Consider the following 54,933-nt stretch of genomic DNA (forward strand, 5'->3'; position numbering starts at 1 on the left):
CGCGCGCCAGAAGTTGTTGACGTAATCCGTCCCCCGCGTCTCCCTGATGTCGTCAAAGACGGCGAGGGCCTGCGCCCCCGCCTCCCCGTCCGAAAGGATCGGAACCACCGCCATCACAGCACCGCCATCACGCGCGCAGGCCCGCCCGTGCCCCCCTTGTGCTTGGGCGCGCCGACGAACATCGTCGCCCCCGTCGCAGGCAGCCCGTCCAGCCCCGCAAGGTTCTCGATCCCGAACCGCCCGCCGGGCAGCCAGCTGAAATGCACCGCGAAATCGGCCGAATTGCCGGGATCCAGCGACAGCGTATCCACCCCGATGCAGGCCACATCCATCCCCGCCAGCATATCCGTCGCGGCCTTGGAAAACCCGGGAAAGGCGAACTTGCCCTCGGCATCGTTGCGATAGGACGGATCGCCCACCTTCGCCGCCCAGCCCGAATTCATCGCCACGCAGGCGCCTGCCGGAATGGCCCCGTTGGCCGATACGAAGGCCTCGATATCCGCAGGCTCCACCATCGCGTTCGGGTCATCTGCCGCCTTGGCCTTGATGTCGATGATGCAGAGCGGACAGACCAGACGCTCGGGCGGCAGGTCGGCCACCGACGTGCCGTCCTCGGTGAAATGCAGGGGCGCGTCGATATGGGTGCCGGTATGTTCGTAGATCGTCAGCTTCCACAGCTGATAGCCCGACTCCGCGAATTTCACCGCCGGTTCGTAGATGATCCCCGGATTGCCGTCGAAGGTCGGAAAGGCCCCGTCATAGGCATGGGTCAGGTCCACCACCTTGCCCGCCGCCTGCGCCAGCGCGGGGCGCGCGGTGGTCAGGCCGCTTGCCACCACGGCGGCGGTGGTCACTGCCGCCCCGGTGAACAGCGCGCGGCGCGACAGCATGGACTGCTTCACGGATTCGATCAGACACGCATCACACATCTTCATCGTCCTCTGTTGCTGGTTGACCGGCGGGCCATCGCGCCCTGCCGGACCCCCAGCGTCCACCCGACCGCCCCGCCCGTCAAGCGTGCGTCACAGCCCGCCCATCACCCTGCCGTTGAACCCGTAAACCCGCCGCCCGCCCGCCAGCGGCACCAGCCGCACCTCGCGGCTCTGCCCCGGCTCGAAGCGCACCGCCGTCCCCGCAGGAATGTCCAGCCGCATCCCCCGCGCGGCGTCACGGTCGAACGCCAGCCCCGGATTGGTCTCGGCAAAGTGGTAGTGGCTGCCCACCTGCACCGGCCGGTCGCCCGTATTGGCCACCATCAGCACCGTCACCGCCGCCCCCTCGTTCAGGACCAGATCACCGGCCGCCGCAAAGACCTCGCCCGGGATCATTTCCGCCCCCTGACCCATGACAGGGCAAATCCCCCCGCCACGCCCAGCGCGGCGGCGACGATCCAGCCATATTCGATCCCGTGCGGATGCGGGTGGAACCCGTCATGCGCCAGCGCCGGCAGCGCAAGGAAGGTCAGGGCGGGGACAAGGATACGGACCATCGGAAAACCTCTCAGCGGATGGGATGATGGACGGTCACAAGCTTCGTGCCGTCGGGAAAGGTGGCCTCGACCTGCACGGAATGGATCATCTCGGCGATCCCCTCCATGCACTGCGCGCGGGTCACGACATGCGCCCCCGCCTCCATCAGATCGGCGACCGAGCGGCCGTCGCGCGCCCCCTCGACCACGAAATCGGTGATCAGAGCCACCGCCTCGGGGTGGTTCAGCTTCACCCCCCGCGCCAGCCGCCCGCGCGCCACCATGGCGGCCAGACTGACCAAGAGCTTGTCCTTCTCCCTCGGGGTCAGGTTCATCGCGCATCCTCCTGAAACTGCCAGACGCGCGGCAGGACCGCCCCACGCCGCAAGACCGCAAGCGCCCGCGCCATCTGCCGCCGCAACGGCCAGCCGTCCTGCGCCATCGCCCGCACCACCAGCCGCCCGTCAAAGGCCGAGGCCGCCGCCGCCACCCCGTCCCCGTCCAGCACTCGCCGCAGCGGGACCAGCGCATCGGTCAGACCGGCCCCCACCATCACAAGGCTCGCCACACAGCGCGCCCCGCCCAGCACCGCCTGCCCCGCCAGCAGCGCCTCCGTCTCCAGAACCAGCGGCTCCAGATGCACCAGCCGCCCCGCGCGGCGGATTTCGCGGCGGTCGCGAAAGGCCAGCCGCGCCACTGTCTCGCCCATCGCGGCGCGGCCCAGCACCACCATCTCCAGCGCAAGGCATCCTGCCCCCGCACCCAGATCGACGGTCGTCCGCCGCTCCAGCGCGGCGGCATCGAACAGGATCGTCTCCTGCGGCAACCAGTCGATCCAGCCGCCCGCCCCCACCGCCAGCGCCACATCCACCCGCGCCACGCCCGACGCGGCGCGATAGGCCCGCTCGGCCGTCTGGGTGGTGGCCGTCGCCGTCACGCCATCGCCCAGGGCAACCGCATAGGACAGCCGGTCGCCGCCCGTCAGCCCGCCCGAGGTGTTCAGGAACACCACCTCCGGCACGCCCGCGACGCGCGGCAAGATGGCCTTGGCCGATCCCTGCTGCCGCAGGTCCACCAGCCGCACCCGCCCGTCCTCCAGCCGCAGACGCACCGCCGCCTCGCCGCGGCTGCGCTGCATCGCTGGGGAATGGATCGGGGTCAGGTCGGTCATCGGGCCACGGCGGGATAAGGATCGCCCCATCCAAGCCCCGCCCCGCAGGCAGGTTCAACGATGCCGCGCGGGCCGCCGCCCCGCGCCCCTGCGAGCAGTCCGGCACCGCCCAGATATGGGGCAGCTTGCCCAAAATCCGGTCAGACCGCGAAAGCGCCGCCCCGCCCCTTCATCTCGGCACAAATACTCGACGGGGGTCCGGGGGTGTCAAACCCCCGGCCTCTGCCACCGGCGCAAGGCCCCGCCCCGTTGCGCCACGCCCGCCCTCAGCGCCCGCTGCGTATGTACAGCTGTCTGCACAACCGTCGGCACAGCCGCCGGTACAGCGTCACATCGGGCAGATACCCACCGCCCCCGGCGCGATGACCGCGCCCGCCTCCAGCAGCAGGTCCTCGCGCAACTGGTCGGCCAGAAGCTGCACTCCCACAGGCCGCCCCGCATCAAAGCCCGTCGCCAGCGCCAGCCCGGGCAGCCCCATCAGGGGCGGGGCGATCTGGGGCAACTGCGCCTCGAACACATGGTCGAAATCCGCCGCGCTGCGGACATCCACATTGTTTTCAAAGGGAAAATCACCCGATACGGGACACAGGACCAAAGGCCATTCCGCCAGAAACTGCCGCCACAACCGCGTCAACCGCGCCCTGTCGCGCAGGGCATCCATCAGCCCCTCCGCATCCAGCGGCGGGCTGATACGGCGGAACTGGTCATAGACGAAAAGGGCATCCGCATCCCCCTCGGCCGCCACCGCCGCCTCCGACGCACGGCGCATGTCGGCCATCCACAACCGGACCTGCACCGCCACCGCCTCGCGCCAGGGCGGGGTCGGAACCTCCTCCACAACCCATTGTTCCTGCTGCAATTTCCGCGCCACCACCAGCAACTCCTCGCACAACCGCGCAGGCACCGCCATCCCGTCGGGCGCCAGACACAGCGCCACCTTCCGCGGCCGCGGCGGCCCCTCCAGCGGGACATCCTGATGCCACGGATCGCGCGCATCCCGCGCCGCCATCACCCGCAGCGCCAGCCCCAGATCCGCCACCGACCGCGCCAGCGGCCCCGACACCGCCATCAACTGCCCGCCCACATGCCGGTCCCCCGCCGTGGCATTGAAGGCCGGCACCCGACCGAGCGAGGGGCGCAGCCCATGCACCCCGCAGGCATAGGCCGGATAGCGGATCGACCCCGCGATATCCGTGCCATGCGCCACGGACCCCATCCCCGCCGCCACCGCAGCCCCCGCCCCTCCGGAACTCCCCCCCGGCGTAAGCGCGGGATTCCAAGGGTTTAACGTCTGTCCATGCAGGCTGTTGCGGGTAAACCAGCGCAGCGAGAAGGCCGGAGTATTGGTCCGTCCCACCACCACGGCCCCGCCGCGCCGCAGGTTGGCCACCACGGGGCTATCCTCTCCCGCCAGCAACCCCGCCTGCAACCGCAAGCCATTGGTCGTCACCTCGCCCGCCTGATCCACATTCACCTTGACCGTCACCGGCACACCGGCCATGGGCCCCGGATCGCCGCCATCCGCCAGCACCGCATCCACCGCCGCCGCCTCGTCCAGCGCGGCCGCATCGCGCCGCTGCACCACGGCGTTCAGGCGCGCATTCACCTGATCCATCCGCGCGAGAACGGCCCGTGTCACCTCCACCGCCGACACCTCGCGCCCGCGGACCAGCGCCGCCACCTCGGTCGCCGTCAGTCCGGCCAGTGTCCGCGCATCCATGATGGTCCCCCGCTTTGTGCCCAAAGCCTAGGCAGGCCATGCGCTGCGATCAAGCGTCGCCATGTGCGATGCGTGACGGCACTGGCGTGGCGTTAATTTATGTGGATAACTGGGCGGCGACAGGGGGGAAAGCGGGTCCGTATTCCTCCGGTTTATCGCCCTTGTCCGCGGCGGGTATAAGTTGCGAATGGATTGCACCCACCGTGCCGATTGCGGAGACGCTCCGAGAAATGAATCGAATGAAGATGCGGGAATTTCCGAAGACCGCCATGAACCGCAAGGCGAGCGACGTTTACGAAGCCGCCTCTACCGGACCGGTCAGCCTGTCCGAACATGGAACGTCGCGTTTTGTCATCATGTCGCGACGCTATTTCGACGAGCATTTCGGAATGTCGACCGCACCGGACCAGCCGCCCGTGCCGGAATCGCCCCAGCCGCCCGCCCCTCCGGCTGCGCCGGCAAAACCCGCGATCGAGCAGGTGCGCATCGAGAACATGGACCTCGACGACGAGGAGGCCCAGCCGCTGGTCGAGGAGCTGGAGCGTCTGATGGGCGCGCGCGACTGGGGTTGAGGCCCGCCGCGCGCAACCCGTTCAGCCCGCAATGAAATCTGCCAGCACGGCGCGCGTGCCCCGCGCGCCAAGGTCGGCGAGATAGGCCGCGAAACAGGCCACCACATCAGGGTTCTGGCCCAGATCGCCGTAAATGTCCGTCATACCCAGCCATGCCGCAGGATCGGCCGCGGCGCGGTGGGCGACGGATTGCAGACGGTCCCAGTTTGGATCGTTGGGGGCAATCTGCGCGCCGCTGTCCGAAACGCCCATGCAATAGCGGCACCACAGCGCGGATTCGAGGATCAGCCCCCGCGGCAGCACGCCCCGCGCAAGGTTGTCGGTGATCGAGGGGATGATGAACTTCGGCTGCCGGTTCGACCCGTCAAGGCAGAGCCGCCGTTCGGTATCGGCCACTTCGGGGTTCGAGAACCGCTCGCGGATCAGCGTGTAATAGGCGTCCAGATCGGTGGCGGGCACTGGGGGAACGATGGGGATGATCTCGTCCCGCTCCACCTTGTCCAGAAAGCCGGAAATCAGCGGGTCGGCCATCGCCTCGTGCACATATTCGATATCCAGCAGGCCCCCGGGATAGGCGATGATCGCGTGGCCCCCGTTCAGGATGCGGATCTTCATCGTCTCGTAGGCGTGGACATGGGGGGTGAAGGTCACGCCCACCTTTTCCAGCGCGGGGCGGCCGGCGGGGAAGTTGTCCTCGAGCACCCATTGCCGGAAGGGTTCGCAGGTCACCGGCACCGGATCGCCGCCCAGACCGAAGGCTTCGGCCATGGCCCGTTCGCGCGGGCCGGTGGCGGGGGTGATGCGGTCGACCATGCCGTTCGGAAAGGCGACATGGGCCAGAACCCAGTCGGCCAGCGCCGGATCGGACAAGCGCGCAAGTCCCGCCACGGCGGCCTGCGTGACATGGCCGTTGCCGGGAAGGTTGTCGCAGGACATGACGGTGAAGGGCGCGATGCCCGCCGCGCGGCGCAGGCGCAGGGCGGCAAGGATCGCGCCGAAGGCGGTGGCGGGGTGATCGGGGTTCCGCCCGTCGGCCACGATGTCGGCATGGGTCGGGTCGAACCGCCCCGTGGCCGCATCGACGTAATAGCCGCCCTCCGTCACCGTCAGCGACACGATGCGGATTTCGGGCCGCGCCATTGCGGCGATCAGGGCGGCGTTGTCGGGCTGCACCTCGATGAAATCCACCATGGCCCCCACGCGCCGCGCGGTTTTGCCCTTCGGGTCCAGTTCGATGATGGTGGACAGGCAATCCTGCGCCTTCAACGCCTCGCGCATCCGCGCATCGGGGGCGCGCACGCCCGCGCCGAGGATCGCCCAGTCATGCCCCTCGCCCATGGCGAAGAGGTCGTCCAGATAGACGGCCATATGCGCGCGGTGGAAATTGCCCAGCCCGATATGCACGATGCCGGGGGTCAGGTTCGACCGGTCATAGGCGGGCTGCGCGACGGGTGCGGTGTGTTGAGCGTTCATGGCAAGCCTCAGACGGATTTGAGCATCCCGCCATCCACGTGGAACGTGGCGCCGGTGCAGTAGCTCGCGCGGGGCGAGCAGAGGAAGACGAAGAAATCGGCCAGTTCCTCGACCGTGCCGAAGCGGCGGATCGGGGCGTGTTCGTCGGCCACGGATTGGAGATACCCCTCCCAGTCGCCGCCGGTGGGGGCAGAGAGCTGCTTGGCCGTCTTGACCCAGTCGGGGGTCAGGATCAGGCCGGGGTTCACGGTATTGACGCGGATGTTGTCGCGGATGAATTCCGTCGACATGGTCTTGGACAGCATCAGGAGTGCCGCCTTGGTCACGTTGTAGATCGGTTCATACCACAGGGGCTGCACCGCGCAGATCGAGGCGTTGTTCAGGATCGCCCCGCCGCCGCGCGTGCGCATCATCGGTACCAGCCCGCGCGCAAGTCGCACGGCGGCCATGACATGCAGGTACCAGTAGTCCATCCACTTGTCGTCGGGGGCGTCCATGATCGTCTCGTTCGATCCGGTGCCCGCGTTGTTCACGAGGATGTCGCAGCCGCCGAAGCCTTCGGTCGCTGAAACCAGCGCGGCGCAGCCTTCAGGCGTTGCCACATCCGCCGCGACGGCCAGCGCCCTGACGCCGAAATCGGCACGGATGCGGGCGGCCTCGCCCACGGCCCGCGCGCCGTCGCGGGCGGCGAGGATGACGTCCGCGCCCTCCCGCGCGAAGGCCCGCGCCACGCCAAGGCCGATGCCCACGGACCCGCCCGTGATCACCGCCGTCTTGCCCGTCAGTTGCAGGTCCATCGCGCCCTCATGCCATCCAGTTGCCGCCATCAACGCCGTAACACTGCGCCACGACGTAATCCGCATCGTTTGACGCAAGGAACACCGCCATCCCCGCCACCTCGTCCGGCGTGCCGAAGCGGCCGAAGGGGACGCCCTGCCCCACGATGCGCTTCTTTTCCCCGACCGGCAGCCCCTCGGCCCGCGCGAAAAGCGCGTCCACGTGATCCCACATGTCGCTCTCGATGACGCCCGGCGCGATGGCGTTGACGTTGATTCCATGGGCGATCAGGTTCAGCCCCGCGGATTGCGTGAGCGAGATTACGGCCGCCTTGGTCGCGCAATAGACCGCGCCCAGCGGTTCGCCGCGGCGGCCCGCCTGCGAGGCCATGTTGATGATCTTGCCGCCCTGCCGCCGCGCGATCATGTGCCGCGCGACGGCCTGCATCGTGAACAGCGTTCCCGCCACGTTCACCGCAAAGAGGCGGTCATGGCTGTCGCGGGTGATGTCCGGGACGGCGGCAAGGTCGTAGACGCCCGCATTGTTCACGAGGATGTCGACATGGCCCATGGTTTCAATGGCTTGCGCCACGCCCGCGTCGATGCTGTCCTGCCGCGTCACGTCCATCACGATGCCCTGTGCGCCCATGGTCTTTGCGGCGGCGTGCACGCTGTCACCCAGATCGGCCACCGTCACCACCGCGCCCTCGCGCAGGAAGGCACGCGCGAAGGCCGCGCCGATGCCGCGCGCGCCCCCCGTGATCAATGCCGTCCTGCCCGCAAGCCGCATCTCAGGCCATCCAGTTCCCGCCATCGACGCCGAAGCACTGCGCGACGATGTATTTCGCCTCGGGCGTGGCAAGGAAGATCGCCATGCCGGTCAGGTCCGCCGCCGTGCCCATCCGCCCGAAGGGGACCGCCGCGCCCACCTCGCGCTTTTTCTGGCCCAACGGCTTGTTTTCGTATTTCGCGAAGAAGGCATCCACCCCGTCCCAATGTTCGCCATCCACCACGCCCGGCGCGATGGCGTTCACGTTGATGCCGTGGGCGACCAGGTTCAGCCCCGCCGACTGGGTAAAGCTGATGACGGCGGCCTTGGTGGCGCAATAGACGGCGACAAGGCCTTCGCCGCGGCGTCCCGCCTGTGACGCCATGTTGATGATGGTACCACCCTGCCCCCGCGCGATCATGTGGCGTGCGGCGGCCTGCGTGCAGAACATGGTGCCCGCCACGTTGACCGCAAACAGGCGGTCGTAATCGGCCCGCGTGATTTCCACGATGGGCGCGGCGGAAAACAGGGCCGCGTTGTTGATCAGGATGTCGAGATGGCCGAGTTTGCCCACCGCATCGGCAAAGCCCGCGTCGATGCTGTCCTGCCGCGTGACGTCCATCTGCACGGCCACGGCCTGCGGACCCAGCGACCCCGCCGCCTTTTCAACCGCTTCGGCGTTGATGTCGGCCAGCGCCACACGCGCGCCTTCCGCGATATAGGCGCGGGCGAATTCCAGACCGATGCCCCGCGCGGCCCCCGTGATCAGCGCGGTCTTTCCCTGAAGTCTCATGCCAGTGCCTTTCCGTCTGCGCCGAAGCGATGGATCTTGCCCGCCTGCGGGGCGAGCGTGATGCGGTCGCCGTGATGCAGCCCGACCTCGCCGCTGGCGCGGACATTGACCGTCTCGCCGGTATCGAGCGTCACTTTCAGGAAGGTGTCGGAGCCGAGATGTTCGGTCAGCCCGACCGTCCCCTGCCACGGCCCGCCATCCACGATGTCGATATGTTCCGGCCGGACGCCCACCGTTGCCGCGTTGTGACGTGCCGCCTCGGCCCCTTCCAGGAAGTTCATCTTCGGGCTGCCGATGAAGCCCGCGACAAAGAGGTTGCGGGGGCTGTGGTACAGCTCCAGCGGCGATCCCACCTGTTCCACCCGTCCGGCGTTCAGGACGACGATCTTGTCGGCCATGGTCATGGCTTCGACCTGATCATGGGTCACGTAGATCATGGTGGTCTTGAGAGACTGGTGAAGTTCCGTGATCTCCTGCCGCATCCCCACGCGCAGCGCGGCGTCGAGGTTCGAGAGCGGCTCGTCAAAGAGGAAGGCCGAAGGTTCGCGCACGATGGCGCGCCCGATGGCGACGCGCTGGCGCTGGCCGCCCGACAGCTGACCGGGGCGGCGGTCGAGGTAGGAGTCAAGGTTCAGAACCTTTGCCGCCCGTTCCACCCGCGCGGCCTGTTCGGCGTCCGACATTCCCGCCATCTTCAGCGGGAAGGCTATGTTTTTCCGAACCGTCATATGCGGATAAAGGGCATAGGACTGGAACACCATCGCCAGCCCCCGTTTGGCGGGCGGCAGATGCGTCGCGTCCTTGCCGTCGATGGCGATGGTGCCCGAGGTCGTATCCTCCAGCCCCGCGATCAGGCGCAGGAGCGTGGACTTGCCGCAGCCCGAGGGGCCGACGAAGACGACGAATTCGCCATCCTCGATGGCAAGGTCGATCCCCGGGATGACATCGACGTCACCAAAGGATTTGCGGACCTGTGAAAGCTGGATCTTTCCCATCTCTTCCTCACTTCACCGCGCCGAAGGTCAGGCCGCGGACGAGTTGCTTCTGGCTGAACCAGCCAAGGATCAGGATCGGCAGGATGGCCATGGCGCTGGCTGCCGAAAGTTTCGCGTAGAACAGGCCCTGCGGGGCCGAAAAGCTGGCGATGAAGGCCGACAGGGGGGCTGCCTTGGTCGTGGTCAGGGTGATGGTCCAGAACGCCTCGTTCCACGCAAGGATGATGTTCAGGAGCATGGTCGAGGCGATGCCGGGCAGCGCCATGGGCGTCAGGACATAGACGATCTCGTTCCAAAGCGAGGCGCCGTCCATCCGCGCGGCCTCGAGGATTTCGCCGGGGATTTCCTTGAAATAGGTGTAGAGCATCCAGATGATGATCGGCAGGTTCATCAGCATCAGCGCGAGGATCAGGCCGAGCTTGGTGTCGAACAGCCCGATCCTCTGGAACACCAGATAGAGCGGGATGAGGACCGCCACGGCGGGCATCATCTTGGTGGACAGCATCCACATCAGAAGATCCTTCGTCCGCTTGCCCGGCACAAAGGCCATGGACCATGCGGCAGGGATCGCGATGGCAAGGCCAAGGAGCGTCGAGCCCACGGAAATCACGACGGAATTCCAGAAGAAGCGCGGATAGTCCGAACGGGACCAGACGGTTTCGTAATTCTCCAGCGTCCAGTCGGCCGAGAGGAATTCCGGCGGCATGGCGACAGCCGAGGCTTCGGTCTTGAAGCTGGTCAGGATCATCCACAGGACGGGGAAGAAGATCACCAGCGCGACGGACCATGCGGCCAGCGTGGTAAGGAGTGTGCGGCGGGGCGATGCGGCGCGGGCCATGTTCTGTGTCCCCTCAGTTATCCAGGTGCCGCCCGATGCCGCGCATCAGGAAGTAGGCGACGATATTGGCAAGGATCACCGCGATGATCCCGCCTGCCGCGGCGCGGCCGATATCCTTGGCCACGATGGCCTGTTTGAAGATCATGTAGGGCAGCGTGGTGGAGGCAGAGCCGGGCCCGCCTTGGGTGGTGGTGAAGATCTCGCCGAAGATGCCCAGAAGGAAGATGGTCTGGATCAGGATGACCACCGTGATGGCGCGGGTCAGGTGCGGCAGGATGATGTAGCGGAAGCGGTTGAGGGGCGAGGCCCCGTCCATCTCGGCCGCCTCGAGCTGTTCCGAGGAGAGCGATTGCAGCGCGGTCAGGAAGATCAGCGTGGCAAAGGGCAGCCATTCCCACGAGACGATGCCGATGACCGACATCAGCGGGTAATTCTCGAGGAACAGGATGGGTTGCTGGCCGAAGCCGCGGGCGATGGCGGAAAACAGGCCGTTCTGCGGGTGCATGAACAGGTTTTCCCAGATCGAGGCCGCGACGGGCGGCATGACAAAGAAGGGCGCGATGACGAGGATACGCAGCATCCCCTGCCCCTTCACCGGCTGGTCGATCAGAAGCGCGATCAGGACGCCGAGGATGACGGTGATGACGAGGACACCCCCCACCAGCGCCAGCGTGTTGAACAGCGCAAGCCAGAAATCCGGAGCATTCAGGAACCAGAGGTAATGGGTGAACCCGACCCATCCCGACCGTTCCGGCGTCAGCAGGCGGAAGAAGCGGAACGAGAAATACAGCGTCATGGCCAGCGGTACGATCATCCAGATGAACAGGACAAAGACCGAAGGGGCCACCATCAGGCGCGCGGCGAGACGGGTGGATTGGGTGGACATGGGCTGTCTCCGGAAAAAGGCGCGGGATATCCGGCGGTATGCAGGCAGGGATAACCCCCTGCGGCAGACATAACCAATTGGGAATTCGCAGTAAAACCGGGGCCGGCCCGAAGGCCGACCCCAATCCGGGAGGATTACTGGATGTAGCCTGCGGCCTTCATCTCATCCGTCACGGCGGCCTGAGCCTCGGCCAGCGCTTCGTCAGCGGTCTTCTGGCCTGCAAGGGCGGCCGAGAAGATTTCGCCGACCGTCGTGCCCAACCCCTGGAATTCGGGGATGGCGACGAACTGCACGCCGACATAGGGAACAGGCTTCACGGTCGGGGCGTTCGGATCGGCCGCGTTGATGCTGTCCAGCGTCATCTTGGCAAACGGAACCTTGGCATATTCCGGATTCTCGTAAAGCGAGGTGCGCGTGCCCGGAGGAACGTTGGCCCAGCCCTCTTTCGAGGCGACGAGTTCCAGATATTCCTTGCTGGTTGCCCAGTTCACAAAGGCCTTGGCCGCATCCTGCGCATCCGACGAGGACGGGATCGCCAGCGACCAGGCCCAGAGCCAGTTGCCGCGCTTGCCCAGCCCGTTGTCGGGTGCCAGCGCAAAGCCCACCTTGTCGGCCACGGTGGAATCCTTGCCCGTCACGAAGGATGCCGCAACGGTCGCGTCGATCCACATGCCGCACTTGCCCTGCTGGAACAGGGTCAGGTTTTCGTTGAACCCGTTGTTCGAGGCACCGGCTGGGCCGTAGTTGTTCATCAGGTTCAGGTAGAAGTCCAGCGTCGCCTTCCATTCCGGCTGGTCGAACTGGGGGTTCCAGTTTTCATCGAACCACCGCGCGCCGAAGGAGTTGGACATGGCGGTCAGGAAGGCCATGTTCTCGCCCCAGCCGGCCTTGCCGCGCAGGCAGACGCCGTTGATGTCCTGATCGCGGTTGGTCATCGCGGCGGCGGCTTTTTCGATATCGGCCCAGGTCGGCGCGTCGGGCATGGTGAGCCCTGCCGCTTCCATCAGGTCCTTGCGGTACATGACCATCGAGGATTCGCCGTAGAAGGGCGCGGCATAAAGGTTGCCGTCGACCGTCAGGCCGCCGCGGATGGCGGGAAGCAGGTCGTCCACGTCATATTCGGCGGGCAGGTCGTTGAGCGAGACGAGCCAGCCCTGCTTGCCCCAGATCGGAACCTCGTAGGTGCCGATGGTCAGCACGTCATACTGGCCGCCACCGGTTGCGATATCGGTGGTCACATTCTGGCGCAGGACGTTCTCCTCGAGCGTCACCCACTCGACCTTGATGTCGGGGTGCTTGGCGTAGAAGTCGTCCATCAGGCCCTGCATCCGGATCATGTCGCCGTTGTTCACGGTGGCGACGGTGATCGTCGTCTCGGCCAGTGCCGCCCCCGCGAGGGTAAGCGAGACAGTCGCGCCGAGAAGCGCGCGAAGCGTCATTTTCATTGGTATCCTCCCATAGAAGCGACTGAGCATTTAATCGCATAATGAGCAATTACCCATATTCCTGTGCCCCGCGTCAAGTAGCTTGTTGAGCGGAAATTCAGCAAGCGGGCAAAAACTCTGCCCGGAAAATGGATAAAGCCTGAAGCACAACACCGAAGCGGGCCGTTGGTTCCCGCCGTTGCACGACGCCGCGGCGCGGCATCGGCGGGAGGTCAGCCCCGCGCCAGAATCGCGCGGGCAGACGATTCGTCGGTAACCACGCCGTTCAGGATGCCCGCCTTGAGCGCGGCATGGATCGCGGGCACCTTGGACGGTCCCGCCGCAACCCCGATGGCGGGGCGGGACAGGCGCGGGTCGATCCGCACCCCGCCCAGACGGGTTTCCTCGGGGCTTTCGAGATAGCGCCCCTCGGCATCGAAGACCCAGCCTGCCACCTCGCCCACCGCGCCGCGCTTTTGCAGCGAGGCGAGCTCCGCGCGGGTGATGAAACCGTCGGCCAGAAGCGGCGCATCGTCACCCATCTGGCCCACGCCCACGAAGATGACATCGGCGCGTTCGGCCAGTTGCCGCACCTGCCGGATGGGGCCAAGCGCGGTGAAGGCCGCGAATTCCTCGCGCGTGGAGGAGATCACGGGCATGGGCATGGGGTAATGCGGGGCGCGCACCTTGTCGGCGATCCGCATGATGACGTCGAAGAAGGAGGCGGACCCGTCGGGCGCGATGTTGCCGATCATAGAGACAAGCCGGTGCTGTGGCGCGTCGAGCGTGGTCATGGCGTCAACCATCCCCCTGAGCGCTCGGCCCGTGCCCAGCGCGATGACCAGCGGGTCGGGCATGGCGAGGAAGCGTTCCAGTTCCTGCGCGGCCGAGGGGGCGATGGCGCGCACGGCATCGGCACCCTGCCCCAGACCGGGTGCCACGCGGGCGCGGGTCAGGCCGAAACGGTCGGTAAGTGCCTGTTCCAGTTCAAGACAGGCCGCGATGGGATGTTCGATGCGGACATGGACCAGCCCGTCCGCCATGGCGCGGCTGACAAGGCGTTGGGCACGTTGGCGGCTGACGCCCAGTTCGCGGGCGATCTGGTCCTGCGTCATTCCGGCGACGTAATAGAGCCAGCCCGCGCGGGCGGCATCGTCGGCCTGGCTGGGTTCCTGTTCCGGCAGCGTCATGGTCACTTCACTCTTTCAGCGGCGAACAGCCCCGGATGCGCGGCGCGCAGGGCGGGGAAGCCGTCGTAGCTGGCCTCAGGAATGGCATCGTCGGGCGGGGTCAGGTCAAGCCCTTTCAGATGGCTGCCCCCCGTGAAGCGCCAGACGCGCATTCCGGCGGCAAGGCCCGCGCGGACGCCGTTCAGACTGTCTTCGATCACGATGCAGGCGGCGGGATCGGCGCCCATGCGGGCGGCGGCATGGAGGAAGAGGTCAGGGGCGGGCTTGCCGCGCGCCACGTCCGAGGCGGTGAAGGTCAACCCGTCGAACAGGTCGGAAAGTCCCGTGATTTCAAGGGATCGGCGCATCCGTTCGGGGCTGGAGGAGGTGGCGAGGCAATAGGGCAGCGCGAGGGCGCGGATGGTTTCGGTGACGTCCGGCATCACCTTGAGGTCGCGTTCGAAAGCGGCCAGCAGGCGGGCGCGGTAATCGGCTTCGAACCGGTCGGGAAGCTGCACGCCCCAGCGGTCGCGCACCTCTTTCAGGACGACGGGGTAGGAGCGACCGAGGAAATGGCGGGACACGAAGGCCATGTCCATCTCGACCCCGTAGCCCTTCAACTCCTCGATCAACTGGCGGGCGGAGATGACTTCGCTGTCGATGAGGACGCCGTCGCAGTCGAAGATGATGAGTTGGGGGGCGGTCATGGGCGGAGAGTGGGGCGGCGCTGCGGGGCTGTCAACGGGGCGGGGCAAGTCGTTGCGGGCGCTGGATTAATTGGCGCAGAGGGGTGGAACGGGGCTGTGCCGGACGTTGTGCAGAGGGCTGTACCGCAGACTGTGCATACGCACGGGGGGGAAAGGGGGCGTTAACCATGGGTGGGGCGGAGCGATTCCGCAGGAACCCCAACGCCGGATGAGGGACGGGTGCCGCGGAATTTCACGCAAATTCCGCGCCGGTTTCTGACGCAGAGACCGATGGCAGGCGTGGCGCGGGTCCGGAATTTGCGTCAAATTCCGGCGCGATTTCCGCGTCGGAAATCGCTACCCCTGCGCGGCCAGAAGCGCCTCGATCTCGGCCCGCGCGGGCATGGCGGGGGCGGTGCCCGCCCGCGTCACCGAGATGCCCGCCGTGGCGCAGCCGAAGCGCACCGCGTCGACCACGTCGCGGCCTTCGGTCAGCGCCACGGCGAAGCCGCCGTTGAAGGCGTCCCCTGCCCCCGTGGTGTCCAGCACCTTGCCCGCGCTGATGACGGGGACGTGGAAGCTGCGGTCGCGGTCCACATAGAGCGCGCCGCGTTCGCCCAGCGTGATGAGGCAGGCCCCCACCCCGCGCGCCAGAAGGGCGCGGGCGGCGGCTTCGGCCTCGGGGATGGTGGTCACGGGAAGGCCCGTCAGGCTTTCGGTTTCCGACTCGTTTGGCGTGACGATGTCGCAGAGCGCGAGGAAGGCGTCATCCAGTTCGGCGGCGGGCGCGGGGTTCAGGATGGTGCGGACGCCTGCGGCGCGGGCAATCTCCAGCGCGCGGCGGGCGGCGGGGATGGGCTGTTCCAGTTGGGTGATGAAGAGCTTGGCGCCTTCGATCAGGGCGCGGTTGGCCTCCACATCCTGAACCGATATGCGCCCTGCGGCACCGGCGGCGACGATGATGGCGTTGTTGCCGGTGGCGTTTTCAAGGAAGATGTAGGCTGCGCCCGTATAGCTTTCGGCGTCTTCGGTGATGGCGGATTTCACGCCCGCCTTGGCCCATGTCGCCCGCGCGATGTCGGCGAAGGCGTCCTTGCCCAGTCGGCTGATGATGGTGACATCGCCGCCTGCCATGGCTGCGGCGACGGACTGGTTCGACCCCTTGCCGCCCGGGCCAAGGGCGAAGGAGGTGCCGAGGATGGTTTCGCCCATCTTGGGCTGGCGGTCGGCGCGATAGGCGGTGTCGGCCACGAAGATGCCGAGGATGACGATATCGGACATCTTCAAGCCTCCGGCGGGATCACGCCCTTGCGGAACATGAAGCAGCCATAGAAGCGGCGTTCGCCGGTCTGGATGACGGCATAGGATTTGCGCGCCATGTCATAGAAGGCAAAGCGTTCGATGCCGATCATCGGGCGGTGACGGCCTTCGGCGCGGTCGATCTCGGCCTGCACCTCCTGCTGGACAGGCGGGATTTCGGCGGGGTTGCCGACGACTTCCATCCGGCCCGCGAAATCGTCCACGAAGGTGTCGAGCGGCAGGACGGAGAGGATGGCGTTCACCGCCTGCGCGCAGGTCAGGTTTTCCATGCGGAGGAGTTCGCCCGTCACCGTGGCACGCGCGACGGAGTCGGAGGGGAAGTTGGTGTCGGCCACGATCAGCACATCGCCATGGCCCATCGCGCGCAGGACGCGCAGCACGTCGGCGTTCAGGCGGTTGTCTATACCCTTGAGCATGGTTCCTCCGGTAAGGCGGTCAGAAGCGGGTGCCGCTGGATTTGTCGAAGAGGTGGACACCAGCCGGATCGGTGGGGGCCAGTGTGATGCTGTCGCCCGGGCGGTGGGTGACGCGGTCGCGGAAGACGGCGACAAGCTCTCGCCCCTCGATCCGGACGACGACATGGGTCTCGGAGCCGGTGGGTTCGACCACGGCGATGGTGCCTGCGATGCCTGTGGCAGAGTGTCCGAGGTTTTCGGGCCGGATGCCGTAGATCACCTCGCGCCCTTCGGCCACCTTCATGGCGGGGGGCAGCGGCAGGGTCGCGCCGCCCGCCTGCACCGCGCCGCCCTTCACCACGCCTTCGATCATGTTCATGGAGGGCGAGCCAATGAAGGAGGCGACGAAGGTATTGGCGGGGCGGTCGTAAAGTTCCAGCGGCGCGCCGACCTGTTCGATGCGGCCGCCCTGCATGACGACGATCTTGTCGGCCATCGTCATGGCTTCGATCTGGTCATGGGTGACATAGACGGTGGTGGTCTTCAGCCGCTGGTGCAGTTCGCGGATTTCCGTGCGCATCTGCACGCGCAGCTTGGCGTCGAGGTTCGACAGCGGTTCGTCGAAGAGGAACACCTGCGGGTCGCGCACGATGGCGCGGCCCATGGCGACGCGCTGGCGCTGCCCGCCCGAGAGCGCGCGGGGATAGCGGTCGAGATAGGGGGTCAGGCCCAGCACCTCGGCGGCGCGTTTCACGCGGCTGTCAATTTCGGCCCTGTCCATCCCGCGCATTTTCAGCGCGAAGCCCATGTTCGCCGCCACCGTCTTGTGCGGGTAGAGCGCGTAGTTCTGGAACACCATCGCGATGTCGCGTTCCGAGGGCGGCAGGTTGTTGACGCGCCGGTCCCCGATGCGGATGTCGCCCGACGTCACCTCTTCCAGCCCCGCGATCATCCGCAACAGCGTGGACTTGCCGCAGCCCGAGGGGCCGACGAGGACGACGAATTCGCCATCATGGATATCGAGGTCGAGGCCGTGGACGACTTGCAGCCCGCCATAGGACTTTTTCAGCGCGCGGATCGTGACCTCGGCCATGCACCCCTCCCAAGGTTTTGCAATGATAGGTAGCGGGTGGGACGGGGCCTGTCCACAGACTAATCATACTAACATGTTAGAAGCTTGACAGGTGCCCTGCCCCGCGCCAAGCTTGCCCCTGAGGAATGCTGCCAATCGGGGTTGGGAGGCCCCATGCGTGAATGGGTGGAGCGCCGCACGGGGCGCTGCCGGTGACATTCCAGACGCGAGACACATCACGAAAAGCAAAAAGGTCGACGCCCTGCGGGGCAAGGACCGCATCCTTGGGAGGATAAAGACGTGAAGGTTGGAGCTTACGAAGTGATCAGGGCGCGCATGAGCCGCCGCCAGTTGCTGCAGGGCGCGACGGCGCTGGGTGCGGTGACGGCGGTGTCGGGCGCGATGGGCGGGTTCCGTCCCGCGATGGCGGCCAGCCATTCGGGCGCGCTGCGGGCCGAGATCCTGAAGATCCCGGGCGTGGGTGCGGGGTCGCCCACGGATGCCGACTGGCAGAAGGTCGGGGAAATGTGCCTTGAAGCCACCAAGGCCAATGTGGCCGAGGGGGAATTCGCGGGGGTGGAGCTGACCTTCATGGGTCTGAACAACCAGAACCTGCACAACTTCCTGTTCCGCGGGTTCCTGAAGCCGTGGGAGGCCTACACGGGGGCCAAGATCAACTGGATCGACCTTGCGCAGGCCGATTACAACGCGCGCCTGCAGCAGTCGATCGCGACCGGCACGGTCGATTTCGACATCCTCGAGATGGGTGCGCCCTTCGAGGGTGACACGGCGGGCAAGGGTCTGCTGGACCCCATGCCTGACTGGGTGGCGACGCAGATCGAGGCGGACGACCTCGTGGGGTATCTCAAGCCGCCGGTCGGCACCTGGGATGGCAAGCAGTATCGCGTGACCATCGACGGCGACTGCCACACCTTCGCCTACCGGACCGACTATTTCGGCGAAGGTGCCATCGGCGGGGCGGAAGTGCCCAAGACATGGCAGCAGGTGAATGCGGTGTCCAAGGCGCTGATCGGGCAGACCGACCCGCTGACGGGGCAGCCCGCGCATGGCTATCTGGACCCGCTGAAGGGCTGGGGCGGGTTCGGCATGTACTTCATCGCCAACCGCGCGGCGGCCTATGTGAAGCATCCGGACGATCCGGCATGGCTGTTCGACCCCGACACGATGAAGCCGCGCGTGAACAATCCGGGCTGGGTGCAGGCCATCCAGGACGTGATGGACCTGATCGCGGCGGGCGCATACCCGGCCGACCAGATCAACGCCGACCCCGGCACCACCGGCTTCTCGCAGTTCCTTGCGGGCACCGGTTCCATGCTGATGTGGTGGGGCGACATCGGGTCTTCGGCGCGGACCTCGGACACCTCGGTCGTGGGCGACGTGGTGGGCTTCGGGATCAACCCGGGTTCGGACCGCCGCTACAACTCGGCCGCCGGTGCGTGGGAAGAAACGGCGAACGAGGCGCCGCTGATGGCCTATATCGGCTGGGGCATCTACGTCACCTCGCGCGTGTCGGGCGACGAGAAGAAGCGCAAGGCGGCCTGGTCTGCGGCGGCCCATCTGGGCGGCAAGGACCTGTCGCTGTGGACGGCGGCCTATCCGTCGGGCTTCCAGCCCTATCGCAACTCGCACTTCAACTATGAAGAGTGGGAAGCGGCAGGATATGACCGCGCCTTCGTCGAGGATTACCTCGGCTCCAACGCGGACAGCTACAACCACCCGAACGCGGCCATCGAACCGCGCATCCCGGGCATCTTCCAGTACTATTCGGTGGCCGAGGACGAGCTGTCCAAGGGCTTTGCCGGCCAGTACGCCAGCGCGCAGGAGACGGCGGATGCCATCGCTGCGGCCTGGGAGAAGATCACGGACCAGATCGGGCGGGACAGCCAGATCGCGCTGTATAAGGCGAGCTTGGGGATGTGATCGGCCCCTGACGGGGAGACATGAGGGCGCCCGCCACGGGGGACCGTGGCGGGCGTAGTCGTCTATCTACCTATCGTCCTTGTTTTCGGGCTCTATTTCTATCACTTGCCGATTCAAGCGACGCTCAGCCGCATTAAAAAGCAAATCGTGCCAGCGTTCGAGCGGGATGACGACCCACGGAAAATCAAGGTATTTGCCCATAGCGATCAAGAATATTAATACTGCTGCGATCAAAAACAGGAGCATGGTGCCGCTCATGTTCGGGCCAAGCGTCGTCACAAACAAAACGGACATGACAAAAAGATAAATGTAACGCTCCCGAGCAAAAGATTGCTTGAGCCCGCTCAGTTCTGCTTCAAGCGTAGCAGCCTTATCGTCCAATCGTTTAGACGTCGGAGCTGGCCGAAATCGATCTAAATCGCTGTTGCCTCTCGCAAAGTCGTCATGCTGCGTTTCGGTTTCGGTACTCTTCAAGGATGGCCTCATCCGGAATCGTTACATTACGCGCCTTGGGAATGTAATACTTGGCCCAAGCACCTTCATCCCAATGCGTGATCTCAACAAGGTCGCCGCCCGAATATTTAAGGAAGCGATCACAAACGTCGTTCATCACCTTACGACGCGCATCGTCTTGGTCGAATGCCAGAGCATTCGAAAACACATTCCGCACAGAAGAAGCCCCGAACATTTTGAGCCTGTGATACAGGTCTGGCTCGACAGGACCATAGTCCCACGCCTGAAAACGGCCCTCAAACAGTCTGCGACCGTTCGTGCGTCCCATGTGGATCATCTGTGCCAGATACATAAGCTTTTGCAGCTGGAGGTTAGTGACTGTCCAGCCAGACTTTTCACAGATGTAGCGCGCGACGCTTTCCATGCGTGCAGCCATATCAACACCTCAACGATCTAACATCAGTACTCTACCGACATTGATGGACGGATCATACTCACCTCTGCACAAAAACATAGTTACATCTGCAAAGGTTTCAACGCATGCGACCTGGTCTCATCAAGTTGCAGGGTTTGGTTGTGGAGCGCGACCGCCCGTGCCTGCGTGTCGGTCTGGCGTTCGAAGGTCCGGAGCCGTTCCGACGAGATGAGGTCTACAACCTGCACGATACACCATATCGATTACTTCGACTTGAATAGCAGGCCCCAACCCGCTATGTCTATTGGCGTTGGGCCGGGGACCATGGTCGGCAGCGCCGCGCAAGCGGTGACGGACCCCCCGTCCTACCGATCAAGGCCCGCCCATCGTGGCGGGCCGTTTTCATTGTGCATCATCTTTGCGGGCCAGTGTCGCCCCCCTCACACCCCCACGGCCGCCTGACGGGACAGGGCCCCGAACGGCGGGATGGCCTCGATCAGGGCGCAGTTCTTCTTTGCGTGGCGTTGGGAGAGTTTGCGGGCCTGGCGGCCGGTGATGAAGGGGCGGGCGCCTTGGGGGCGGCGGTCGGGGTGGCGCAGGTCGGGCAGCAGGGCCAGGATTTCGGCGCGCGCGGCGGGGGGGACGGATTTCAGTGCCTCGGCCCCGGTGAAGAGGGATTCGCAGGGCGCGCCCTCGGCCCAGACGATTTCGTGCCGGTCGAAGAGGAGGTGCCAGTATTCCACCTCGGCCCTGTCATGGGCGATGTCGATGCCGTCGATGTCCAAGAGTTGGACGGCGGCGGCCAGCACCTCGTCCCGGCCGAACATGTTGCGCGCGATGCGCGAGCGCAGGAAGACCCGGTGCTGGGGAGAGACGACGAGGTCGGCGGCGGGCAGACCGTCGCCCAGCGCCCCGGCCCGGATGCGGATGGGGCGGAATTTGGGGTGCAGGTGCAGGTCGTGCGCATCCAGCTTGCGCGACCCGATCCAGCGGATGGGCTGATAGCCGCGGTCCATGGTGAGGACGAGGTCGCCGGGGCGCAGCGCCTCGACCCGGACGGGGCCGCGGGCGGTGGCGATCCGGGTGCCTGCGGCAAAGCAGACGGGCGGGGGATCGGTGGCGACGATGCCGGTGTCATAGATGCGCAGGTAGCCGTATTCGTTCGAGACGACATGGACCGTGCCGTTGATGACGAGGTTGTCGGCCTCGTAATCCGGGAGGGTGCCGGTGGCCACGACGTTGATCGTGCCGTCCGCGTTGAAGGACACGACCGCGCCGCCGGTGAAGCTGCCGTACTGGATGCCGCTGCCGTCGAGGTAAACATCGCCGCTGACCGAGTATTCAGTGATGCCGGGCACGGGCTGGTTGCCCAGGAAGACGATGTTGCCGGAGGCGTCGATTTCATAGGTGGCGAGGGAGCCGTTGTTCGAGACGTAGAAGAAGGTCCGGTCAGGGCCCGTGGCCTGCGGCATCCGGACCGACATGATCTCGTACGGGTAATAGGCGCCGCCGGGGACGGTCTGGGGGGCCGAGGTGACGGGGGCGGACCCGTCGGCGGGGACTTCGGTGACATAGAAGTTGTCGGTCGCCCATTGGTGGCCGACGTGGAAGTGGACGGTGCCGCCGCTGCCGTCGTCGACCGAGACGAGGTCGCCCGCCCAGACGTAGTTGTCGGCGTAGAGCGTGGATTTGGGTTGCAGGACGGTGCGGCCGTCGCCGCTGAGCAGGATGGTCTGGGTATCGCCCGCGTCCCATTCTTCCCAGACGATGCGGAGGGAGCTGCCATCGTCGGCAGGCAGGACCGAGACGTTGTAATTGTCGCCGTAGCCCGTGGAGTTGATGTTGGTCGAGGTCCGCAGTTCCAGCACCCCGGTCGCCACGTCGAGCGAGAAGACGTTCAGATGCGTGTCGTTCAGGTCGATGAAGAGCGGCTCGCCGTTGATTTCGACGATCTTCAGGTCGCGGTCATAGTTCGTGTAGATGCCGCGCAGCGGGATGCCGTTCTGGGTGCTGCCGAAATTGTAGTTCGCCTGGACCGAGACGTCGTAGGTCGTCCCGTCGCTGGTGACGTTGTAGACGCGGTAGCCCGCCGCCGTCGTCGCGATGACCCAGTTGTTCGGTCCGGCATCATAGGCGACGAGCCCGGCGCCATCCAAGGCGCCCTGGTACGTCGAGGAGACGAGCGTGAGTGGCATGTTACTGGTCCGCGTTTACTCGTTACACAAGCGCCCGTACAAAGCGCCGCAGGATGCGGAACAGGCATCACCACGGCTGAGCACGGAGAATTTGTTCGGCATTTATGGCGAAATTGCAGACGGGATTCGGGCCAAAAGCAGGACGGGACAGGGCCGCGCGGGCCGGACTCCCCGCCCGTCGGAGGCAGGCTTTCGGCCGTGGCGCGCAGGGTTCCCCTTGCCACCCGCCCTGCGCGCGCACTAACATGCTAGCATGATCCGTGCGCCCATCCGGCGCATCCTTGCCGGGGGGACAGGGTGAGCAGCCAAGGCGATCTTCTTCACGTCGTCACGAACGACAACATCCCCGACAGCCGCAAGCGGTTCGGGCGGGCGATCATCTGGGGAACGGCGGCGCTGGTGCTGGTCGTCGCCGCGATGCAGGTGATGCAGGCCACGGGGCGGGCCGATTTCGGGTTCGAGAACTGGCGGCCCACGCTTTATGCCTTTTGCACATGGGCGGTCGCGCTGTGCTGGGGGCAGGTGCTGATCCGGGGGGAGGCGGGCAAGCGCACGCTCTTCGTGCTGCCTGCGGCGATCTTCGTGGGGGCGCTGACGATCTTCCCGCTGCTCTTCGGGCTGCTCATCGCCTTCAGCGACTGGAACCTGTCCAGCCCGACGGGGCGTCAGTTCAACGGGTTGGACAATATCCGCCAGATGTGGGTGGATCCGTTCTACTGGAACGCGCTGTGGAACATGGTTCTCTATAGCGCGGCGATCATCGTGGAATATGCCATCGCCTTCGGGTTAGCGCTGCTTCTGAACGCGCAGATCCGGGCGCGGAAGTTCTTTCGGGTGGCCTTCCTTCTGCCCCTGATGCTGTCGCCCGTCGCCGTGTCGTGGATGATCGGGAAATCGATGCTCGAGGCGCGCTATGGCCCCCTGTCGCGGCTGGCGCGGTTCTTTGGCATCGAGAACCCGTCCTTCTTCGGGTCGCCCGAGATTGCGCGGGCCACGATCATGGTGATGGATGCCTGGACCTATATCCCCTTCATGATGATCATGATCCTTGCGGGGTTGCAGGCGATCCCCAAGGAGTTGAACGAGGCGGCGAAGGTCGATGGCGCCAATGGCTGGCGCAATTTCTGGGAGGTGACCTTTCCCCTGATGCTGCCCGTGTCGATCACGGCGATCCTGATCCGCATCATCTTCAAGCTGAAGCTGGCGGATGTGGTGATCAACGTGACGGCAGGCGGGCCGGGGGGGGCGACGGATACCGTCACCTCCTTCATCTTCCGTGAATATCGGGAACGGTCGAACGTGGGCTATGGCACGCTCTTGGCCTTTGTCTATCTGGTGATCATCGTGATCGCGATGACCTTCCTGATGAAACTTGCCGACCGCTGGATGAGGCCCCGGACATGACCGCCACCACCCAGATCTTCCGCGATTCCGAGGCGGACCGCCGCCACCGCGCCAAGTGGTGGACCAGCCGGATCGCCATCTATGGCGTGCTGATCCTGTGGACGATCATCTGCCTGTTCCCGATCTATTGGACCATCACCACCAGCTTCAAGATGGCGCCCAATGTGATGAAGGGGAACATGATCCCCTTTGTCGATTACACGCCCGCCTGGCTGGGGTGGAAGTCGCTGGGCCTGTCGCCCGACACGATCTGGAACGAAAGCACGGTCCGGGCGGAGTTCATGAAGCGGTTCATGAATTCCTTCGTGATCTCGGTCACCTCCTCGGCCCTTGCCGTGGCCTTGGGGAGCCTTGCGGCCTATGGGCTTTCACGGTTCAGCTATCGCTTCGGCTGGATGAAGAATTCCGACATCAGCTTCTTCTTCCTGAGCCAGCTGATCCTGCCGCCCGTCGTGTTGGCCCTGCCCTTCCTCGTGCTGTACAAGGAGCTGGCGCTGCTGGACACGCGGGTGGGGTTGATCCTGCTGTACACGCTGTCGGTGCTGCCCATCGTCATCTGGATCATGCGCGACCAGTTCGGGTCGATCCCGACGGAGCTGGAAGAGGCAGCACTCGTGGACGGGCTGTCGATCTGGGGGGCATTTGCCACGATCATCCTGCCCATCGCGCTGCCGGGGATGGTGGCGGCCTTCATCCTGAGCCTCGTGCTGACGTGGAACGAGTATTTCTTCGCGGCGCTGCTGACGTCCACCTATGCCAATACCCTGCCTGTGATGGTGGCAAGCCAGACGGGGAGCCAGGGGATTTCGTGGTGGTCCATGGCCGCGCTGTCCTTTGCCGCCATCCTGCCCTTGATCGTGATCGGGGTGGTCTTGGAGAAATACATCATCAAGGGCATGGCGGCGGGGGCGGTGAAGTAATGCTGAAAGGCATCGACCAGAGGCTGTCGGCCGAGGTGGTGCATGTGCTGATGCTGATGGGGCATGGCGACGATCTGGTGATCTGCGACGTGAACCATCCAGCGGCGACGATCGCGGCGGAAACGACCTATGGCCGGCTGGTGGATATGGCGGGCTGCGACATCCCGACGGCGGCGCGGGCGATATTGTCGCTGATGCCGCTGGATAGCTTCGTGCCTGCGCCGGTCAGCCGGATGCAGGTGGTGGGCAATCCGGACGGGGTGGTGCCGATCTTTGCGCGGATGCAGGCGGTGGTGGATCAGGCCGAGGGGCGCGCGGTCGCGATGCAGGCGCTGGAGCGGTTCGATTTCTACGCGGCAGCAAAGCGGGCCTTTGCCATCATCCGCACGGCGGATAGTGGGCCTTATGGCTGTTTCATCCTGAAGAAGGGTGTGGTCGATCTGCCGGAACTCTGATGCAGGCGAAGAATTTTCTGGCGAAAATTCTTCGGGGCGATCCTTCTGGCGAAGGATCGGGGTCCGCGCGGGGTGATCTTTCGCCAGAAAGATCGGGGACAGGATTTTTCGCCAGAAAAATCCTGCCTCAGGTCAGACCCAGCACCCCGCGCAGGTGGGCAAGGGCGAGTTTCACGCCCTCTCCCCCCTTTGCCGCCGTCGCCCGCGGCGCGGTTTCGGTCCACCATGGGTCGCCTTCCCCTGCCCTGTCCATCGCCACCGTGTCGGGGGCAAGGGCGAGCATGAGGGCGGTTTCCCCCTCGCCCGCGTGATCGAAGGGGAAGGTGTCGTTCTTCGGGAACAGCGGGTGCAAGCGGATCCAGTTGAAGGGGTCGGTGCCTTGGGCGTGATCGGCGTAGTAATCGGCCATGTCCCGCCTGCCCCACCAGCCCGCGCCGCGTTCGGCTTCCAGAAACCGGAAGATGGCGTTGCGGGCGGCGAGGCGGAAGGCGAGGTCGGTGGGCATGCCTTGGGCGATGTTTTCCGACTGGTGGTGGATCACCGCATGGATGTTGCGGAACCCCGCGCGCAGGAGCGCAGTGCAGAGCGCCTCGAAGAAGGGGGTCAGGGCGGCGGCGTCGACATGCAGCGTCGTGCCATGTTCGGGGCCTGCGACGGCGTGGCTGGCCGCGCCGTAGGCGAAGGGGGGCAGGATGACGATCTCATCCCCCAACCGGTCGAGGATTTCGGTCACGGCGAGCAGGTCCACCCCCGCGGGCAGATGGCCGCCGTGATGTTCCATCACGCCGAGCGGCAGGACGACGGGGGTGCCTGCGGCAATCGCCGCCTGCACCTGATGGGGGCGCATCCGGTCATAGCGCATCACGCGCCACCCAAGTCATGCGCGATGTCGCGGGTCTGCGTATAGAGCCGTTTGAACAGCGGGTATTGCCGCGCATAGGCGGGCACGGATTCGGGCCGCACGGTGCGGGCGACGGGGTTCCATTCCACGATTTCCTCTGGCATCGCCTTGCCCACCGCCGTGGCGGCGAGGAAGGCGTCGCCGTAACTCGCCCCCACGGTCTTTTCGCAGACGATCTGCCCCGCGCCGCCGATATCCGACGTGGCCTGCATCCAGACCGCGTTCTTCGTCCCGCCCCCCACGGCAAGGATGCGGTGGGGAAAGGCGTCCAGCTCGCGGTAGGTGTCCAGCACATGGGCGGTGCCGGAGGCGATGCCTTCCAGCACGGCGCGGAACATGTCGCCGCGCGTGTGGGTCAGGTCGAGGCCGAAGAAGGCGCCCTTTGCCAATGGGTCGTGGATCGGCGTGCGTTCGCCGCTGAAATAGGGCAGGCAGAGCAGGCCCTTGGCGCCCTTGGGGCTGGCTGCCGCCTCGGCCGCCAATTCGCCGAAGCTGGTGTCGCGGGCGAACTGGTCGCGGAACCAGTGGGTCAGCGTGCCGGAGGTCGCAAGCCCCGCCATGGACGCATGCATCCCCGGCCAGAGCCATGGCGCATACCAGAGCCGCGCGTCGCGCACGGGGTCCGACGTCACCTGGATGATGAAGATGGTAGAGCCATACATCATCATCATCTCGCCCGGGCGCTGCACGCCGACCGACACCGCCTCGGCCGCCGCGTCGATGGTGCCGCAGGTGACGGGCGTGCCTTCCCGAAGGCCGGTTTCGGCGGCGGCTTGCGCCGTGACATGGCCTGCGATGTCGGTGGACCACATCAGGCGGGGCAGCCTCTCCAGAGGCAGGATGTCGGGGGCCAGCGCGTCGGACCATGCCAGCGCGTTCACGTCATAGAGGGGCGAGAAATTGGCGGCCGTGTAGTGGTCGATGACATATTCGCCCGTCAGCTTCCACGTGATGTAGGAGGTGGAGGTCAGCACCTTTGCCGTGCGGGCGTAAAGGTCGGGGTGATGGTTCTTCAGCCACAGGATCTTCGGCCCCACGGACTGCGAGGTCAGCGCATTGCCGCAGGTTTCCATGATCCGCTCGGCGCCGATGGTCGCGGTCAGGTGGTCGATTTCCGCCGCGGCGCGGGTGTCCACGCCGTAAAGGACGCCGTTCATCAGGGGCGCCCCCTCCGCATCGACCGGCAACATGCAGGGGCCGATGGCAGAGGCCGCGACGCAGGCGATGTCCTTGGGGTCCACCCTTGACTCGGACAGCAGGGCGCGGGTGATGTGGACGAAATCGCCCCACCAATCCTCGTCCGCGCGGTGTTCGGCCCAACCGGGGCGCGGGACCAGCATCCGGTGGGGGCGCGTGGCGGTGGCGACGATGGCCCCCGCGCCGTCCACGAGGACGCCCTTGGATTCGAAGGTGCCGATATCGATGCCGATCGTATGGGTCATGGTGTCAACGGATCAGGGTGAAGCCGGGGGTGATGCGGGCGATGGCCTTGTCCAGCAGCGTGACCATCTGCGCCACATCGGCGGGGTCCACCACTTCCAGCGCGGAATGGGTATAGCGCATGGGGAAACCGACATCGAGGCAGGCCACCCCTTCCTCGCCCATGAACTGGATATAGGACAGGTCCGTCAGCGCGCCGGTATGGGCCGAGCGTTGGAGGGGCAGGCCTTCGGTTTCCGCCACCTCCTCCATCAACGCGACAAGCGCGGGATGCGGGATCACACCGTTGAGCGTGCCGCGCCCGTGGAAGGAGTAGAGGCTGATGCCGGGTCCGCCGCCGAGGGTGACTTCGCCCCGCGTGGTCATGTCGGGCGTGTCGCAGGCCAGAAGCAGGTCGATCTGGAAGGCGATGTCGGGCTTTGCCGCCGCCGCCGCAGGCAGGACGCCGCGGAGGTTGTACTCCTCTTGCACCGACCAGACGAGGTGGACGGTGGGGCCGGAGGCGCGGCCCCTCAGCCGCGCGGCAAGGTCCACCAGCGCGGCGCAGCCGGCGCGGTCATCGGCGCTGGTCCCCGCGATGCGGCCATTGGCAAGGTCGATCACGTTGGGACGGTAGACCACGGGGTCACCGATGCGGATGCCTGCGGCATGGGCTTCGTCTTTCGACGCGAAGCCTGCATCGACGTAAAGCTCGGCATAGGGGAGGACGCGGTATTTCTCCTCGGGTGTCGTGGCGTGGTGGCTCTTGTTGGCGATGAGGGCGGGGATGTCGCCCTTGCGCGAACAGATCACCACCGCCTGCGCCGCCAGCGCCCGTTCCGGCACCCCGCCGAGGCGTTCGAGGCGGATCAGGCCCGAGGCTTCCACCTTGCGGACGATGAAGCCCAGTTGGTCCATATGGGTGAAGACAAGGACGGAAGGCGCGGCCGGGTCGCCCTCCAGCGTGGCGGAGAGGTTGCCGAGCCGGTCGGTGCGGTGGGGGATGCCGAGCCTGTCGAGATCGGCCTTGATGCGGGCGCGGATGCGGTCCTCATGCCCGGCAAGGCCGGGGATGAGCATGTAGTCGCGGATCAGGTCACGCAGCATCGGGGTCTTTCTCCATCAAATTCCTTGGAAGGAATTTGCAATTTTCTTCGAAGAAAATTGCCTCTCAGTATCCTCGTGCCGCGCGGGCCTTGTCCATGAAGTCCTTGGCGCGGTCGGGGTCGACGGTGGCCCAGGTGTCGCCGCCGTGTTTCAGCGCGGAGCCCACGATGCAACCATCGGCCACGCGCAGGACATCGGCGATGGTGGCGTGCTTCACGCCGGTATTGGCCAGCACGGGGGTCTTGGGCAGCACGCGCTTCACTGCCTCCAGATCGCGCATCTCGGCCGCCTCGCCCGTGATGGCGCCCGATACCAGCACGGCATCAGGGATGGAGGAGAACACCGCCGACCGCGCGCGGTCGGGCAGCGAGCGGGGGTCGAGGCTGCCCGCGAATTCGGCCGAGACGTTGTAGAGGAGCGCGCAATCGGTATTGCCAAGCCGGTGCTGGTAGCGCTGCGCAGCGCCCGCGTCGGGGGCCCAGATGCCCATGTCCGACGCATAGGTGCCCGTGAAGATCTCGCGCAGGAAGGCGGCACCCGTGGCGGCGGCAAGGGCGACCGAGGCCATCGGATCCCACAGCACGTTGACGCCGAAGGGAACGGTGATGCGGTCGCGCAGCCGCCCGATGACATAGGCCATGGTGGCGGTAGAGGCGGTGTCGACCTTCAATTCATAGGGGCGGTCGTTTTCATTGCCGAACATCACGGCATCCACGCCCGCGGCCTGAAGCGCGGCCAGATCGGCGGCGGCACCGGCGAGGATCGCCTCCACCCCGCCCCGCGCATCATGTAGCGGCGTGCCGGGCAGCGCGCCCAGATGGACCATGGCGATGACGGGCTTCTTCCCCGCACCGAAGACCTTTTCGAAACGTGACATGGCGTCCTCCCTGACGGGGGAAGGCTAGACGGAAAGGGATTGGACCGGAAGGGGGAACATACTAGCATGTTAGCGGGATGGGAGGGATGCGATGCAGGAACGGCGGCACTGGGACAGGCTGGGGAACGGGGGGCTGAACTTCACCCTGCTGGGGTTCGGGTCGGCCCCCATCGGCAACCTCTTCCGCGCGATTTCCGACGATGACGCTCATGCGGTGCTGGAGGCGGCATGGGCGGGGGGCATCCGCTATTTCGACACGGCCCCGCTTTATGGTCTTGGCCTGTCGGAGACACGGCTGAACCGGTTTCTGCGGGGAAAGCCGCGGGAAGACTATGTGATCTCGACCAAGATCGGGCGGCTGTTTCGCGTGACGACGCCGGACAGGCGCGACGGGTTCGGCAAGTGGTTCGACGTGCCGTCGCGGAACGAGATTTACGACTACGGCTATGACGCGGTGTTCCGGTCGGTGGAATTCTCGCTGGAGCGGCTCGGGATCGACCGGATCGACATCCTCTATGCCCATGATCTGGACATCTTCAACCACGGCTCGCAGGCGGCGCTGGATGCGCGGCTGGCAGAGTTCATGGCGGGGGGATACCGCGCGCTGGTGCGGCTGCGGGATGAAGGCGTGATCCGGGCCTTCGGCGCGGGGGTGAATGAATGGGAGCCGTGCCGCTGGCTGCTGGATCGGGGGGATTTCGACATCTTCCTGCTGGCGGGGGAATATTCGCTGCTGCGGACCGAGTCGCTGGAGGGGTTCATGGATCCGGCGGCGGCGCGGGGGGTGGGGGTGGTGGTCGGCGGACCCTATAATTCCGGCATCCTTGCCACGGGGCCGCGACCGGGGGCGCAGTACCGTTACAACGATGCGCCGGACTGGGCGATGGAGAAGGCGGGGCGGTTGATGGCCCTTTGTCAGGCGCATGGGGTGCGGCTGGTCGATGCGGCCTTCCAGTTCTGCACGCGGCATCCCGCCGTCGTGTCGGTGATCCCCGGCGGGCAGAGCCTGTTCGAGATGCAGAGCAATCTGGCGGCGGCGCGGGCAGAGGTTCCGGCGGCGCTGTGGGCTGCGATGAAGGCCGAGGGGTTGATCCACCCCGACGCGCCGGTATGAGGGGGGAAGGCCATGCAGATCGACGCGCATCAGCATTTCTGGCATCCGGGGCGGGGGGATTACGGCTGGATGCCGAAGGACGACCCCGTGCTGTCGCGGCCCTATTTCACCGAGGAGTTGTGGCCGCAATTGCAGGCGGCGGGGGTGGAGGGGACGGTGCTGGTGCAGGCCGCGCCCACGGTGGCCGAGACGGAATACATGCTGGGCATCGCGGATGCGACGCCTTGGGTTCTGGGCGTGGTGGGTTGGGTGGATTTCGAGAAACCGTCGGACTTGGCCGAGTTGCGGCGGCTGGCGGGGCATCCTAAGTTCAAGGGCGTGCGGCCCATGATACAGGACATTCCCGACGATGGCTGGATGCTGCGGGACGATGTGCAGTGGGCCTTCCGCGCGCTCTGCGATCAGGGGTTGCGCTTTGACGCCTTGGGCTTTCCCCGGCATCTGGGGAATTTCCTGACGGTCCTGAAACGCTATCCGGCGATGCAGGTGGTGGTGGATCACTGCATGAAGCCGCAGATCCGCGAGAAGTCGGAGGCGCATTTCCGCCTCTGGGCCGACGGGATGAGCCGGATAGCCGACGAGACGGCGGCGGTGGTGAAGTTTTCCGCCCTGATCACCGAGGCGGATGCGGATTGGACGGTGGAGGATCTGAAACCTTACGTGGACCACGTCTTTTCCGCCTTTGGGCCTGAGCGGGTGATGTGGGGGTCGGACTGGCCGGTCTGCCGGTTGCGCGGGGAATATGGGGATTGGCGGGCGGCGGCTTTGGCGCTCACGTCGGGGCTGTCGGAGGTGGACCGCGCGCTGGTCTATGGCGGGACGGCGGCGGGGTTCTACGGGCTTTGACCGCAGAGCGGGGGCCAGCCCCCGCACCCCCGGGGTATTTGGGCCGAGATGAAGGGGTTTACGTATTTTACGTCATTCACGCGCCGTAGAGTGCGCGGGCGATGATGCGGGTGGTGGTGGCGGCATCCTGTCCGGCCATGGCGGCGGTCAGGGCGGGGTCGTCCTTCAGGCCGGTGGCGATGGTGCGCAGGCGTTCGGTCAGCGCAAGGTTGGCGCGGGATTCCTGCACGGGGTCCATCCCGCCATGGTCGGGGAAGGTGTCGAAATAAATCACCCCGTCATAGCCCAGACGGTCCAGCGTCCAGAAGAGTTCGACCGTCTGGACCGGATGCACCGTCCCCGCGATCAGGCCGTCATCGCGCTTGCCGTAGCCGTCGTTCAGATGCACGCCCATGATGCGGCAGTGGCGCGCGGCGAGGGTGGCGGATTTCGCGGGCACCTCGCCCGCAAAGAGCATGTGGCAAAAGTCGAGCGTGACGCCGAGGTTGGGGCGCGCCACGTCGCGGATGGCGTGCAAGGTGGTGGCCATGTCGGGCAGGACGGACCAGGACCGCGGTTCGTTGGGCTTGTATTCGATGGAGATGTCGAGGGCGGGGTTGTGATCGCAGATTTCCGCGAGGGCTGCGAGCGTGTCGTCCCACATCCGGTCATAGTCGCCTTGAAAGCTGTAGTCGAACCCGTCCTGCCCCAGCCAGACGGTCATCACCGTACCGCCCATCTGCGCCAGCGCGTCGAGGCCCCGCTTCGTGATGTCGATGGCTGCGCGGCGGACGGTCGGGTCGGGATGGGTGAAGGCGCCGAGGCGGAAGCCCGGGTCGGTGTAGTAGCGCATGGCAAGGCCGTTCAGCGCCATGTTCGATTTCTGCAAGAGATTGGTCAGTTCTGCCGGGAAATGATGGTCGAAATGGTCGGGAAAGTTCAGGTCGGCGGCGTTCAGGCCGCCCACCTGCCCCGCCCTTTCGATCATTTCGGCCACGGTATCGCCCTTGCGCTTGAAGGCATTGAGGCGCGTCGCGTAGCGCGGACGGTTGGGGATTGTCATGGGATGTGCCTTTCAGGCCGGATCAAAGAGATCGGGCCGGTCGCGTTCGAGCGGTTCGAGATAGGTGACGAGCTGGCGCAGATGGGCGCGCGTGGCAAGGCGCGCGGCGTCGGGGTCACGGGATTCCAGCGCCGCAAGGATGGCGCGGTGTTCGTCCAGCGTCGCGGTGATGCGCCCCGGCACGGGCAGGATCAGTTGCCGCGCGCGGTTGACATGGAGCCATGCGGTCTCGCTCACCTGCGCCAGCTTGCGGAAGCCGGTGAAGGAGAGGATCAGTTCATGCATCGCCGCGTCGGTCTGGTAGAAGCCCGGCACGTCGCCATCGGCGATGAGGGCCGCCTGAACGGTGATGTTGCGGCGGAGCTGGGTGAGCTGGTCCTCGGTGATCGTCTCGGCCACGCGTTCGATGGCGGCGACCTCGATCGCCTCGCGCAGGAAGGCACCCTCGCGGATTTCCTCCATCGAGAAACGGGCGACGAAGGTGCCGGCCTGCGGGACCACGTCCACGAGGCCCTCGGCCGCCAGACGCGCCACGGCATCGGCGACGGGGCTGCGCGAGACGCCAAGGGCGTCGCAGATTTCGGGCTTGCGGATGATCTCGCCCGGGCGGTAGGCGAGCGAGAGGATCGCCTCGCGCAGGGTCTGGTAGACGCGCTGGCCGAGACTGCCGGAGAAACGGTCGAGCGGCGCGAGGCGCGCTTCGGAAGGCTCTTGTGGCGGGGGCGCGGGCGGCTGTAACATGCTAACATGTTAGACATGCGCGGCCCTCTGTCAAGGAAGGGCTGGGGGGAGCGAGGGATGGCGGTGGCGGGCGGTGTGATCCGGTTGCACGGGTCGGACAATGTGGTGATCGCGCTGGCCGATCTGGCAAAGGGGGCCGTGGTTGAGGGCGCGGCCCTGCCGGGCGCCGTGCCGCGCGGGCACAAGATCGCGGCGCGCGACATCGCGCGGGGCGAGAACGTGCTGCGCTATGGCCAGATCATCGGGCAGGCGGTGGAGGACATTCCCGCGGGCGCGCATGTGCACACGCACAATCTGGGCATGGCGCCGCATACGGACGATTACGCCATCGGGGCGGAGTGCCGCCCCCTGCCCCCGCTGCCGGTGCGCGAGTTCATGGGATATCACCGCGCCGACGGTCAGGTGGGGACGCGCAACTATATCGGCATCCTGACATCGGTGAACTGCTCCGGTTCCGTCGCGCGCTTCATCGCGGAGGCGGCCGAAAAGGACCCCGTGCTGAATTCCATGCCGAATGTGGACGGGATCGTGCCCATCGTGCACCAGACGGGCTGTGGCATGTCGGGGGTGAACGAGGGCTACCAGACCCTGATGCGCACGCTGAAGGGCTATGCGCGGAACGCGAATTTCGGGGGCATCCTGCTGGTGGGTCTGGGCTGCGAGGTGATGCAGGTGCCGGACCTTGTGGGTCAGGGGCGGCTGCGGCCGGACGGGAATTTCCGCTACATGACCATTCAGGGCACGGGAGGGACGCGGGCCACGATCCAGAAGGCGCTGGAGGTGCTGCGCGAGATGGCGGAGGTCGCGTCCAAGGTGGAACGCCGCCCCGCGCCGGTGTCGAAGCTGGTGATCGGGCTGCAATGCGGGGGGTCGGATGGGTATTCCGGCATCACGGCCAATCCGGCGCTGGGGCATGCGTCGGACCTGCTGGTGCGGATGGGGGGCACGACGATCCTGTCGGAGACGCCCGAAATCTATGGGGCGGAGCATCTGCTGACCCGCCGCGCCGTCAGCCGCGAAGTGGGGGAGAAGCTGATCGAGCGCATCCGCTGGTGGGAAGACTACACTGCCAAGAACGACGGCGAGATGGACAACAACCCCAGCCCCGGCAACAAGAAGGGCGGGTTGACGACGATCCTTGAAAAGTCGCTGGGGGCTGTGGCCAAGGGGGGCACGGCGCCGCTGGCGGGGGTCTACAAATTCGCCGAACCCGTCACGACGCCGGGCTTCGTCTATATGGACAGTCCCGGCTATGACCCCTGCTCGGTGACGGGGCAGATCGCCAGCGGTGCGACGATGATCGTCTTCACCACGGGGCGGGGGTCGGTGTCGGGCTACAAGCCCAGCCCCTGCATCAAGCTGGCCACCAATTCCGAGATGTATGCGCGGATGTCCGAGGACATGGACATCAACTGCGGCGACATCCTGACGGCGGGCATCAGCATCGAGGCGAAGGGGGAGGAAATCCTCGACCGCATCATCGCGGTGGCAAGCGGGCAGAAGACGCTGTCCGAAGAGCTGGGCTTCGGCGGGGCGGAATTCGTGCCGTGGCAGATCGGGGCGGTGATGTAGGCGGTTTTCCCGCCGGTGCAGGGGGCGCACGCGCCCCCTCGGCCTGTCGGCCTCACCCCCTGTGGATATTTGGCGACGGAAAATGGCACGCTCGCCCTTCATTTTCCGTCCTCAAATATCCTCGGGAGGGTCCGGGAGGGCGAAGCGCCTCCCGGGGGTGGGACGGGCGCGCGGTCAGGCCAGAAGCGCGGTGATCCCGGCCACCGCCTGTTCCACCAGATCGGGGCGGGCGCGGGATTCGACGTTCAGGCGAAGGAGCGGTTCGGTGTTGGACGCCCGCAGGTTCAGCCGCCATGTCCCGAAGTCGAGCGAGAGGCCGTCGGTATCGTCGCGGGTTTCGGCCTGCCGGGCGTAGCGGGCTTCGATCCTTGCGATGGCAGCGGGGACGTCGGGGACGCGGAAGTTGATCTCGCCCGACGAGGGGAAGGCCGCGCGGCGGTCGGCCAGCAGGGCCGAGAGGGGCTGTCCGCTGCGCCCCATGAGTTCGGCCACCAGAAGCCAGGGGATCATGCCGCTGTCGCAGGCGTAGAAGTCGCGGAAGTAGTGATGGGCCGACATCTCGCCGCCATAGACGGCGCCGGTGTCGCGCAGGGCCTGTTTGAGGAAGGCGTGGCCGGTGCGGGCCATGACGGCGCGGCCGCCTGCGCGGGCGACGGCGGCTTGGGTGGCGAGTATCACGCGCGGGTCGTGGATGATGGTGGCGCCGGGTTCCTTGGCGCAGAAGACCTCGGCCAGCAGGCCCACGACATATTCGCCGGGGACGAACTGCCCCGCCTCGTCGAAAAAGAAGCAGCGGTCGAAATCGCCGTCGAAAGCCACGCCCAGATCGGCGCGGGCGGCGCGGAGGGCGTCGGCGGTGGCGGGCTGGTTTTCGGGCAGCAGCGGGTTGGGGATGCCGTTGGGGAAGGTGCCGTCGGGGGTATGGTGGTGGCGGGTGAAGGTCAGGGGCGCGCCGCGGGCGTGGAGGGCTGCGGCGATGGCGTCGAAGGTGGGCCCCGCCGCGCCGTTGCCGCAATTGACGAGGATGTGGAGCGGGCGGAGCGCCGCCAGATCGACGAAGGACAGCACGCGGTCGACATAGGCGGCGCGGGTGGCGGTGGCGTCAGAGATGCGGCCCCCGTCGCGGGCGGGGGCGAAGGCCTGCGTTTCGGCAAGACGGCGGATGGCGGGCATGGTGGTGGCGGGGTCCAGCGGCGCGGCACCGGCCTGCACCATCTTCATCCCGTTGTAATCCATGGGATTGTGCGAGGCGGTCACGCAGATGCCCCCGTCCGCACCCAGATGGCCGGTGGCGAAATACATCTCCTCGGTGCCGGATAGGCCGAGGTCCAGCACCTCGACCCCTGCCTGCATCAACCCCTCTGCCACCGCGGCGGCGAGGGTTTCGGACGAGGCACGGATGTCGCGGCCCAGCACCACGCGGCGCGCGCCGAGGGTTTCGGCAAAGGCACGGGCGATGCGGCGGGCGATGGCTTCGTCGAGGTCGATGCCAAGGCGGCCGCGGATGTCATAGGCCTTGAAGCAGGTCAGGCTGTCGGTCATCGGCGTCCCTTTCTTGTCCCGCCCCTTCGTTAGCAGGGTGGAGGGGGCGGGAAAAGCGGGTGCGGGCGGGGGTTTACAATTCCGACTTTTTCCGTAAGGTATAAGCGACTCCCAGCCAGCCCAAGCGGTCAGCCCGGTGCCTTTCCTTCGAGATGATCCAGCAGAGGTGCACCATGACGCGACCGGACAGATGTGTCTTTCCTTCCCCTTCCCCTGCCCCTTTCCCTGCCGCGCCTGACAGGCCCGAGCTTGTCGCGCTTGCCTTCGCGGGCTGGCTGCCGGGGCTTGGCGCGGGGCTCGAGGCGATTCTGGACCGGGTGGAGGGGCGGCGATGAACATGCGACCCGATCCCCTGCGCCTGCCCCTGCCCCTGTCCCTGTCGGCGCGTCCGGTGACGCTGCCGCACCCGCCCGCCCTGCGCGAGGCCCCGCTGCACGAGGCGCGGGCACTGACCGGCGGCGGGCTTCAGGCGCGCATCGCGCTGGACGGGCAGGTCTATACGCTGCGGATCACGCGGGCGGGCAAGCTGATCCTGACCAAATAGGGGCGGGGCGGGCCGTCGGGTGACAGGGCGCGCGGGGCGGTGTAAGGGTCGGGACATGAGCCTGCCCGACCCGTCCCATGCCCCTGCCCCGCCGCCCGTGCCGCCGCGCTCTGCCCTTCTGGGGCTGGTGCTGGCCGCGTCGCGGCTGGCGGGGCCCTTCGGCGCGATGATCCTGCGGCGGCGGCTGGCACAGGGCAAGGAAGACCCCGCCCGCTGGACCGAGAAACTGGGGCACATCACCGTGCCGCGTCCTGCGGGGCGGGTGATCTGGATCCATGCGGTGAGCGTGGGGGAAGGGCTGTCGCTGCTGCCCCTGCTGCGCGCGCTGGTGGGGCGCGGGGGCGAGACGGTGCTGCTGACCTGCACCACGGTCACGGCGATGGGCCTGCTGAGCGAACGGGTGCCTGCGGGGGTGATCCTGCAATACCTGCCGATCGACCTGCCCGCCCCCGTGGCGCGGTTTCTGGAACATTGGCGGCCCGATGTGGCGGTGCTGGTGGAAAGCGAGTTCTGGCCGCGGCTGATGGTCGGGGTCCATGCGCGGGGCATCCCGCTGATCCTTGCCAATGCGCGGATCTCGGACCGCTCGGCGCGCCGCTGGGCGCGGTTTCCGTCGCTTGCGCGGGCGCTGCTGGGGCGGTTCACGCTGATGGCGGCCCCCGATGCGGCGGCGGCGGCGCGGCTGGAGGCGCTGGGGGCCGATCCGGCGCGCATCCGCGTGACGGGAACGCTGAAGCGGGCGGCAGAGCCGCTGCCGGTGGACGGGGTGGAACTGGCGCGGCTGCGCGCGGCCTTTGGCGATGCGCCGCTGTGGCTGGCGGCATCCACCCATGCGGGCGAAGAGGCGGTGGTGGCCGCCGCCCATGCCGGCCTGCGTGCGCGGCTGCCTGCGGCGCGGCTGGTGCTGGCCCCGCGCCATCCCGCGCGGGCGGGTGAGGTGGCGGCGGTCCTGCAGGCTGCGGGTCTGTCCGTGGCGCGGCGCGGTTCGGGCGAGGCGGCGGGAAAGGCGGATGTCTATCTGGCCGATACGCTGGGCGAGATGGGGCTGTGGTTCGAGCTGTGCCCCGTCACGCTGCTGTGCGGATCGCTGACCGCGGGGATCGGCGGGCACAATGCCTATGAGCCCGCCTTGCACGGGTCGGCCATCCTGCACGGGGCCGATACGGGGAATTTCGCGGACCTTTACGCGCGGCTGGATGCGGCGGGGGCGGCCCGGGCGGTGGCGGGGCCGGAGGGGATCGCGGCGGCGGTGGCAGGTCTGGTGCAGGACGGCGCGGCGCGGGCGGCGATGACGGAGGCGGCGCGCAGGGTGCTGGCGGCCGAGACCGATGGCGTGGCGGAGACGGCGGCGCTGATCCGTGCGGTGGCGGGCTGAGCCGTCAGGTCCGGTTGCCCATCTTCCAGCGGCGGTGGGTCCAGAGCCACTGGTCCATATGGGCGCGCACCTGCGCCTCGAGGCTGTCGTTGAGCGCCTGCGTCATCTCTTCGGCGGTGGTGTGGGGGATGGGCGCCTCGATCACCATGTCGAAGCCGCCATCGGGGCGGCGGATGCCGTAGGTCGGCACGATCAGCGCATCATAGCGCAGTGCCATCTGCGCGGGCGAGAGCGAGGTCAGCGCGGGCTGGCCGAAGAAGCTCAGCAGCGCGCCGTCCCCCATCGACTGGTCCAGCACCACCCCCACCATGCCCCCGCCGCGCAGGAAGCGGACCATGTCGGTCAGCCCCTTGCGCCCGCGCGGGAAGAGCGGCGTGCCGATGCGCGAGATGGCGGCGACGTAATGGGCGTTGAAGAAGGTATTGTCCATCGGACGGTAAAGCCCGCCCACACGGTAGCCGCGTGCGATCAGCCCGCCGCGGATGGCGTCGTAATTGCCGATATGGCCGGTGACGAGCAGGACGGGGCGGTTCGTCCGGTGCGCCTCTTCCAGCGCGGCGACGCCTGCGCCCTGCAGCGGTTCTCGTGCGACGCGGGCCACGAAATCGGGGCCGGAATAGAGTTCGGCCAGCGTGCGGCCGATGGAGCGGGGCACGGCGCGTTCCAGACGGCGGATGTCGGCAGGGGAAAGGTCGGGACGGACGAGCGCGAGGTTTTCGCGGATGCGGCGGCGGAACCCGCCGAGGGGCGAGACGATGCGCGTCATCAGGAAGGCGGCCAGTTCGCGGCGCATGTCGAAGGGGAGAATCCGCATGAGCCCGATCGCCGCGCGGATGGCGCGGTCGCTCAGCCAGTCGATGGCGAGGGTGGAGCGGGTCTTTCTGCGCGCCATTGTCCTTCCGTCCCGTCTCCGCGACGGGCGCGGGCGGGCGCGGGCAGATATAGACGCGGGGGGGCGGAGGGACAAGAAGGCGGCTGCGGCTGGCGGGCGTTGACAGGACGGGGGCGGCAGGGGTCTATGGGCGCGCCCCGACGGGGGATGCAGGACGGACCATGACAGACGCGCCCGAGCTTTACGTGACCAACCTGAACCCGCGTTTCACGGGGGTGTCCGCCACGGCGGCGGCGGTGCTGGCCGAGCAGGTGACGGGGCTGCGGGCGGTGCTGGTGGGCCATCCCCTGCCCGGCTGCCCTGCGCCTGTGACGCGGACGCGGGCGCTGGCGCTGTCGCGGGTTGCGCCTGCGGGACGGGCGTTTTCGATCTGGCATGTGCGGCGCAATCCCGAGATGCAGCTTGCGCTTTTCGCGCGGGATGTGCTGCGGCTGCCGGTGCGGATCGTCTTCACCTCGGCGGCGCAGCGGCGGCACTCGGCCTTGCCGCGCTGGCTGATCGGGCGGATGGATGCGGTGATTGCCACGACAGGGGCGGCGGCGGCCTTCGTGCCCGGTTGCCGCGCGGTCGTGCCGCACGGGGTGGATACGCGGCGCTTTGCGCCCGTGGCGGACAGGGGGGCCGCATGGCGGGCGACGGGGTTTCCGGGGGAATACGGCATCCTGACCGTGGGGCGCATCCGGCCCGAGAAGGGGACGGATCTGTTCGTGCGGGCGATGATCCGCGCCCTGCCCGACCTGCCCGGCGCGGTGGCGGTGGTGGCGGGCATGGCCAAGGGCGGGGACGAGGGCTTTCTGGCGGGGCTGAAGGCCGAGGTGGCGGCGGCGGGTCTGGCGGGGCGCATCCTGTTCCCGGGCGAGGTGGCGGCAGGGCGGATGCCCGCGCTGATGCAGGGGGCGCGGCTGCTGGTCGCGCTGCCGCGCTACGAGGGCTATGGCGTCACCCCGATCGAGGCGATGGCCTGCGGCGTGCCCTTCATCGCCACGCGGACGGGGCATTTCGCGGAATTCGCGGGGCTGGAGGGCGGCAACGACCAGGCAGGCACGGTGGTTGCGCTGGAGGATTGGCAGGGCGCGGCGGGGGCGGTTGTGGCGCTCTTGTCGGACGGGGACCGCTGGGCGGCCATGGCGGCGGCGGCACGCGACCGCGCGCTGCGCCTGTTCGGGGTGGAACGCGAGGCGGCTGGGATACGGGCGGTTTACGAGGATTTGTGGGCGGGGCGGTAAGGGTGACGCGCGCTACCCCTTTGCCCCCTGCCCGCGGGCATAGGCATCCTCGTAGCGGATGATGTCATCCTCGCCCAAATAGGTGCCGGTCTGGACCTCGATCAGGACCATGGGTACCTTGCCGGGGTTTTCCATGCGGTGCCTGGCGCCAAGGGGGATGTAGACGGACTCGTTTTCCCCCACCAGACGCACCGCGCCGTCGACCATCACCCGCGCTGTGCCGTGAACGACGATCCAGTGTTCCGAGCGGTGCATGTGCGATTGCAGCGACAGCGCCGCGCCGGGTTTGACCACGATGCGCTTGACCTGGAAGCGGTCCGACAGCGCCAGCGTCTGAAACCAGCCCCAGGGGCGGTGGTCGCGGGCGAAAGCCTCGGCCTGTTTCGCGCCGCGGGCCTGCAGCAGTTCCACCGCCTTCTTCACATCCTGCGCGCGCGAGCGGTGGGCGACGAGGACGGCATCGTCCGTGGCGATGGCCATGATGTCGGTCAGGCCGATGCCGACGAGTTCCACCCCCGCATCCTTGGACCGCAGGAGGGTTCCGTCGCAGTCGATGGCATGCGCATTGCCGCCCAGCGCGTTGCCGCGAGGGTCGGCGGGCATTTCGGCCGCCACGGCATCCCAGCCGCCAAGGTCGGACCAGCCCGCGCCGAAGGGCACGACGGCAAGGTTGGCGGCGCGTTCCATCACGGCATAGTCGATGGACACCGCCCGCGCGCCCCCCCATGCGTCTGGGTCGAGCCGCAGGAAGCCCAGATCGGCCCGCGCGGCGGCGACGGCGGCCGTCACGGGGGGCAGCAGGTCGGGTGCATGGGCGCGGAAGGCGTCGATCATCGTCTGCGCGGAAAACAGGAAGATGCCCGCGTTCCACAGGAAATTTCCGGCGGCCAGCATCGCTTCGGCCAGATCGCGGGCGGGTTTTTCAACGAAACGGCACAGGTCGGCGGGCGCGCCGTCGCGGGCGGGGGCGGCGAGTTCCAGCCAGCCATAGCCCGTCTCGGGCCGCGTCGGGCGGATGCCGAAGGTCACGATCCGCCCTCCTCGCGCGGCGGGCACCCCCGCCTGCACCGCGGCGCGAAAGGCCGCGGCATCGGGGACCACATGGTCCGAGGGCGCGACCAGCATGAGCGCGGCGGGATCGGTTCCGGCCAGATGCAGCGCCGCGGCCAGAACGGCGGGGGCGGTGTTGCGCGGCTCGGGTTCGATCAGCACGGCCGCGGGGTCGATGCCCGCCGACAGAAGCTGCTCGGTGACGATGAAGCGGTACTCCGATCCGGTGATGACGAGCGGGCTTGCAAACCCCTTGCCCGACAGGCGGCGGGCCGAGGACTGGAACAGGCTTTCCACGCCGATCAGCTGCACGAACTGCTTGGGAAAACTCTTGCGGGAGAGCGGCCACAGACGCGTGCCGGAGCCGCCGCACAGCAAAACCGGATGGATCACTCGCAAAACCCCTTACCGACACGCACGGGCAAGGGATGACGGATATGCGGCCATCCCGCAATCGCCATCGATCCCTGCGGGCGGCCTTCAGCCGCCGCAGTCCGGCCCGCTACAGCGCGGCACGCCTGCCATGAGTTCGCGCACCAGCTTGTCGGTGATGGCGTCGCGGAAGTCGTGGAAATCGGCGGCCCGCATGACAAAGGCCGATGCACCGGTGATGACCCGCTTGCGGAAATAATCCGACAGCTGCCGCTCGTCCGTCTCGATGGCCAGTGCGTTGATCGTGACCCCCATGGCCTCGGCCCTTTGGCGGACGCTGTGCAGGGGTATGACGCCAAAGCGGCCGCGTGCCGTCATCTGGCGGCCGTCGCCCGACAGGTCGACGATCTTTTGCGCGGCGCAGACCGCCGGATCCTCCAGCAGGTCGAGCGCATGGTTCAGCCCCGTGCCAAGGCCGGTATTGCCCGTGGTGATCCGCGGGATCGCCCCGAGTTCCTGCGCGAAACCTTCGGCATCGCGGGGCGAGGCGAGACGGCGGAACGGAAGGATCTGCGGCGCGAAATCCGCGTCCCCCCAGATCACCGCCGCCACATCCACCCGTCCGGCGGCGCCCAATGCGACATGCACCGTCTCGTCGCGGAAGGCCATTTCGTAGCCGTGCTGCTGGAGCCGGAATTCGCGGTCATCGATGCTGCCCGAGGCATCTATCGCCAGAACCAGCGCGACATCCGCGCAGGATCGCAGCCCGTGCGAGCTGGCCCATGCGCCCGTCGCGGGCAGCAGCAGCAGGAAAAGACCGAAAAGATATCCCCCGGTCCCGCCGCGATGGCCGCGGCGGGACGCTCTCCCACACCCACACCCTGTCATGATCAGGCCGCCGCGACCGGAGCCGGTGCCGGCAGCCTGACGAGTGCCCCCCTCCTAGCCCGGCGCACGGCTTTCGCCGTGGCCGGACCCGCGGACTGTGCCGCGGCAGGGGCTCCGACCGCCCCTTTGGGGCTTAGGGATACGGTCGGAACAACCTTGTGCGCGGGCTGTTCTGCGATGGCGGGCAGCACCGCCCCGCGCACAGCCGGTTCCGGAGTGACGTCGCCGCCGACCCCGATATCGTCCAGAAGATGCGGCGACAGTTCCGCAAGCCGCTGGACGGCAGTCTCAAGTTCGAGCCGCGCGCGCCGCGCCTGACGCGCGGTGGCGAACCAGCCCATGATCCCCCGTTTCGGACGCCCGACGGGCGCTTCGGGATCTGCGTCAACCCACTCCACCACTAACCGTGCAAGCGCCAAGCTCATCATCGGTACTCTCCCCGCCCTCCGGTCCGCGCCGTTTCGGCGTGTCTCCGGGGCGTCTCCATGGGGTCAGATTGCACGGGCGGGCGGGGCCGCGCTGTTACCTGCGTAACTCGGGCCGGAAATTCCGTAACTTTTCGGAAAGGATCAGTCCTCGGTCGCGCCGGACTCGTCTGCAATCTGGCGCAGGAGCGTCACGTCGCAGACCAGCGTGTCGCCCTTGCGCGACAGGGCCCCTTCGTCGATCAGCTCGTGCAGGGCGCGGTTCAGCTTCGGGCGGCTCGCCCCCAAAAGGGCGGACAGTTCGCCCTGGGTCAGCCCGACCCGCAATTCGGCGCGGGGGGGCAACGATTCGCCATGGGCCTGCCGCAGGCCCAGCAGGACGAAGCGCACGAGGCGCGCGCGCAGATCGTGCAGCGCGATGGATTCCATCTGGAAGTTGGTGTTCCGCAAAAGCGTGCAGAGATAGCGCGCCATGTTCAGCCCCAATTGGGGCTGGCGGGACATCGCGGCAAGAAACCCGTCACGGCGCAAGAGCAGACCCTCGGCCGGTTCCAGTGCGGCGGCATCGGCCGAGCGGGGCTGGCCATCGATCAGCGCCACCTCGCCCACCATGCCGCCCGGTCCGACCGTGCCCAGAAGCACCTCTTTGCCCGCCGCGCTGACCAGTGACAGGCGCAGGCGGCCACGGCGCAGGATGATCAGATGGTTGCCCGCTTCGCCGCGCTGGAACACCGTCTCGCCCGTCGACCAGCTGCGCCAGACCGACAGGGCGGCAAGATCGGCAAGCACCCCCTCGTCCAGACCGTGGAACGGGGCACAAGCCTGCAACAGCGACATCGCCTCTTGCCGCCCCTGACCTGTTGTCACCGCGCCCCCTCCTGCACACCCGCGCATAGTCTAGCCCCTGCAGGCAGAGAGGCAAGCGCGCCTCACTCGGCCACGGCGCGCGTCCTGCCGCTGCGGGCGGCGATGATGGCGGCCAGATCCTCGGCATCCCGCCACGCGCCCCAGATGAAGGCCGAGGAGCGGCGGGTGAGCCATGGCAGGCCAAGGAAATAGAGCCCCTCCACCCGCGTGGAGATGCCGTTCGCATGGGCGGGACGGCCCGAGGCATCGAGCGCGTCCAGCTTCATCCAGCCGTAGTCGAGCGCATAGCCCGTGGCCCAGACGATCGAGGTGACGCCCGCCGCGGCAAGGTCCAGCCGCCGCAGGGGATTGCTGACGCAGTCCGGATCGGGGCCGAAGTCCCGCGCCGCGGGTTCGGCCGGAAGGTCAAGGCCATGCGCGGCGACATAGGCATCTGCCTCGTCCAGCACCGACAGGTAATTGCGGTCACCCGCCGCGATATTGGCGGCCAGATCACCCGCAAAGGACAGCGCCCCCGCGTCAAAGCCGTCGGTCCGCCCGACAAGGGTGATGCCCTGACCGGCCAGACGGCGGAAATCCACGGTGTGGCCGCCATGCGCCCCGCTGACGGCGATGGTGACATGTTCGGTTCCGGGTGTGCGGGCGCGGGCGTCCCATTTGCCCAGCGTGCCCAGCCACCAGACGAAATCCTTGCCGCGATAGGCGCGCGGCGGGCGGTCATGCGGCCCGACCGACAGAAAGACCTTGCGCCCGGCACGGTTGAGTTCATCCGCGATCTGCGCGCCGGAGGAACCGGCTCCGACCACCATCACCGCCCCGTCGGGCAATTGCGCGGGGTTGCGATAGGCGGCGGAATGGATCTGCATGATCCCTGCCGTTTCGGGCACCAGCGCCGGGATGAGCGGTTTCTGGAACGGTCCGGTGGCGCAGACCACCGTGTCGGCCCCGATCACCCCTTGCGGGGTTTCGGCGAGAAAACCGCCGCCGTCGCGGGCGCGCAGGGCCGTCACCTCGACCCCGCAGCGCAGGGGGGCGGCGATGCGGGCTGCGAAATCCTCGAAATAGCGCACGATCCGGTCCTTGGCGGGGAAGGAATCGGGGGGAATGTCGTCGAAGGTCTGTTCGGGAAAGCGATCATGCCATGCCGGTCCGTTGGCGACGAGCGAATCCCAGCGTTCCGTCCGCCAGCGTTCGGCGATGCGGTGGCGTTCGACCACCAGATGCGGCACGCCCAGACGCGCCAGATGCGCGCTCATGGCCAGACCCGCCTGCCCGCCCCCGATGATCAGGGTTTCCACCCGTTCCGCCATGTCGCGCCCTTCCCGAAAATCCGCTATCCCGAAAGCTAGGCCAGCAGCCCCCTTCTGCGAAACCTGCATTTCTCTCGGCGCTGGTTAGGCTAGGACTAAGCAGGCTGGATGCGGGACAGGTGCTGCGTCCGCGGGCGGACCGCGGCTTTGGCGGCGGTTCCGGAAAGACAAGGGCAAGCCGGCCCCCCTTGGCGAGACGCCACGGGTCGTTGACAGCCATCAACGCCGCGTTGGCCGTTTCCTGCCAGTGTTGCGCGGATGGCCAACGCGAGAGAGCCGTCAAGTTTACCCGCCTCGCCCCGCGGCCGTGACCGGACAGTGGGCATCAAACCGTCGTCAGGTTCCGGTCGGAAATGGCGGAGCCCCGCGAACCGATCAGGACAGCGTCGCATGAAAGAAACGATCATCTGGGCCGTCGCGCTAAACTCCGAAACTGCCCGTATCCTTCGGGGGATCCACAGGGATGGGCGTGCCGATGCAGCCGAGATCGAGTTGCATGACGGTCACCACCATCTGCGAGACGTGATGTCCGACAAGCCGGGCCGCAGCTTTGCGTCGGTCGGCAGCCGCCGGTCGTCGATGGAATACGCCTCTGATCCCGTCCGCGACGCGCAGCGTGCCTTCGTGCACCGGGTCCTCGAGCGATTGGAAGCGGCCCGGAGGGAAGAAGGGTTCGAGCAGTTGGCGGTTTTCGCATCGCGCCCGATGCTGGGCCTGTTCCGTCAGGAAGCACAACCGGATATCGCGGGGACCGTGGTGCGCGAAGTCGCGAAGAACCTGCTTCACCTGTCGGCGCAGGACCTGCGACAGACCGTGGCACGCACCCTGTTCGAGCGTCCCGACAGGGCGACCATGGCCTGAGCCATGGCGCCACTGGCAGGCAAAGGCGCGGTCCGGACTGATCCGTGGCGGGATCAGTTCTGGATGGATTGCAGATAGAGGACCAGTTCCAGCAGGCGCGCCCGGGCGATCGCCTCGGCTCCGAAGACCGCGCCCCGTGCTTCGGCCTCGGCACGGAAACGGCCGCCGAAGATCGGCATGGGGTCACCGTGCGCGCGGATGACGCTGCGCCCGTCGATGACCTGAAAGACCTTCAGGAACGGAAACCGGCCCTCATTGCGTTCTGCCAGTCCCGTCAGGTCGGGGACAGGGTCGCGGAACATCGACGCGATGGGACCCTTGCCGTCGGCGGCATCGCCGTGACAGGCCGCGCAGGCCGACAGGTATTCCGCTTTGCCGGTGGCGAACTCGTCGGCTTCGGTTGCGGCTGCGGCAGCAGGACCGAGCAGGACAAGCAATAGGGCCGCTTTGGCAAGGATCGGGCGACCGGGGCCAGGGCAGGCCCGAAAACGGGGGGATGGGGACATGGGTTTGCTCCACTGAAGCGTTGCATCCGGTGCAGGATGGTCTGTGGAGACAGCCGCTTCATTGACCGGATGCAATGACGCTGGTCGGGTCGTGACGCATCGCCCCCCTGCCACTGTCGGGCGGACGGGGCCTGCGTCATGACGGCCGTCAATGCGTGCCCCGCCGCATCAGCCGACCCTACGGGCGGATTTCCGCTGGTCAGGGGTTGGGCAATGAACAAATACGAACCCGTTTCTTCAGGTCTATTCTCTGTCATCGTTCTGGATGCGGCATTCGATGGAACGCTTCCGGCAACGCTTGCGGTCGAGTTGGGAAGGCTTGTGCCGCCACAGGTCGTCGTGTCTCTCCTGTCACGTCACCGCAGGGCGGGCGGGTGGCGGACGGTCATCCATCCACCCCATGCCACCGGACCATCCCAGCGGATAGGCAGCCTTGCGAACCCGGTCGAGCGGGCTTTCGAGGGGACGGTCTATTCGGGGGACTGCGATCTGGAGGATGGCGCGTCCGACAGCATGGACAGCTTCCTGCGACTGGTGCTTCGGACAACACGCCACGGGCGGGACGAGATCGAGTTGCGGTTTCCAAGCCGCAAGGCGGATCAGGTGCGACCGGAACTGGCGCGTCTTATGCAGGCGATCGCACCAGATCTCGTGCTGGCGTACCGGATCGCCACTCTGGCCGGGCGGCTTGTGTCAATCGAGCGGCTGAACGATGCCCTGCTCGAACTTCTGCCTTTTCCGGCCCTGCTTCTGGATCGCCGCGGCACCCTTCGCCGGTCGAACGGACATGGAACCAGTCTTCTGGCCCGTGGAACCGCGATCGTCGCGGGGGCGGATGGCCGCGTCCATGCCATCAATCCGGTGGCCAATGCCGAACTTCATGGCGTTGTCGAAGGACAGGGCAGTCCGTCGGAAGGTAGACCGGCCAAGGCGGCAATCGTGTCCTTGCAGGCGGGCGCGGAACGGGTGCTCATGACCCTGCGCCATCTGGGCGGTACCGGCGATCATGCCGCCGAGGGAGCAGCAGATGCCACGCAGGAGGAAGAGCCCGCAACGATCCTTGTCGCCCACCGGACCGGCGGCCCCCTTTCCCTGCAGCGCGGCCTTCTCGAGGGTGCCTTCGGACTGAGCGGGAAGGAGGCCGAACTGGCCCAGTCGCTGCTGAACGGGGAAAGCATCGGTGCCTATGCCGTGCGGCGGCGGATGTCGAAACAGACGCTGCGCAACCAGCTGAGCGGCATCCTGCGGAAAACGGGGACAAAACGGCAGGCGGAACTTATCGGTCTGTTGACCCGCCTTGCCTTTGCACCTTCGTTTCAGGAGGGACGGTGATGTCGAGGGCGGGAAGATTCGCACTGACAGTCGATCTGTGCTGCATCCTTTATGCGGGCACTGCCATCGCCGATGAAACGTCCTTTACCCCCTGGACGAGATTCGCCGAGTCTTTCCCGAACTTTCCCGTGCTGTCCACGCTGGACCTGCAATTCGCAGCAAGCGGGGTCGGCGGGATACCCGTCGTCGAAATATCTTCCCTTCATCGTCCTGCAGGCATCATCGATCTGCTGGCCGAGACGACCCCGTCAGGATCGCTGGCAGGGGTCTTGGTCGGGTCCGGCACCGAAGGGGCGGATGGGGCCACGATCAGCGTCATGACCCTGTCCACGCCCGGGGGCGAGAACGCGACGACCGTCTTCGCAGTCACGCAGACCGACGGGGGGCCAATTCTGGCCGCGGCGACAACGCGATGGGACGGAGGTCTGGAGGGGGGCGGGACCTCGGCCTATGCGGTGATGGCCGGACCCGAGGGTGCGGTCTTTCGGGCGACAGGGGATCTTTCGCAGATGCAACTGCAACCCTGGACGGCAAGCCGCAGGCGCGAGGCCATCCGGAAGCCCGCATATGGCTGGGACGTGACGGGGACCGGCAGGACCGATGTGTCGGTCTTTCTGCGGACCGTGAACGGGCTGGTAAGCGATCAGGAAGAAGGGGGTATCGACGTCGACCTTGCCGAGACCGTGTCCGGTTCGCGCCTTCCGTCGATCTTGATGGGACAGAGGCAGACCCTTCTGGCAAGTGCGAGCGGGATGCAGGCCGGCATCGGCCTGAGCCGCGATCTGACTGGCGGGCTGTCCCTATGGACGCAGGTGGGTGTCGGGCTGAGCCGCGTGCAGGCCGAGAGCAGGCTGGTAAATTTCGCCTCGGTCGATGATGCAGCGGCGATGGGCGTGGCTGGTATCGGGACCCTGCGGCGGATTGTTCCTTCGACGGTCATGTCAATCGGCGTCAGCCAGTCTTACGGCAACGGACATTCCGTCTCGGTCTATGTCGCTGGCGAAGCGGAACTGTCGCCCGTTCTTGCTTTCGCCGGTGATGGCCCCGCCAAGATCAGTTTCGAGGCCAGACGGGGGCTGACGGTCGGGCTGACGATGAACTGGCGGTTCTAGGGCGGCGCAGGGGGGATGGTCAGATCAGTACCGCGCGATGCATTCCCCGCCCCCCCCCGACCGGACGATCAGCTGCGCGTCGACATCCATGTCAACAGCCGCGACGGTGATGGAGCCAAGCGCCTTGCGCTCGCCCGCCATGAGGTGGACCTGCCCGGATTGCACGGAACTCGATTGGCCCCCTTGTCCGACGGTCCGGATCGAGAACTGGTAGCGCCCGACGACGGCATCGGTGCCCGCCTCCAGCACGGCCTCGAGCAGCAGCATTCCACGGTCGGAGGTCCGGCCAAGGATGGCGCAGGTCATCGCGGCGTCCGATGCACGGGCAGCCGGTCCGGCAGTGGCACCGGCGCCGACAAATACAAGCGAAAGAAAGAGCGCCCTCCTGCGATGTCCGAGGCTGCGGAGCGACAGGATACACATCGGCCGGTCACTTCAACTCTGACCGGATCGTCACGCTGACGCGGAGGTTCCCCCCCGTGAAGGTCGTGCTGCTCTGCCTGTCGGTGGACAGTATTCCGATCTGCTGCGTAAAGAGACCACGGTTGCTGCCCGAAAGCGTCTGGTCCAGCGTGTTGGAGCTTCCCCACTGGCCGATGACCGACGCGTTGTAGGTTCCGCCCAGCGTGGTCGATGCGACGTTTCCGTCGCCCGCCTGGATGGTCGCCGCCGCCGTCTGACCCGACTGCACGGTCGTGCTCTGGTTGCCGTCACCGGACTGGATGGTGGTGGACGTGGTCTGTGCCGCCGACAGCCCGGGCAGCAAGGTCGCGATCAGTGCAAGTGTCAGCAGCGGGGGGCGCATGTCGATATCCTTTCGTGCGTTCGAAAAATCGGGGCGTGACGGACTGCCGCGTCGCCCCGCCGATGCAGGGCGACGCGGCATGTTCACGGGATCAGTCCGACTGGACCGTCATCGACACGTTGCCCGCGCCTTCCTGCGAGGTCTCCGAGTAGTGCCCGTTGTCGCCCGTCTGCACGGTGGCCGAGGCGTTGAAGCCCCCGATCTGCTGGGTGACGGACGAGTTGAAGGCCCCGGCCTGCATGGTCGTCGACAGGTTGCCGAAGCCGCTCTGCATCGTGATCGACCCGTTCGCGACGCCGAGCTGGCCGGTGAAGGATTCGTTCAGCTTGCCCGACTGGACGGTCAGCTGGCCGTTGCCAAGCCCGATCTGCTTCACGATCGAGGTGTTGCCCCAAGTGGGGACGAGCGTATCGGCATGCAGCGCGGTTCCCGCGACGAGGAGGGCTGCAGCGGCGGAAAGAAGCAGTTTCATGTTGGTCTCCATGTGACTTGGGGGTTCAGGCCGGGCATTTCCGGCCAGAACAGCCTCACAGCTTTGCGCCGGTCGGGCAGCATGGAAGGCATCACTCCGAACGGGTGGAGTGCCCTTTCGGCTGGGGCAAGCCTCCCACAGGGCGGGACAAACATACCGCCCGGCGCGCCGATTGGTCGGGCTGCGGGCGCGGCCTTCGATCGTTGCGCATCGTCAATGCGCCATTCCTCCCGACTGGCCAGATTTCCCGTGCCAGCGTCCTGGCAGGTGAACTGGAGGAAAGGAAAGAAGATGACGGATGTTGAACTGCGGCAGACCGTGTCCGACGCTCTGGAATTCGAGCCGAGCATCAACGCCGCCCATGTCGGCGTTGCGGCCAAGGACGGGGTCGTCACCCTGTCCGGCCATGTTGCGACCTATGCGGAAAAGCTGAAGGCCGAAGAGGTCGCGATGGGCGTCCGCGGCGTCAAGGCGATCGCGGAGGAGATCGAGGTGCGTCCGGCAGGAACCCATGCGACCGCCGATGACGAGATCGCGCGGCGCGTTCTTGAGGTGCTGCGCTGGAACACCACGGTTCCCGACGACCGGGTGAAGGTGACCGTACAGAACGGCTGGGTGACGCTGACAGGTTCGGTGGAATGGAACTATCAGCGCGAATCGGCCAGCCGCGCCTTGCAGGGCCTTGCCGGTGTGAGGGGGGTCGCCAACACGATCCGGATTGCACCCAAGGCTTCGCCCGCCGACCTGCGCAACAGGATCGAACAGGCCCTGAAGCGGCAGACGGAGCTGGACGCGCTGGGGATCGCCGTCGAACTGGCGGACGGGTCGGTCACCCTGCGTGGAAAGGTCCACAGCCTGTCCGAGCGCCGGGTCGCCGAACAGGCCGTATGGGCGGCGCCCGGGGTACGCGAGGTGCGCGACAACCTTTCGGTGATGTGACACCCGGCAGGCGCGGCGCCCGGTCCTTCGGGGCATCGCCGCACCTGCCGCACCGCAGACTTGCCCGGAGTGGAGGACGCGAGATGAAGCAGACGGGTCTCGATGCCATCGATCACGCGCCACAGGTGGTGGCGGAATGGCTGAACCTGCTGGAAGAAGACCTCGGCTGGACGGATCGCAGCCGGTCCTACCGGCTCTTGCGCGAGACGCTGCACGCCATCCGCGACTTCCTGACGGTGCAGGAGGCCGCGTCCCTTTCGGCGCAATTGCCGCTTCTGGTGCGGGGGATCTTCTTCGAAGGCTGGATGCCTGCGCGGACGCCCGCCCGCCCACGCTCGGCCGAGGCGCTGCTGGAACGGGTGAACGGGGCTTTCGGGGACGAACCGCTGCTTGAACCCGATGTGGCGATTGCCGCCGTGTTTTCGGTCCTGCGCCGCAGGATCGATTCCGGGGAATACGATCAGGTGGCGCGGTCGTTACGCCGACCGCTCCGCGAGTTGTGGATGTGACCGATGGTGCCCGAGGCCAAGCCGATATTGCCGGGCATCGCGGACAAGGTCGCCTTCCTGTCCACGCGGCCCGGGGTCGAGGAGGTGGTCGAAACGCATCTGGCCTATGTGTTCCTGACCGCAGACCATGCGCTGAAGCTGAAGAAGCCGGTCTGCATCGGCCATTCCGACTGCCGCACGCTGGCCGGCCGCGAAAGGGCCGTCGCAAAGGAGATCTGGCTGAACCGGGATCTGGCGGCGGGCATCTATCTGGGCCGGTTGCCGCTGTGCTGGACGGTCAGGGGATTGCAGATCGGGGGGGACGGGCCTGTCGTCGACTGGTTGGTGGACATGAAGCGGCTGCCGCGGGCGGCGCTTCTGGACGGGATGCTGCGGCAGGGAAGGTTTCCCGCCCCCGAACAGGTCGATGCACTGGCAGACAGGCTGATCGCCTTTTACCGGCGCGGCATGAAACGACAGCCGCCACGGCACCTTCATGCGTTGCATATCGAACGCGCCTTCGCGACCAATGCGCGCCACCTGCGCGAGCTTGCGTCCCACCTGCCCCGGCCCGCGGGTCTGGCCGTGCTTGGCGAGCTGGCGGAGAGCCTGCGGATGCTGCGTCCGGAAATCCTGTCGCGCGAACGTGACGGGATGGTGGTCGAAGGACATGGAGACCTGCGACCGGAGCATGTCTGCCTGATCGACCCGCCGGTGATCTTCGACAGGGCAGAAGCCGCACTGGAGTTGCGGGTGGTCGATATCTGGGAGGAATGCATGTTCCTCGGGGCCGAATGCGCGATGGCGGGCTATACCGCGCTGGGCGGCAGGCTGGCCGATGCCCTGATCGCCGCAGGGATCGAGCCACCTTCGCCGCTGCTTCTGATTGCCTACATACAGTTGCGCCTGCTGACGCGCGCGCGGCTGAGTCTCGATCATCTGCGCGACCGGCCGCCGTCCTGTCGGCAAAACTGGCCGCGAAAGGCGCAGCATTACCTTGACGCCGCCGCCGCGCTTGGCCGGATGGACGGCGACGCGGTCGCGCGCATCGGTCAGGACTTTCCCGCATCGGAGTAGTGAAGGGCGCAGTCCTCTTCCCGTCCGCGGACCACGCGCCGCCCGGCCAGCGCGCCGCGCGTTTCCGTCACCACGCTCGCCTGCTGTTCGGGGCCGTGCAGATGGTGGACGTGGACGGTGACCCGGCACCGGCAGCCATGCCACTAGCGCGAGAGCAGGACGGGCACGGCCGCGCGGTCCATCAGGTCGCGCGTCACCGCCCCGACCAGAAGATCGTAAAGCTGGGTATGTCCGAAAGCCCCGGTCGCAAGGAGGTCGGCCTCTCTTTCCTTGGCGAATCTCGCGATGGCCTCGGGAAGTTCGTCACCGCTGGACATCTGGTCGGCCACTTCCACCTTGAACCCCGCGCGGTCCAGTGCGGCCGCCAGATCGTCCCGCCCGGTCAGGCCCTGCGCGACGCTGCCTGCGCGCGCATGGAAGGTCACGAGAGTGATGTCGGCCCCCGGCCCGGCAAGAGCCAGCGCATCATGGGCTGCCCGTGTCGCCTCGCGCGTGTCGGTCCAGCCGACGACGATCCGGCGCGCCGGGGCAGCGAGCCGAGCCTGCCTTCCAAGGACCAGCGCCGGACGACCGGACTCGCGGACCATCCTCTGCGCGAGAAGGCGCCCATCGGGCGAACGATCCGCCGTCGCGCCCAGAATGACCGCATCCGCCCCCCGCGCGCCGCCCATCAAGAAGGGCTCAGCCCCGTAGAGTTCGCTCTGGCCGCGATATTCGCCCCTGAGCCCGTTCCTGCGAAGCGCCTCCTCAACCAAGGCGCGGATCTTCACGGATTCCCGTTCTTCCCATTCCAGCATCGAGGCGAAATAGACCGCCTCGCCGCCCATGCCGTCTGCCCAGATGACGGGGCTGAACGGATGCAGGGCAAGGACATGGCTGTCGAAGGCCAAGGCAAGTTCGGCAACCTTCTCGACCAGCCATGCGGCCTCGGCCACGTCGAAAAGCACGGTTGCGAGTGTCGGAAGCGCCATCTGCGTCACTCCATTGTTGCAGGTCGGGCGGGGCATCGGGGCCATGGTCCGCCGGTGTTCAGGTCAAGGATTTGCGCCCTTCGCACCGGAGGGCATTGACAGCCATCATCCGCGGTCAGGCCGGCCAGCCGACAGGTTGCACAAAGGTTGGATATTCGTGCCGGGCCAGCCCGAGACCGGCCGAAATGGCATCCCGGTCGATCCCTCCGACGAGGCAGGTTCCAAGGCCGCGCGCGGCGGCAAAGAGATAGGTGTTTTCGGACACCATGGCCGCATCCACCATGGCGTAGAGCCTTTTCTGATCGTCTGGCCCGGCCGCATCCAGCCGCCGCAGGTCCGACACGAGGATCAGGCAGACAGGGGCCGTGGCGACGAAGGGCTGTGAGGACAGCCGCGCGCGGATGTCGTCGGCCTTCCAGACCCGCGCGGCATCCTGCCGGGGATCATAGACGGTGACGCCATCCGCTGTCGCGGCATGGACGATCACGTCCGCCGCCCCGCGCCATGACGGGGCCGTGTGCAGCCCCTCTTTCGCGCGGTTGATGCCAAAGCCCGCCCAGAGCAGTTCGGCCAGAAGCGCGGGATCGATCCTGCGGTCGGCGAAGGCCCGGACGGACCGGCGGCTCTGCAGGGCTTCGGTCACGGTCAGTTCGGGCGGGCTGGCCGCCTGCACCGGTGCCGCAGGCAGCGTGACGGCCAAGCCCGCCGTCAGCAACAGGTGGCGGCGGGAAAGCGGGATCTTCGGGCCGGTCGGCGGCTGCATCGGGAAACCTCGTCCATGTGGGTGCGGTCTGGCTCCCTGCGAAGCTGCCGCCTGCCAGGTGCGCCGTCATTGTCCGCCGTCATTCCCTGCCAGAACCCCGCCAAGGCCGAGGTCGAGCCAGCGCGTCACGCCGCTCCGGTTCAGGTGGTCGGTGTCGAAATAGTATCGCGGCTCGGGGATCAGGGCG

The 54,933-nt window shown here is 67.0% G+C and carries 60 protein-coding genes (2 of these 60 cut by a window edge); 17 read left to right on the forward strand and 43 right to left on the reverse strand.

What is annotated here, in order from left to right; all coding sequences use genetic code 11:
• The 7 genes from GU927_RS01695 to GU927_RS01725 form a co-directional block, all read right to left on the reverse strand.
• Positions 1–114, reverse strand: partial view of a carboxymuconolactone decarboxylase family protein gene (locus tag GU927_RS01695; RefSeq protein ID WP_161760545.1) — the start only. It extends 297 nt beyond the left edge of the window; only the first 114 of its 411 coding nucleotides appear in the window; the start codon lies at positions 112–114; its stop codon lies off the left edge, out of view.
• On the reverse strand, positions 114–929 hold the full coding sequence (locus tag GU927_RS01700; RefSeq protein WP_161760547.1) for a cyclase family protein: 816 nt from the start codon (positions 927–929) through the stop codon (positions 114–116). Before GU927_RS01700 ends, GU927_RS01695 begins: the two co-directional genes overlap by 1 nt.
• A 93-nt stretch (positions 930–1,022) precedes the next feature.
• On the reverse strand, positions 1,023–1,328 hold the full coding sequence (locus tag GU927_RS01705) for an urease subunit beta (RefSeq protein WP_161760549.1): 306 nt from the start codon (positions 1,326–1,328) through the stop codon (positions 1,023–1,025).
• A complete protein-coding gene (locus tag GU927_RS01710) occupies positions 1,325–1,489 on the reverse strand; it encodes a hypothetical protein (protein WP_217765500.1) in 165 nt (54 codons plus the stop codon). The genes GU927_RS01705 and GU927_RS01710 overlap by 4 nt, the downstream gene beginning before the upstream one ends.
• An 11-nt stretch (positions 1,490–1,500) precedes the next feature.
• The gene (locus GU927_RS01715; protein WP_161760551.1) at positions 1,501–1,803 is read right to left on the reverse strand and encodes an urease subunit gamma; all 303 of its coding nucleotides are present in this window, start codon (positions 1,801–1,803) and stop codon (positions 1,501–1,503) included.
• On the reverse strand, positions 1,800–2,639 hold the full coding sequence (locus GU927_RS01720; protein WP_161760552.1) for an urease accessory protein UreD: 840 nt from the start codon (positions 2,637–2,639) through the stop codon (positions 1,800–1,802). The genes GU927_RS01715 and GU927_RS01720 overlap by 4 nt, the downstream gene beginning before the upstream one ends.
• Before the next feature lie 328 nt (positions 2,640–2,967).
• Complete coding sequence (locus GU927_RS01725) at positions 2,968–4,359, reverse strand: amidase family protein (protein ID WP_161760554.1); 1,392 nt, start codon at positions 4,357–4,359, stop codon at positions 2,968–2,970.
• A gap of 245 nt (positions 4,360–4,604) precedes the next feature.
• Between GU927_RS01725 and GU927_RS01730 the strand changes: the two genes are divergently transcribed.
• Positions 4,605–4,931 (forward strand): hypothetical protein, encoded by a 327-nt coding sequence (locus tag GU927_RS01730; protein WP_161760556.1) that lies wholly within the window; start codon positions 4,605–4,607, stop codon positions 4,929–4,931.
• 21 nt (positions 4,932–4,952) lie between these two features.
• Here GU927_RS01730 and GU927_RS01735 read toward each other — a convergent pair whose 3' ends face one another.
• The 13 genes from GU927_RS01735 to GU927_RS01795 all read right to left on the reverse strand — a co-directional run bounded on the left by GU927_RS01735 (position 4,953) and on the right by GU927_RS01795 (position 17,548).
• On the reverse strand, positions 4,953–6,404 hold the full coding sequence (locus GU927_RS01735) for a mannitol dehydrogenase family protein (RefSeq protein WP_161760557.1): 1,452 nt from the start codon (positions 6,402–6,404) through the stop codon (positions 4,953–4,955).
• A gap of 8 nt (positions 6,405–6,412) precedes the next feature.
• The gene (locus GU927_RS01740) at positions 6,413–7,231 is read right to left on the reverse strand and encodes an SDR family NAD(P)-dependent oxidoreductase (RefSeq protein ID WP_232489092.1); all 819 of its coding nucleotides are present in this window, start codon (positions 7,229–7,231) and stop codon (positions 6,413–6,415) included.
• On the reverse strand, positions 7,209–7,970 hold the full coding sequence (locus tag GU927_RS01745) for an L-iditol 2-dehydrogenase (RefSeq protein ID WP_161760559.1): 762 nt from the start codon (positions 7,968–7,970) through the stop codon (positions 7,209–7,211). Before GU927_RS01745 ends, GU927_RS01740 begins: the two co-directional genes overlap by 23 nt.
• 1 nt (position 7,971) lies before the next feature.
• A complete protein-coding gene (locus GU927_RS01750; RefSeq protein ID WP_161760561.1) occupies positions 7,972–8,742 on the reverse strand; it encodes an L-iditol 2-dehydrogenase in 771 nt (256 codons plus the stop codon).
• Positions 8,739–9,737 carry an ABC transporter ATP-binding protein gene (locus tag GU927_RS01755; protein ID WP_161760563.1) on the reverse strand — a complete coding sequence of 333 codons (999 nt, stop codon included), beginning with the start codon at positions 9,735–9,737 and terminating at the stop codon, positions 8,739–8,741. Before GU927_RS01755 ends, GU927_RS01750 begins: the two co-directional genes overlap by 4 nt.
• 7 nt (positions 9,738–9,744) lie before the next feature.
• Positions 9,745–10,575, reverse strand: coding sequence for a carbohydrate ABC transporter permease (locus GU927_RS01760; protein WP_161760565.1), 831 nt, complete (start codon positions 10,573–10,575; stop codon positions 9,745–9,747).
• A gap of 13 nt (positions 10,576–10,588) precedes the next feature.
• Positions 10,589–11,461 carry a carbohydrate ABC transporter permease gene (locus tag GU927_RS01765; RefSeq protein WP_161760567.1) on the reverse strand — a complete coding sequence of 291 codons (873 nt, stop codon included), beginning with the start codon at positions 11,459–11,461 and terminating at the stop codon, positions 10,589–10,591.
• Positions 11,462–11,595: 134 nt separating this feature from the next.
• Entirely contained in the window at positions 11,596–12,906 is a 1,311-nt protein-coding gene (locus GU927_RS01770) for an ABC transporter substrate-binding protein (protein WP_217765501.1), read from the reverse strand.
• Between the two features lie 212 nt (positions 12,907–13,118).
• On the reverse strand, positions 13,119–14,075 hold the full coding sequence (locus GU927_RS01775) for a sugar-binding transcriptional regulator (protein WP_161760569.1): 957 nt from the start codon (positions 14,073–14,075) through the stop codon (positions 13,119–13,121).
• Positions 14,076–14,077: 2 nt separating this feature from the next.
• Positions 14,078–14,761: an HAD family hydrolase gene (locus GU927_RS01780; protein WP_161760571.1), complete on the reverse strand. Its 684-nt coding sequence runs from the start codon at positions 14,759–14,761 to the stop codon at positions 14,078–14,080.
• Between the two features lie 336 nt (positions 14,762–15,097).
• Positions 15,098–16,021: a ribokinase gene (gene rbsK, locus GU927_RS01785; protein ID WP_161760573.1), complete on the reverse strand. Its 924-nt coding sequence runs from the start codon at positions 16,019–16,021 to the stop codon at positions 15,098–15,100.
• Between the two features lie 2 nt (positions 16,022–16,023).
• Entirely contained in the window at positions 16,024–16,476 is a 453-nt protein-coding gene (locus tag GU927_RS01790; protein WP_161760574.1) for an RbsD/FucU family protein, read from the reverse strand.
• Between the two features lie 19 nt (positions 16,477–16,495).
• On the reverse strand, positions 16,496–17,548 hold the full coding sequence (locus tag GU927_RS01795; RefSeq protein ID WP_161760576.1) for an ABC transporter ATP-binding protein: 1,053 nt from the start codon (positions 17,546–17,548) through the stop codon (positions 16,496–16,498).
• 279 nt (positions 17,549–17,827) lie between these two features.
• Here GU927_RS01795 and GU927_RS01800 point away from each other — a divergent pair, with 279 nt between their 5' ends.
• Positions 17,828–19,468, forward strand: coding sequence for an extracellular solute-binding protein (locus tag GU927_RS01800; protein WP_161760578.1), 1,641 nt, complete (start codon positions 17,828–17,830; stop codon positions 19,466–19,468).
• Between the two features lie 66 nt (positions 19,469–19,534).
• Here the strand turns inward: GU927_RS01800 and GU927_RS01805 are convergent, their stop codons facing one another.
• The 3 genes from GU927_RS01805 to GU927_RS01815 form a co-directional block, all read right to left on the reverse strand.
• Positions 19,535–19,942, reverse strand: coding sequence for a hypothetical protein (locus GU927_RS01805; RefSeq protein WP_161760580.1), 408 nt, complete (start codon positions 19,940–19,942; stop codon positions 19,535–19,537).
• A complete protein-coding gene (locus tag GU927_RS01810; RefSeq protein ID WP_161760582.1) occupies positions 19,911–20,357 on the reverse strand; it encodes a Panacea domain-containing protein in 447 nt (148 codons plus the stop codon). Before GU927_RS01810 ends, GU927_RS01805 begins: the two co-directional genes overlap by 32 nt.
• A 419-nt stretch (positions 20,358–20,776) precedes the next feature.
• Positions 20,777–22,531: a Hint domain-containing protein gene (locus GU927_RS01815; RefSeq protein ID WP_161760584.1), complete on the reverse strand. Its 1,755-nt coding sequence runs from the start codon at positions 22,529–22,531 to the stop codon at positions 20,777–20,779.
• Between the two features lie 297 nt (positions 22,532–22,828).
• Here GU927_RS01815 and GU927_RS01820 point away from each other — a divergent pair, with 297 nt between their 5' ends.
• From GU927_RS01820 to GU927_RS01830, 3 genes are read left to right on the forward strand one after another with little or no spacing between them, the layout of a single operon-like run.
• Positions 22,829–23,935 carry a carbohydrate ABC transporter permease gene (locus tag GU927_RS01820; protein WP_161760586.1) on the forward strand — a complete coding sequence of 369 codons (1,107 nt, stop codon included), beginning with the start codon at positions 22,829–22,831 and terminating at the stop codon, positions 23,933–23,935.
• Positions 23,932–24,855 (forward strand): carbohydrate ABC transporter permease, encoded by a 924-nt coding sequence (locus GU927_RS01825; protein WP_161760587.1) that lies wholly within the window; start codon positions 23,932–23,934, stop codon positions 24,853–24,855. Before GU927_RS01820 ends, GU927_RS01825 begins: the two co-directional genes overlap by 4 nt.
• Positions 24,855–25,310, forward strand: coding sequence for an RbsD/FucU family protein (locus tag GU927_RS01830; protein ID WP_161760589.1), 456 nt, complete (start codon positions 24,855–24,857; stop codon positions 25,308–25,310). Before GU927_RS01825 ends, GU927_RS01830 begins: the two co-directional genes overlap by 1 nt.
• Positions 25,311–25,437: 127 nt before the next feature.
• Here GU927_RS01830 and GU927_RS01835 read toward each other — a convergent pair whose 3' ends face one another.
• From GU927_RS01835 to GU927_RS01850, 4 genes are all read right to left on the reverse strand, one after another.
• Complete coding sequence (locus GU927_RS01835) at positions 25,438–26,172, reverse strand: creatininase family protein (protein WP_161760591.1); 735 nt, start codon at positions 26,170–26,172, stop codon at positions 25,438–25,440.
• Positions 26,172–27,653 (reverse strand): FGGY-family carbohydrate kinase, encoded by a 1,482-nt coding sequence (locus GU927_RS01840; protein ID WP_161760593.1) that lies wholly within the window; start codon positions 27,651–27,653, stop codon positions 26,172–26,174. Before GU927_RS01840 ends, GU927_RS01835 begins: the two co-directional genes overlap by 1 nt.
• 4 nt (positions 27,654–27,657) lie before the next feature.
• Entirely contained in the window at positions 27,658–28,737 is a 1,080-nt protein-coding gene (locus GU927_RS01845; protein ID WP_161760595.1) for a M42 family metallopeptidase, read from the reverse strand.
• Between the two features lie 64 nt (positions 28,738–28,801).
• Positions 28,802–29,614, reverse strand: coding sequence for a BtpA/SgcQ family protein (locus tag GU927_RS01850; protein ID WP_161760597.1), 813 nt, complete (start codon positions 29,612–29,614; stop codon positions 28,802–28,804).
• A gap of 91 nt (positions 29,615–29,705) precedes the next feature.
• On the opposite strand from GU927_RS01850, the gene GU927_RS01855 reads away from it, so the two are divergent.
• Both GU927_RS01855 and GU927_RS01860 read left to right on the forward strand, forming a co-directional pair.
• On the forward strand, positions 29,706–30,728 hold the full coding sequence (locus tag GU927_RS01855; protein ID WP_161760599.1) for an aldo/keto reductase: 1,023 nt from the start codon (positions 29,706–29,708) through the stop codon (positions 30,726–30,728).
• Positions 30,729–30,740: 12 nt separating this feature from the next.
• Positions 30,741–31,574 carry an amidohydrolase family protein gene (locus tag GU927_RS01860; RefSeq protein ID WP_161760601.1) on the forward strand — a complete coding sequence of 278 codons (834 nt, stop codon included), beginning with the start codon at positions 30,741–30,743 and terminating at the stop codon, positions 31,572–31,574.
• 76 nt (positions 31,575–31,650) lie between these two features.
• On the opposite strand, the gene GU927_RS01865 is transcribed toward GU927_RS01860, so the two are convergent.
• Together GU927_RS01865 and GU927_RS01870 are read right to left on the reverse strand one after the other, a co-directional pair.
• A complete protein-coding gene (locus tag GU927_RS01865; protein ID WP_161760603.1) occupies positions 31,651–32,616 on the reverse strand; it encodes a sugar phosphate isomerase/epimerase family protein in 966 nt (321 codons plus the stop codon).
• 12 nt (positions 32,617–32,628) lie between these two features.
• Positions 32,629–33,357, reverse strand: coding sequence for a GntR family transcriptional regulator (locus tag GU927_RS01870; RefSeq protein WP_161760605.1), 729 nt, complete (start codon positions 33,355–33,357; stop codon positions 32,629–32,631).
• 57 nt (positions 33,358–33,414) lie between these two features.
• Here GU927_RS01870 and GU927_RS01875 point away from each other — a divergent pair, with 57 nt between their 5' ends.
• Positions 33,415–34,929 carry a UxaA family hydrolase gene (locus GU927_RS01875; protein ID WP_161760607.1) on the forward strand — a complete coding sequence of 505 codons (1,515 nt, stop codon included), beginning with the start codon at positions 33,415–33,417 and terminating at the stop codon, positions 34,927–34,929.
• Positions 34,930–35,103: 174 nt separating this feature from the next.
• Here GU927_RS01875 and GU927_RS01880 read toward each other — a convergent pair whose 3' ends face one another.
• Positions 35,104–36,471: a phosphomannomutase gene (locus tag GU927_RS01880; RefSeq protein ID WP_161760609.1), complete on the reverse strand. Its 1,368-nt coding sequence runs from the start codon at positions 36,469–36,471 to the stop codon at positions 35,104–35,106.
• Between the two features lie 352 nt (positions 36,472–36,823).
• On the opposite strand from GU927_RS01880, the gene hemP reads away from it, so the two are divergent.
• Positions 36,824–37,015, forward strand: coding sequence for a hemin uptake protein HemP (gene hemP, locus GU927_RS01885; protein ID WP_232489102.1), 192 nt, complete (start codon positions 36,824–36,826; stop codon positions 37,013–37,015).
• Between the two features lie 55 nt (positions 37,016–37,070).
• Positions 37,071–38,390, forward strand: coding sequence for a 3-deoxy-D-manno-octulosonic acid transferase (locus tag GU927_RS01890; RefSeq protein ID WP_161760610.1), 1,320 nt, complete (start codon positions 37,071–37,073; stop codon positions 38,388–38,390).
• Between the two features lie 4 nt (positions 38,391–38,394).
• On the opposite strand, the gene GU927_RS01895 is transcribed toward GU927_RS01890, so the two are convergent.
• Positions 38,395–39,282, reverse strand: a complete 888-nt coding sequence (locus GU927_RS01895; RefSeq protein ID WP_161760612.1) for a lysophospholipid acyltransferase family protein — start codon at positions 39,280–39,282, stop codon at positions 38,395–38,397.
• Positions 39,283–39,443: 161 nt separating this feature from the next.
• Between GU927_RS01895 and GU927_RS01900 the strand changes: the two genes are divergently transcribed.
• A complete protein-coding gene (locus GU927_RS01900; protein WP_161760614.1) occupies positions 39,444–40,508 on the forward strand; it encodes a glycosyltransferase family 4 protein in 1,065 nt (354 codons plus the stop codon).
• 12 nt (positions 40,509–40,520) lie between these two features.
• Here the strand turns inward: GU927_RS01900 and GU927_RS01905 are convergent, their stop codons facing one another.
• The 5 genes from GU927_RS01905 to GU927_RS01925 form a co-directional block, all read right to left on the reverse strand.
• Entirely contained in the window at positions 40,521–41,951 is a 1,431-nt protein-coding gene (locus GU927_RS01905; RefSeq protein ID WP_161760616.1) for a mannose-1-phosphate guanylyltransferase/mannose-6-phosphate isomerase, read from the reverse strand.
• Positions 41,952–42,038: 87 nt separating this feature from the next.
• Entirely contained in the window at positions 42,039–42,818 is a 780-nt protein-coding gene (locus GU927_RS01910) for a DUF1194 domain-containing protein (protein WP_161760618.1), read from the reverse strand.
• 2 nt (positions 42,819–42,820) lie between these two features.
• Positions 42,821–43,246 (reverse strand): hypothetical protein, encoded by a 426-nt coding sequence (locus tag GU927_RS01915; RefSeq protein ID WP_161760620.1) that lies wholly within the window; start codon positions 43,244–43,246, stop codon positions 42,821–42,823.
• A 141-nt stretch (positions 43,247–43,387) separates the two neighbouring features.
• Entirely contained in the window at positions 43,388–44,110 is a 723-nt protein-coding gene (locus GU927_RS01920; protein ID WP_161760622.1) for a Crp/Fnr family transcriptional regulator, read from the reverse strand.
• 62 nt (positions 44,111–44,172) lie between these two features.
• Positions 44,173–45,420 (reverse strand): flavin-containing monooxygenase, encoded by a 1,248-nt coding sequence (locus GU927_RS01925; RefSeq protein WP_161760624.1) that lies wholly within the window; start codon positions 45,418–45,420, stop codon positions 44,173–44,175.
• A 390-nt stretch (positions 45,421–45,810) separates the two neighbouring features.
• Here GU927_RS01925 and GU927_RS01930 point away from each other — a divergent pair, with 390 nt between their 5' ends.
• Positions 45,811–46,281, forward strand: coding sequence for a host attachment protein (locus GU927_RS01930; protein ID WP_161760626.1), 471 nt, complete (start codon positions 45,811–45,813; stop codon positions 46,279–46,281).
• Between the two features lie 53 nt (positions 46,282–46,334).
• Here the strand turns inward: GU927_RS01930 and GU927_RS01935 are convergent, their stop codons facing one another.
• Complete coding sequence (locus GU927_RS01935; protein ID WP_232489093.1) at positions 46,335–46,718, reverse strand: c-type cytochrome; 384 nt, start codon at positions 46,716–46,718, stop codon at positions 46,335–46,337.
• Between the two features lie 282 nt (positions 46,719–47,000).
• Here GU927_RS01935 and GU927_RS01940 point away from each other — a divergent pair, with 282 nt between their 5' ends.
• Together GU927_RS01940 and GU927_RS01945 are read left to right on the forward strand one after the other, a co-directional pair.
• Entirely contained in the window at positions 47,001–48,119 is a 1,119-nt protein-coding gene (locus GU927_RS01940; RefSeq protein WP_161760630.1) for a helix-turn-helix transcriptional regulator, read from the forward strand.
• Positions 48,119–49,231 (forward strand): hypothetical protein, encoded by a 1,113-nt coding sequence (locus GU927_RS01945; RefSeq protein ID WP_161760632.1) that lies wholly within the window; start codon positions 48,119–48,121, stop codon positions 49,229–49,231. Before GU927_RS01940 ends, GU927_RS01945 begins: the two co-directional genes overlap by 1 nt.
• A 24-nt stretch (positions 49,232–49,255) precedes the next feature.
• Here the strand turns inward: GU927_RS01945 and csgH are convergent, their stop codons facing one another.
• The 3 genes from csgH to GU927_RS01960 form a co-directional block, all read right to left on the reverse strand.
• A complete protein-coding gene (gene csgH, locus GU927_RS01950) occupies positions 49,256–49,537 on the reverse strand; it encodes a curli-like amyloid fiber formation chaperone CsgH (RefSeq protein ID WP_161760633.1) in 282 nt (93 codons plus the stop codon).
• 124 nt (positions 49,538–49,661) lie between these two features.
• Positions 49,662–50,036 (reverse strand): hypothetical protein, encoded by a 375-nt coding sequence (locus GU927_RS01955; protein ID WP_161760635.1) that lies wholly within the window; start codon positions 50,034–50,036, stop codon positions 49,662–49,664.
• A gap of 91 nt (positions 50,037–50,127) precedes the next feature.
• A complete protein-coding gene (locus GU927_RS01960; protein WP_161760637.1) occupies positions 50,128–50,508 on the reverse strand; it encodes a hypothetical protein in 381 nt (126 codons plus the stop codon).
• Positions 50,509–50,799: 291 nt separating this feature from the next.
• Here GU927_RS01960 and GU927_RS01965 point away from each other — a divergent pair, with 291 nt between their 5' ends.
• The 3 genes from GU927_RS01965 (at position 50,800) to GU927_RS01975 (ending at position 53,012) form a co-directional block, all read left to right on the forward strand.
• The gene (locus tag GU927_RS01965) at positions 50,800–51,447 is read left to right on the forward strand and encodes a BON domain-containing protein (RefSeq protein WP_161760639.1); all 648 of its coding nucleotides are present in this window, start codon (positions 50,800–50,802) and stop codon (positions 51,445–51,447) included.
• An 83-nt stretch (positions 51,448–51,530) separates the two neighbouring features.
• Positions 51,531–51,956, forward strand: coding sequence for a DUF2267 domain-containing protein (locus GU927_RS01970; RefSeq protein ID WP_161760641.1), 426 nt, complete (start codon positions 51,531–51,533; stop codon positions 51,954–51,956).
• A gap of 3 nt (positions 51,957–51,959) precedes the next feature.
• The gene (locus GU927_RS01975; protein WP_161760643.1) at positions 51,960–53,012 is read left to right on the forward strand and encodes a hypothetical protein; all 1,053 of its coding nucleotides are present in this window, start codon (positions 51,960–51,962) and stop codon (positions 53,010–53,012) included.
• A 143-nt stretch (positions 53,013–53,155) separates the two neighbouring features.
• Here the strand turns inward: GU927_RS01975 and GU927_RS01980 are convergent, their stop codons facing one another.
• The 3 genes from GU927_RS01980 to GU927_RS01990 all read right to left on the reverse strand — a co-directional run.
• Positions 53,156–53,983: a universal stress protein gene (locus GU927_RS01980; protein WP_161760645.1), complete on the reverse strand. Its 828-nt coding sequence runs from the start codon at positions 53,981–53,983 to the stop codon at positions 53,156–53,158.
• Positions 53,984–54,098: 115 nt separating this feature from the next.
• On the reverse strand, positions 54,099–54,746 hold the full coding sequence (locus GU927_RS01985) for a nitroreductase family protein (protein WP_161760646.1): 648 nt from the start codon (positions 54,744–54,746) through the stop codon (positions 54,099–54,101).
• A 66-nt stretch (positions 54,747–54,812) separates the two neighbouring features.
• Positions 54,813–54,933 carry the final stretch of a hypothetical protein gene (locus GU927_RS01990; RefSeq protein WP_161760647.1) on the reverse strand. Its footprint extends 836 nt past the window's final position, so 121 of the gene's 957 nt are visible here — the last part of the coding sequence; its start codon lies off the right edge, out of view; it ends in the stop codon at positions 54,813–54,815.

This window comes from Paragemmobacter amnigenus (genome assembly GCF_009908265.2).
GTDB classification, from domain to species: Bacteria; Pseudomonadota; Alphaproteobacteria; order Rhodobacterales; family Rhodobacteraceae; genus Paragemmobacter; species Paragemmobacter amnigenus.

Bases quoted from the DNA above. Each gene is read 5' to 3' on its own strand.
- GU927_RS01725 (WP_161760554.1), bottom strand. From the start codon at position 4,359: ATGGATGCGCGGACACTGGCCGGACTGACGGCGACCGAGGTGGCGGCG.
- GU927_RS01895 (WP_161760612.1), bottom strand. From the start codon at position 39,282: ATGGCGCGCAGAAAGACCCGCTCCACCCTCGCCATCGACTGGCTGAGC.
- GU927_RS01795 (WP_161760576.1), bottom strand. From the start codon at position 17,548: ATGGCCGAGGTCACGATCCGCGCGCTGAAAAAGTCCTATGGCGGGCTG.
- GU927_RS01850 (WP_161760597.1), bottom strand. From the start codon at position 29,614: ATGTCACGTTTCGAAAAGGTCTTCGGTGCGGGGAAGAAGCCCGTCATC.
- GU927_RS01775 (WP_161760569.1), bottom strand. From the start codon at position 14,075: ATGACGCTGCCGGAACAGGAACCCAGCCAGGCCGACGATGCCGCCCGC.
- GU927_RS01835 (WP_161760591.1), bottom strand. From the start codon at position 26,172: ATGCGCTATGACCGGATGCGCCCCCATCAGGTGCAGGCGGCGATTGCC.
- GU927_RS01925 (WP_161760624.1), bottom strand. From the start codon at position 45,420: ATGGCGGAACGGGTGGAAACCCTGATCATCGGGGGCGGGCAGGCGGGT.
- GU927_RS01855 (WP_161760599.1), top strand. From the start codon at position 29,706: ATGCAGGAACGGCGGCACTGGGACAGGCTGGGGAACGGGGGGCTGAAC.
- GU927_RS01845 (WP_161760595.1), bottom strand. From the start codon at position 28,737: ATGCTGCGTGACCTGATCCGCGACTACATGCTCATCCCCGGCCTTGCC.
- GU927_RS01870 (WP_161760605.1), bottom strand. From the start codon at position 33,357: ATGTTACAGCCGCCCGCGCCCCCGCCACAAGAGCCTTCCGAAGCGCGC.
- rbsK (WP_161760573.1), bottom strand. From the start codon at position 16,021: ATGTCCGATATCGTCATCCTCGGCATCTTCGTGGCCGACACCGCCTAT.
- GU927_RS01940 (WP_161760630.1), top strand. From the start codon at position 47,001: ATGAACAAATACGAACCCGTTTCTTCAGGTCTATTCTCTGTCATCGTT.
- GU927_RS01930 (WP_161760626.1), top strand. From the start codon at position 45,811: ATGAAAGAAACGATCATCTGGGCCGTCGCGCTAAACTCCGAAACTGCC.
- GU927_RS01770 (WP_217765501.1), bottom strand. From the start codon at position 12,906: ATGAAAATGACGCTTCGCGCGCTTCTCGGCGCGACTGTCTCGCTTACC.
- GU927_RS01735 (WP_161760557.1), bottom strand. From the start codon at position 6,404: ATGAACGCTCAACACACCGCACCCGTCGCGCAGCCCGCCTATGACCGG.
- GU927_RS01750 (WP_161760561.1), bottom strand. From the start codon at position 8,742: ATGAGACTTCAGGGAAAGACCGCGCTGATCACGGGGGCCGCGCGGGGC.
- GU927_RS01965 (WP_161760639.1), top strand. From the start codon at position 50,800: ATGACGGATGTTGAACTGCGGCAGACCGTGTCCGACGCTCTGGAATTC.
- GU927_RS01810 (WP_161760582.1), bottom strand. From the start codon at position 20,357: ATGGCTGCACGCATGGAAAGCGTCGCGCGCTACATCTGTGAAAAGTCT.
- GU927_RS01865 (WP_161760603.1), bottom strand. From the start codon at position 32,616: ATGACAATCCCCAACCGTCCGCGCTACGCGACGCGCCTCAATGCCTTC.
- GU927_RS01985 (WP_161760646.1), bottom strand. From the start codon at position 54,746: ATGCAGCCGCCGACCGGCCCGAAGATCCCGCTTTCCCGCCGCCACCTG.
- GU927_RS01790 (WP_161760574.1), bottom strand. From the start codon at position 16,476: ATGCTCAAGGGTATAGACAACCGCCTGAACGCCGACGTGCTGCGCGTC.
- GU927_RS01760 (WP_161760565.1), bottom strand. From the start codon at position 10,575: ATGGCCCGCGCCGCATCGCCCCGCCGCACACTCCTTACCACGCTGGCC.
- GU927_RS01700 (WP_161760547.1), bottom strand. From the start codon at position 929: ATGTGTGATGCGTGTCTGATCGAATCCGTGAAGCAGTCCATGCTGTCG.
- GU927_RS01745 (WP_161760559.1), bottom strand. From the start codon at position 7,970: ATGCGGCTTGCGGGCAGGACGGCATTGATCACGGGGGGCGCGCGCGGC.
- GU927_RS01720 (WP_161760552.1), bottom strand. From the start codon at position 2,639: ATGACCGACCTGACCCCGATCCATTCCCCAGCGATGCAGCGCAGCCGC.
- GU927_RS01980 (WP_161760645.1), bottom strand. From the start codon at position 53,983: ATGGCGCTTCCGACACTCGCAACCGTGCTTTTCGACGTGGCCGAGGCC.
- GU927_RS01890 (WP_161760610.1), top strand. From the start codon at position 37,071: ATGAGCCTGCCCGACCCGTCCCATGCCCCTGCCCCGCCGCCCGTGCCG.
- GU927_RS01915 (WP_161760620.1), bottom strand. From the start codon at position 43,246: ATGATGAGCTTGGCGCTTGCACGGTTAGTGGTGGAGTGGGTTGACGCA.
- csgH (WP_161760633.1), bottom strand. From the start codon at position 49,537: ATGACCTGCGCCATCCTTGGCCGGACCTCCGACCGTGGAATGCTGCTG.
- GU927_RS01825 (WP_161760587.1), top strand. From the start codon at position 23,932: ATGACCGCCACCACCCAGATCTTCCGCGATTCCGAGGCGGACCGCCGC.
- GU927_RS01815 (WP_161760584.1), bottom strand. From the start codon at position 22,531: ATGCCACTCACGCTCGTCTCCTCGACGTACCAGGGCGCCTTGGATGGC.
- GU927_RS01955 (WP_161760635.1), bottom strand. From the start codon at position 50,036: ATGCGCCCCCCGCTGCTGACACTTGCACTGATCGCGACCTTGCTGCCC.
- GU927_RS01705 (WP_161760549.1), bottom strand. From the start codon at position 1,328: ATGATCCCGGGCGAGGTCTTTGCGGCGGCCGGTGATCTGGTCCTGAAC.
- GU927_RS01945 (WP_161760632.1), top strand. From the start codon at position 48,119: ATGTCGAGGGCGGGAAGATTCGCACTGACAGTCGATCTGTGCTGCATC.
- GU927_RS01710 (WP_217765500.1), bottom strand. From the start codon at position 1,489: ATGGTCCGTATCCTTGTCCCCGCCCTGACCTTCCTTGCGCTGCCGGCG.
- GU927_RS01740 (WP_232489092.1), bottom strand. From the start codon at position 7,231: ATGGCGGCAACTGGATGGCATGAGGGCGCGATGGACCTGCAACTGACG.
- GU927_RS01910 (WP_161760618.1), bottom strand. From the start codon at position 42,818: ATGACAGGGTGTGGGTGTGGGAGAGCGTCCCGCCGCGGCCATCGCGGC.
- GU927_RS01875 (WP_161760607.1), top strand. From the start codon at position 33,415: ATGGCGGTGGCGGGCGGTGTGATCCGGTTGCACGGGTCGGACAATGTG.
- GU927_RS01765 (WP_161760567.1), bottom strand. From the start codon at position 11,461: ATGTCCACCCAATCCACCCGTCTCGCCGCGCGCCTGATGGTGGCCCCT.
- GU927_RS01730 (WP_161760556.1), top strand. From the start codon at position 4,605: ATGCGGGAATTTCCGAAGACCGCCATGAACCGCAAGGCGAGCGACGTT.
- GU927_RS01900 (WP_161760614.1), top strand. From the start codon at position 39,444: ATGACAGACGCGCCCGAGCTTTACGTGACCAACCTGAACCCGCGTTTC.
- GU927_RS01715 (WP_161760551.1), bottom strand. From the start codon at position 1,803: ATGAACCTGACCCCGAGGGAGAAGGACAAGCTCTTGGTCAGTCTGGCC.
- GU927_RS01975 (WP_161760643.1), top strand. From the start codon at position 51,960: ATGGTGCCCGAGGCCAAGCCGATATTGCCGGGCATCGCGGACAAGGTC.
- GU927_RS01880 (WP_161760609.1), bottom strand. From the start codon at position 36,471: ATGACCGACAGCCTGACCTGCTTCAAGGCCTATGACATCCGCGGCCGC.
- GU927_RS01840 (WP_161760593.1), bottom strand. From the start codon at position 27,653: ATGACCCATACGATCGGCATCGATATCGGCACCTTCGAATCCAAGGGC.
- GU927_RS01970 (WP_161760641.1), top strand. From the start codon at position 51,531: ATGAAGCAGACGGGTCTCGATGCCATCGATCACGCGCCACAGGTGGTG.
- GU927_RS01860 (WP_161760601.1), top strand. From the start codon at position 30,741: ATGCAGATCGACGCGCATCAGCATTTCTGGCATCCGGGGCGGGGGGAT.
- GU927_RS01830 (WP_161760589.1), top strand. From the start codon at position 24,855: ATGCTGAAAGGCATCGACCAGAGGCTGTCGGCCGAGGTGGTGCATGTG.
- GU927_RS01780 (WP_161760571.1), bottom strand. From the start codon at position 14,761: ATGACCGCCCCCCAACTCATCATCTTCGACTGCGACGGCGTCCTCATC.
- GU927_RS01755 (WP_161760563.1), bottom strand. From the start codon at position 9,737: ATGGGAAAGATCCAGCTTTCACAGGTCCGCAAATCCTTTGGTGACGTC.
- GU927_RS01960 (WP_161760637.1), bottom strand. From the start codon at position 50,508: ATGAAACTGCTTCTTTCCGCCGCTGCAGCCCTCCTCGTCGCGGGAACC.